Below are 57,671 nucleotides of genomic sequence, written 5' to 3'. Positions count from 1 at the left end.
TTCGCCGACAAGAAGCTGGCCCCGCCGAAGACCTTCGACGACCTGACCAAGCCCGCGTACAAGAACCTCCTGGTCACCGAGAACGCGGCCACCTCCTCTCCCGGGCTCGCCTTCCTGCTGGGCACCGCCGCCCGGTACGGTGACGACGGCTGGCAGGACTACTGGAAGAAGCTCAGGGCCAACGGCGTCGAGGTCGTCGACGGCTGGGAGCAGGCGTACTACGACCGGTTCTCGGGCTCGGCGGGCGGCGCCAAGGGCGACCGGCCGCTGGTCGTCTCGTACGCCTCCAGCCCGCCCGCCGAGGTCGTCGACGCCAAGCCGCGCCCCGCGCAGGCCCCTACAGGGGTCGCGACGGGAACCTGCTTCCGCCAGGTGGAATTCGCGGGCCTGTTGAAGGGCGCGTCCAATACCAAGGGCGGCAAGGCGCTGCTGGACTTCCTGCTGAGCAAGACGTTCCAGGAGGACGTGCCGCTCAACATGTACGTGAACCCGGCCCGCGAGGACGCCAAGCTGCCTGAGCTGTTCACGCAGTACGGCGCGAAGATCGCCGACTCGGCCACCCTGGCCCCGCAGAAGATCGCCAAGAACCGTGACCAGTGGGTCAAGGCATGGTCCTCGCTCGTCCTGTAAAGCGGCCCGAGCCTCCCGCCAAGACACCGGGGGAACCCGGGGCGCGCCCCGGGCCGCGGCGCTCGAACCTCCGCGGGACGACGCTGCGGCTGGCTCTGATGGCCGTGCCCGCCGCGTTCTTCGCGCTGTTCTTCATCTACCCGGTGGCCGCCATCGTCGCCCGCGGGCTGCGCGTCGACGGCCAGTGGCGGCTGGGCCGGTTCGGCGAGGTGCTCACCGATCCGGCGGTCCTGGACATCCTGTGGTTCACCGGCTGGCAGGCGGCCGCCTCCACCGCCCTGACGCTGGCGGTCGCGCTGCCCGGCGCGTATGTCTTCGCCCGCTTCGCCTTCCCCGGCAAGCGGCTGCTGCGCGCCGTGGTGACCGTCCCCTTCGTGCTGCCGACCGTCGTCGCGGGCTCCGCGTTCCTGGCCCTGCTCGGCCAGGGCGGGCTGCTGGACGGGCTGTGGGGGGTGCGCCTGGACACCACCGTCTGGGCGATCCTCCTCGCGCATGTCTTCTTCAACTACGCGGTGGTCGTACGGACCGTCGGCGGGCTGTGGGCGCAGCTCGACCCGCGTCAGGAGGAGGCCGCGCGGGTGCTCGGCGCGAGCCGCCTGGCCGCGTGGCGGCGGGTGACACTGCCCGCGCTGGCGCCCGCCGTGGCGGCCGCCGCCCTGATGGTCTTCCTGTTCACCTTCACCTCCTTCGGCGTCGTCCAGATCCTCGGCGGCCCGCGGTACGCCACCCTGGAGGTCGCGATCTACCGGGAGACCGCCCAGCTGCTCGACCTGCCGACGGCCGCCGTGCTGACCCTGCTCCAGTTCGCGGCGGTGGCCGCCGTCCTGGCCCTGCACGCGTGGACCGTGCGGCGCCGCGAGGGCGCCCTGAAGCTGGTCGACCCCGAACAGACCGCGCGCCGCCCCCAGGGCGCGGCCCAATGGGCGCTGCTGTGGGGCGTGCTCGCCGTCGTGGCGCTGCTGATCCTGCTGCCGCTCGGAGTCCTGGTCGAGCGGTCCCTGGACGCCCCCGGCGGCTACGGACTCGACTACTACCGCGCACTCCAGTCCGCGGCGGACAGCGGCGGGACGTTTTTCGTCGCCCCTATGGACGCCGTCTGGAACTCCCTGCGCTACGCCGCCGTGGCGACCGTCTTCGCGGTCGTGGTGGGCGGTTTGGCGGCGGCCGCGCTCACCAGAAAATCGGGGCGGCTGGTGCGGGGCTTCGACGCGCTGCTGATGCTGCCGCTCGGCACCTCCGCCGTCACCGTCGGCTTCGGCTTCCTCATCGCCCTGGACGAGCCCCCGCTGGACCTGCGCGCCTCATGGATCCTCGTACCGCTCGCCCAGGCCCTGGTGGGCGTGCCCTTCGTCGTACGGACCATGCTGCCCGTGCTGCGCGCGGTGGACCACCGGCTGCGGGAGGCGGCGGCCGTGCTCGGCGCGTCCCCGCTGCGGGCCTGGCGGGAGGTGGATCTGCCGCTGGTCGCGCGGGCCCTCGGGGTCGCGGCGGGGTTCGCGTTCGCCGTCTCGCTCGGCGAGTTCGGGGCGACGGTGTTCATCGCGCGGCCCGACTCCCCGACCCTCCCGGTGGCCGTCGCCCGCTTCCTCGGCCGGGCCGGGCAGCTCAACTACGGCCAGGCCATGGCCCTGAGCACGATTCTGATGCTGGTGTGCGCGGGCTCCCTGCTGCTCCTGGAGCGGATTCGCACCGACCGTTCGGGGGAGTTCTGATGACGCTGCTGCGACTGGACGAGGTGACGGTCCGCTACGGCGAGCGCACGGCGCTCGACGCCGTGGACCTGGAGGTCGCCGAGCACGAGACGGTGTCGGTGCTGGGGCCGAGCGGCGGCGGCAAGTCCACGCTGCTGCGCGTGGTCGCGGGCCTGGAGCGGGCCCACACCGGCCGGGTGTGGCTGGCCGGCCGGGACCAGTCGGGGGTGCCCACCCACCGGCGCGGCGTGGGCCTGATGTTCCAGGACCACCAGCTCTTCCCGCAGCGCGACGTGGGCGGCAACGTCGCCTTCGGGCTGCGGATGCGCAACGTGGCGCGCGCCGAGGCGGAGCGCCGGGTCGCCGAGCTGCTGGAGCTGGTCGGCCTGCCGGGCGCGCAGCGGCGCGCGGTCGCCTCGCTGTCCGGCGGCGAGCAGCAGCGGGTCGCGCTGGCCCGCGCCCTGGCCCCGCGGCCCACGGTGCTGATGCTGGACGAGCCGCTGGGGCAGCTCGACCGGGGGCTGCGGGAGCGGCTGGTGGTCGAACTGCGCCAGCTCTTCGGCGAGCTGGGGACGACGGTGCTCGCGGTCACCCACGACCAGGGGGAGGCCTTCGCGCTCGCGGACCGGGTGGTGGTGATGGACGGCGGGCGCATCGCGCAGACCGGCACCCCGCTGGAGGTGTGGCAGCGGCCCGCCGACGAGTTCGTCGCCCGCTTCCTCGGCTTCGACAATGTGGTCGAGGCCGTCGTGAACGGCGAGAGCGCCGACACCCGCTGGGGCAAGCTGCCCGTCCCGGACGGCACCCCGCCGGGGCCGTGCCGGCTGCTGGTCCGCCCGGCCGGAGTGCGGCTCACCTCGCCCGAGCAGGGGCTGCCCTGCACGGTGACCGCGCGCACCTTCCGTGGCGACCGCGTGGCGCTCGTCCTCCAGCCCGGGGGCGCGCCGCGCCTGGAGGCGGCGTGCGCGCTGCGGGACGCGCCCGGTGAGGGGGAGCGGGTCGGCGTCGCGTTCGACGCGGACGACGTGGTGGTGCTGGGCGCGGGCGGCTGACGGCCCCGCGGCGCGCGGCCGGGGACCGGATGACCAGGCCCTCAGCCCTGGCCGTGATCCAGGGAGGAGCGTTCGCCCGGCAACCAGTGGAGGGCGAACCAGAGCTCCATGCGGACTTCGGGGTCCTGGAGGTCGACGTCGAGCAACTCCGAGACGCGGCTGATGCGTTGACGCACCGTATTGCGGTGGAGTCCGAGCGCCGCGGCGGTGCGGTCCCAGCTGCCGTACTGGGACAGCCAGGTGCGCAGCGTTTCCATGAGGACGGCGGGCCCTGGCGCCGGGGCGCGGTCGAGCGGCGCGAAGCGTGCGCGGGCGAGTGCCTTCGCCTCGCGGGGCGCGACGATGCTGTGCACGCTCTGTTCCACGGTGCGGTGATGCACCGTCGGCAGGCCGGAGGCCACGGCGCGGCGCAGCGCCCGCTCGGCCTGGGTGTCGGCGACGGGAAGGTCGGCTGTTCCCACCGGGGCGCTGAAGCCCAGGTGCCAGCCGAGCCGGGCGGCGTCGGCGGATTCTGTGGGCTGGGCACGGGCCGACCAGGGGATGAGGGCGCGCAGCACCGGGCCGGCCAGGTCGAGATACGGGGTGCCCAGTGCGGTGCCCAGCGCCGCCAGGTGGACCGGGTCGCCGCCGGGCTGTGCGCCGGGGCCGCGTGCCGACCGGGCGGGCCGGCCGTGCACCACGGTCCAGGCGGCGTCGTCCGGCGCGTCGGCGGGCAGCAGCATGGGCGCGATCTCGGCGGGGGCGCCGCCGAGCAGCAGCCTCACCACGGCGCCGGCGGTGCGGGTGTCGCCGCCCAGCGCGTGCCGGGGGTTGGTGAGCAGGGAGAGCAGCACGATCGCCGTGCCGGTCACGGACCGGTGCACCGGGGTGGGCCGGGAGGCGGCGACCAGGCCGAGGGCCAGGGGCCCGGTCGTGTCACCGCCGGGGACGGTGTGGACGGTCAGGTGGATCCCCGCGTGGTGCTGGGCGGCCGCCGTGGGCGGCCGAGACCCAGGCGCCGGCGTGCGGTCATGAGGCGCGGAGGGCTGCCGGGCCGCGGTGCGCGCGGCCAGCTCACACAACTGACGCGTGACCTGGGCGGCGGGCCGCGTACCGGCGGCCAGAAGTTCGGCGCCGTTGCCGTCGAGCAGCACGGCCCAGACGCCGAGGTGGACGGAGAGCTGGTGCAGCACGGCCGCGAGGGCATCCGGGCGGGCGGCGGCGGACGCGAGTGCGGACTGAGCCTCGGAGACCAGGCGCAGATCATGGGTGCGCGCCTCCGCCATGGCGGAGTGGGTGGCGCGGGCCACCGCGACGAAGGGGACGTCCTTCGGAACCAGCAGCAGCGGCAGGTCGTGCCGGTCGCAGGCGGCTATCAGGTCCGGCGGGACTTCCTCGTAGACCGGGACGATGCCGAAGCCCAGCGCGACCGTACCCGCTTCGACGACCCGGCGGACGTAGTCGTCGATGCCCTCGGAGGTCCGGGGCAGGAGCGATCCGGCGGTGAGGAGCAGTTCGCCGCCTATCAGGTACGGCGTCGGGTCCGCCAGCTCGGTGGTCCCCACCTGTTCGACGAAACGGTCCTCGTCCGGTCCCGCGATGCGCTTCAGCCCGAGACCGGGGTCGGCGAGCAGAACGCTGAGCGGAACGGTCGGCGTCCCCGGGGCCGGTGTGTGCCAGGGACCCCTCGGCGGGTCGGCTGATATCACGGCGGGCTCCTTCACGGGTGCGGAATCATCCATTGGGCGAGTGGATGATGGATGAATTCTGCACTTATTTCCTCGGTGGTGCGCGGATACGCTCCTGCGAAGCGGAGGGCAGGCGACCGAAGCGCCTGATCCCGCGGCAGGTCCGTCCTCGAACGGGCGCCCCGCCACCCCCCTGAACAGCGACGACGCTGTCATGCCCGCCTTCTTACCAGTGAGCCGTGGCCCCGCCGTCCCGCGCCACGGCCCATACCTGACCGGAGGACTCCATGGCCATCGACTACACAGTGATGATCGGGTACCTGCTAGGCATCGTAGGAGTCGGTTGGTGGGGCAAGAGGCGCGCCGCCTCCAAGAGCGATTTCCTGGTCGCCGGCCGCCGGCTCGGCCCCCTGATGTACACCGGCACCATGGCCGCCGTCGTCCTCGGCGGCGCCTCCACCATCGGCGGGGTGCGTCTCGGCTACACCTACGGCATCTCCGGGGCGTGGATGGTCATCGCGATCGGCATCGGCCTGCTCGCCCTGAGCATCGCCTTCTCCGCCAGGATCGCCCGGCTGCGCGTCTACACCGTCGCCGAGATGCTGTCACTGCGCTACGGGGACGCGGCGAGCATCATCTCCGGCGTGGTGATGTGGGTCTACACCCTGATGCTCGCGGTCACCTCCACCATCGCCTACGCCAGCGTCTTCGACGTGCTGTTCGACGTACCGCGCTGGGCCGCGGTGGTCATCGGCGGCTCGATCGTCGTCGGCTACTCCGCCCTGGGCGGCATGTGGTCCATCACCCTCACCGACATGGTGCAGTTCGTCGTCAAGAGCATCGGCGTGCTCCTCCTGCTGCTGCCCATCGCCGTGGTGAAGGCGGGCGGCTTCGCGGAAATGGCGGACAAGCTGCCGTCCGGCTACCTCTCGCCGATGTCCATCGGCGGCGAGACCATCTTCACCTACGTCCTGATCTACACCTTCGGGATGCTGATCGGCCAGGACATCTGGCAGCGGGTGTTCACCGCCCGCAGCGACAAGGTCGCCTCGTACGGCGGCACGGTCGCCGGCGTGTACTGCCTGCTCTACGCGGCGGCCGGGGCGGTCATCGGCATGGCGACCAAGGCGATCTACCCCAATCTGGCCAGCGCGGACAGCGCGTTCGCGACCATCGTCAAGCAGGCTCTGCCCACCGGCGTCAGAGGCCTCGTCCTGGCTGCCGCGCTGTCCGCGATGATGTCCACCGCCAGCGGCGCGCTCATCGCCTCCGCCACCGTCGCCAACAACGACATAGGGGGCCGGCTGAGGTCCCTCATGCGCCGCTCCGCCCCGAAGGCCGTCGCCGACGACCACGACGAGGTCCGCTCCAACCGCCTGGCCATCGTCGTCCTCGGCGTGATCTCGATCGCCATCGCGTGCGCTCTGGACGATGTGATCGCCGCCCTCACCGTGGCCTACAACCTGCTGGTCGGCGGCCTCCTGGTACCCATCCTCGGTGCCCTGATCTGGAGGCGTGGCAACTTCCAGGGCGCGCTCGCCGCCATGCTCGGAGGCGGCCTGACGGTGATCGTGATGATGCTGGACAAGGGCGTACTCGCCAACGAGCCGATCTACTACGGCCTGGCCGTGAGCCTGGTCGCGTACACCGCGGTCAGTCTCCTCACCAAGGCGACCGACAGCAGCGTGCTGGCGTCCTGGCACCGGCGCCTGGCCGGGGAGAGCCCGGAGGCGGCCGCGTCGGACCCGGCCGCGTCGGATCAGGCCACGACGCCCGCAGCCGTCTGAGTTCCCCCCCGTCCCCGAAATCCCCCGAAAGGAGCCATCTCCATGTCCAGTGCGTCGACCCCGCTCGCGCCGGCCATGCCGACCCCCGACCACGCCGCCGAGGAGCTCCGGCTGCGCCGCGAGCTGGCAGCCGTGTACCGCCTGGTCGCCCACTTCCGGATGACAGACCTGATCTTCACCCATATCTCGGTGCGGCTGCCCGGCCCCGAGCAGCACTTTCTGATCAATCCCTACGGGCTGCTCTTCGAGGAGATCACCGCCTCGAACCTGGTGAAGATCGACCTGGCCGGCAACCCCGTCGAGGACACGCCGTACCCCGTCAACCCGGCCGGCTTCGTGATCCACAGCGCGATCCACGCGGCGAGGCCGGACGCCCACTGTGTGCTGCACACCCACACCAAGGCAGGCTGCGCGGTCGCCGCCCAGCGCGACGGGCTGCTGCCGCTCAACCAGATGAACATGGAGTTCTACAACCGGGTGGGCTACCACGAGTACGAGGGTGTCGCCCTCAACCTCGACGAGCAGAAGCGCCTGGTCGAGGACCTCGGCGGCCATCCGGTGATGATCCTGCGCAACCACGGCCTGCTCACCGTCGGCGAGACGCCCGCCCAGGCCTTCCTGCGCATGTACTACCTGGAGAGGGCCTGCGAGATCCAGACCACCGCACAGGCCACCGGAGCGCCCCTGACCATGCCCTCGCCCGAGATCGCCGAGTACACCGCCCAGCAGCTGAACGCGGAGGACGTCTCCGACTTCCACGACGAGATGGCCCTGGACCTCGCCTGGTCCGCCCTGCTGCGCCTGGTGCGGCGAATCGCCCCGGACTACTCGGACTGACGCGCCGCGAGCGGCGACACAGCCGAAGAAGCTCCTTGATGCACGATCGGAACGCAGCCGCCCGTCAGGAGGGCATATGAGCACGGAACACATCGGAGGCGCCCCGGCCCGCATCGCGCTGGCGGACCCCTTCGCCGACCTGGAGGCGGTCCGCACCGCGCTCGGCGACGCACTGCCGCAGGCCGAGGTGCGGCTGGACCAGGTCGACGCCATTCCGCACGGACCCGGCATCGTCGGGCTCCTGGTGGGCCCCGAGGTGCCGATGAGCGCCGAGGATCTGGCCCTGCTGCCCGATCTGCGGGTGATCGCGGTGACCTCCACCGGCCACGACCACGTTCCGGTCGAGGCCGCCCGCGCGGCCGGGATCTGGGTGACCAGCAGCGCGGGCTACTGCACGAACGAGGTCGCCGACCACACCCTGGCGCTCGGTGTCGGCCTGCTGCGCGGCACCGTGGACCTGGACCGGGACGTCCGAAGCGGGATCTGGGACGTCGAGCGGGTGAGGCCACGGCGGATCGCGGGCACCCGCTGGGGACTGGTCGGCTTCGGCCGGATCGCGCGGGCCGTCGCGGAGCACGCGGCGGCGCTGTCGATGCCGGTCTCCGCTTGGGATCCCAAGGTCGCACCGGAGCACTTCGAGAAGGCCGGTGTGCGCCGGGTGGCGAACCTGACCGACCTGCTGGCCGGAACCGACCTGGTGAGCCTGCACATCCCGCTGACCCCGGAGACCGCGGACCTCATCGGTGCGGCCGAACTCGCCGCGATGCCGACGGGGTCCTTCCTGGTCAATGTCTCCCGCGGCGAGATCCTCGACCACGCGGCGTTGACCGCGGCCCTGGACTCAGGCCAGTTGAAGGGCGCCGCGCTGGACACACTGCCCGTGGAGCCGCCCGCCGCCGACGACCCCGCGCTGTCCCTGAAGTCCACGGTGCTCAACCCGCACGCCGCCTGGTACTCCGACGAGGCCAAGCGACGGGCCTACGCATGGGCCGGCGCCGCGGTCGGCGCGGTGCTCTCCGGCGGCCGTCCGGACGGCGTCGTCGCGGAGCCGCCGCACAGGCGTCAGCGGTAGCCCCGCAGACGTCGTCGCCGATCGGGGCGCGTCAGGGAGTGGGGCGGGGGCACCTCGTACCGGATGCCGGCCCCCACTCCTCAGCCCGCCGGGGACCCCGCCAGGGACATGAGCGCGCCCGGAGCCTCGTCCACCGAATCCACCAGCGCGATCCGGGCCCGCATGGGCCTGCCCTCGGCGAGCGCCTCGAGCAGCGGCCAGGTCGGCAGGCGGCGCGTCCAGTGGTCGCGGTCCACGAGCACCATCGGCGTCGGCTCGCCGCGCGACTCGTAGTAGTTCGGCGTCGCGTTGTCGAAGATCTCCTGCACGGTCCCGGCGGCGCCCGGGAGGAACACCACCCCCGCGTTCGACCGCGCCAGCAGGCCGTCCTCGCGGGTGGCGTTGGCGAAGTACTTCGCTATGTGCGAGGCGAACGCGCCGGGCGGCTCGTGCCCGTAGAACCAGGTGGGGATGCCCACCGACGCGCCGCCCTCCGGCCAGCGCTCGCGCACCGCGAAGGCCGCCTCGGCCCACTCGCCGACGGACGGCCGGAAAGAGGGGGTCTTGGCGAGCAGTTCGAGGGACTCGTCCAGCATCTCGTCGGCGAACGGGGCCGCGTACGCGCCCAGGTTGGCGGCCTCCATCGCGCCCGGCCCGCCGCCCGTGGCGACCGTGAGCCCGGACCGCGCCAGCGCCCGCCCCAGCCGGGCCGCGCCCGCGTACCCGTCGGACCCGCGCTCCAGGGCGTGACCGCCCATCACACCCACCACCCGGGCCCCGACGAGGAGTTCGTCGAGGGCGTCGGAGACGGCGTCGTCGTGGATGGAGCGCAGCATCGAGGAGAAGATGTCGCCGTCGGCCTTGGTGCGCTGGAACCAGGCGTACGCGAGGGCGTCCGGCGTCCCCGCGTACCCCCGCTCCGCCAGCCCCTCGAACAGCTCCCGGGGCGAGTAGAGGGTCCCGCGGTAGGGGTCGAACGGCAGCCCGGGCACCGGCGGGAAAACCAGCGCGCCCCCGGCCCGCACCTTCGCGGCGGCCTCCGGCTCCATCGGGCAGCCGAGGAAGACCGCCTCGGCGGTGTCCGTGTCGAGCAGCGCCCGCGTACGGCCCGTCAGGTCGACGGACTGGACGCGGTAACCGGCCAGGGTGCCGCGCGCCACAACCTCGTCGAACTCCCGCAGGGACTCGATCTCCCGGTCGGGGCACGGGTCTTGGGCGGCGGTGGAAGCGTCGTCGGTCAGCACGGCGCCATGCTACTGGCGGCGGTACGCGCGGTCCCGTCCCGCAGGTGAGCCGGCGAGAGCGGCCGGGAACCCGGCCGGCTCGGACGGTGAACGTCGCGCCCGGAGCGGGGGTCAGTGGTCGAACGGAAGCGTGCTCAGCTCGGCGACCGCCCAGGTCAGCGGCGTCAGCAGGACCAGAAGCGCCACCCCGCGCAGCGCCGCGGCGCTCCGCAGCAGCCGCAGGGACGCGCCCAGGCGCCGCAGCGCGTCCGTCGTCCTGCCCCGCGCGCTCTTCGCCTCGAGCGCCGCGGTGAGGGCCGAGGCGGTGGCGCACATCATGATCAGCGCGGCGCCCAGGCCGGTGAGCGGGCCGAAGGGGCGGGTACCCGACGGCCCGGCGCCGCTGCCGTAGAGCGCGACCGCGGCGTACGCGCCGGCGGCGACGGCGCACAGCACGCCCACCGAGTGCCCCAGGCGCCCCGCCTCCTGCTGCAACACCCGCCCGGCCAGCAGCCGCAGCGGGCCCGGACGCCCGGCGGACAACAACCTCCCGCACAGATGGGTGAGGCCGGGCCCGGCCAGCACCAGGCCGACCGCCGTCAGCACCCAGCCGCCCACCACGCCGGGCGGGCTGCCCCCGAGCCCGCCGGGCAGCGGCAGCAGCGCCTCGGGCGGAGGAGGCGGGCCGCTGTCCATACTGTTCGTGTACGCCTCCAGCGCGATTCCCGCCGCGATCAGCGCGATGCCCCAGGGCAGCCGCCGGGACGCGTGGTCCGGCGGCGCGGCGCCGCGCGGGCCTTCCTCCGCGCCCCTCGCCCGCGCCCGCCCGCCCGCCCGCGCGCCCCGCGCCCGCTGCGCTCCCCGGGGCCACAGCCGGACCGCGCAGGCCGCGGCCGCCACCGCCGGTACGACGGCAAGCAGCGTGACCATCGCGGCCCACGGCAGCGGATGCCCGGCGCCGAGCGGGCCGCTCGCCCTCCCGCTCGCGCCATCGGCCCACAGCAGCCATGAGCCGCCCAGATCGCCGCGGAGCTGGAGGAAGAGCAGCAGCGCCGGCACACAGCCCAGCGAGCACGACAGGGCGGCCGAGGCGGCCGAGAGCTGGGCGGACCTGGCCGGGCCGCCCCCGGCCGCCGCGAAGGCCGAGCCGAACGGCACGCTCGGGTCGGCCCGCGCCACCGCGACCGCGAGCTGGGCCATGGCGGCCAGCGGCACCGCGCACCACAACAGCCGCACGACCGCTCCGTCGGTCTGGTCGGGGTGTCCGGCCGCGTATCCCAGGGTGCACAGCAGCAGAAAGCCCGTGCCCGCCGCCGCGGTCGCGACCAGCGACCGCCGCAGCAGCGCCAGGGGCCGGGCGCCGCGGGCTAGGCGGAGACTGAGCACGCCGACCTGCCCTCGGCCTCGGAGGAGTGGGCCGCGCCCACGCGGCGGCCGTCCAGCAGCGCCACGGTGCGGTCCGCGAGGGTGGCCACCTCCTCGTCATGGGTGGCCAGGAGCACCGTGATGCCGTGCGAGCGGGCCGCCGTGGTCAGGGTGCGCAGCACCTGGGCGCGGTCGGCGCTGTGCAGCGGGGCGGTGGGTTCGTCGGCGAACAGCACGGCGGGCGCGGAGGCCAGCGCGCGGGCGATCGCGACCCGCTGACGCTGCGCCTGGAGGAGGGCGGCGGGGCGCCGCCGGGCGCAGTCGCCGACGTCGAGCCGGTCGAGCCACTCGTGCGCGGCGCTCTTGGCCTCGCGCCGCCCGGCCCCGCGCAGCATCAGTGGCAGCGCGGCGTTCTCCCAGGCGGTGAGCTCGGGGATGAGCCGGGGCTCGGTGTCGACCCACGCGAAGTGGTCGCGGCGCAGCTGTTCGCGGCCGAGCGGGGAGAGGGTGTGCACGGGGGCGCTGTTGAACCACACCTCCCCGTGGTCCGGGACGAGCAGGCCCGACAGGCACTTGAGCAGGGTGGTCTTGCCGCAGCCGCGCGGTCCGGTCACGGCCAGGATCTCGCCGTCGCGGGCGCCGATGGAGACATCGGCGAGCGCGGGCGACCCGCCGTAGGCGTACGTCAGGGTGCGTGTCCAGAGCACGTCGTTGTCCGGCGGAGCCACCATACGAAGCACCTCGCCTCAGCTGCGGTCGTCCGTCTGTTCCCCCGGTTGGGTGAACGAGCGCAGGGCCAATGGGTCACTGGCACGGTAAGGACTCCGCCTCCTGCGCGCGCCCAGGCTCGGCGCGGGCACGCTGTCATTTCCTCCGATCAGCCCTCTGTCCGCCCGGTACCGGTGGGATGGGCCGCGCCCCGGAGCCCTGATGTGACCGAGGCCCTCGCCGAACCTCTCGGTGGTGCGCAGGCCCGCGGACTACTGTGGGTGTCTCACCCATCGGACACCTGACAGGGAGGGGTGGCACGTGACCACCGAACTGCGTCGTCTGCGCAACTACATCGACGGAGAGTTCCGGGACGCCGCGGACGGGCGGACCACGCAGGTGGTCAACCCCACCACGGGCGAGCCCTACGCGACGGCGCCGCTCTCCGGCCAGGCCGACGTGGACGCCGCCATGGCCGCCGCCGCGGCCGCCTTCCCGGCCTGGCGCGACCTGGTCCCGGGCGAGCGCCAGAAGGCGCTGCTCAAGATCGCCGACGCCTTCGAGGCGCGCGCCGGGGACATGGTGGCCGTCGAGTCCGAGAACACCGGCAAGCCGCTCGCCCTCACCGCGAGCGAGGAGATCCCGCCCATGATCGACCAGATCCGCTTCTTCGCGGGCGCGGCGCGGATGCTGGAGGGGCGCTCGGCCGGCGAGTACATGGACGGGCTGACCTCGATCGTCCGGCGTGAGCCGATCGGGGTGTGCGCGCAGGTCGCGCCCTGGAACTACCCGATGATGATGGCCGTGTGGAAGTTCGCGCCGGCGCTGGCGGCGGGCAACACCGTCGTCCTCAAGCCCTCCGACACCACCCCCGCCTCCACCGTGCTGATCGCCGAGATCATCGGCGAGGTGCTGACGGAGCTGGGCCACCCGCGCGGCGTCTTCAACGTCATCTGCGGCGACCGCGAGACCGGCCGGCTGATGGTCGAGCACTCCGTGCCCGCCATGGCCTCGATCACCGGCTCGGTCCGGGCCGGTATGCAGGTCGCCGAGAGCGCCTCGAAGGACATCAAGCGGGTCCACCTGGAGCTCGGCGGCAAGGCGCCCGTCGTGGTCTTCGAGGACACCGACATCGCCAAGGCCGTCGAGGACATCTCGGTCGCGGGCTTCTTCAACGCCGGCCAGGACTGCACGGCGGCCACCCGCGTACTGGTCCACGAGTCGATCCACGACGAGTTCGTGGCCGCCCTGGCCAAGGCCGCCGCGGACACCAGGACCGGCGCCCCCGACGACGAGGACGTGCTGTACGGCCCGCTCAACAACGCCAACCAGCTGGCGCAGGTCAGCGGCTTCATCGAGCGGCTGCCCGCACACGCCAAGGTCGAGGCGGGCGGCCACCGCGTCGGCGAGAAGGGCTTCTTCTACGCGCCCACTGTTGTCTCGGGGCTCAGGCAGGAGGACGAGATCATCCAGAAGGAGGTCTTCGGCCCGGTCATCACCGTCCAGCCCTTCACCGACGAGGCCCAGGCCGTGTCCTTCGCCAACGGCGTGGAGTACGCGCTGGCGTCGTCGGTGTGGACCAGGGACCACGCGCGCGCGATGCGGATGTCCAAGGCCCTGGACTTCGGCTGCGTGTGGATCAACACCCACATCCCGCTGGTCGCCGAGATGCCGCACGGCGGCTTCAAGAAGTCCGGCTACGGCAAGGACCTGTCGGCGTACGGGTTCGAGGACTACACGCGGATCAAGCACGTGATGACCTCGCTGGGCTGACGCCTTGGACGGCACGGTTCCCGGTACGCGCCCGCCGTGTCCTGGGAACCGTGCCTATCGTTACACCGCACGGCCCCGCACCCGAAGCGCGGCGGGGAGGAGCACGGCCGTGACCATCGAGCTGACCGACAGGGTTGTACTGACCGACAGGATCGAGATGGCCGACAGCGGAGAGCTGACTCTGGACGACTTGTTCGAGCGGCTGGAGCAGATGCCAGTCCCCGAGGGCTACAAGGTCGAGATCGTCAAGGGGGCCATCTTCATGTCGCCGCAGCGGAGGAATCACTGGGACACGATCAGCGCTGTCTATGAGCAGTTGCGTGCCCAGTATGCGAGGAAGCGCCTGGCATCGGACGTCCGGTTCGACTTCCCGGACCTCAACGGCCTCTGTCCAGACCTGGTCGCCCTGAAGGAGGACGCGAAGGCGGACGACAAGGGCCGGTGCAGGCCCGAGGATATGGAGTTCGTCCTCGAGGTCATCTCCAAGTCGACGGCCGCCAACGATTACGGCGACAAGAAGGCGGTGTACGCCGAGGCCGAGGTGCCCGTGTACCTGATCGCCGATCCGTACACCGGCAGGTGCCACCTCTACACGCACCCCAAGGGGAGCGAGTATCTGAGCGAACTGACGGTCGCCTTCGGCGAACCGATCGACTTGACGGGCACGGTCGTCGGGCTCACCCTCACCACGGACGAGTTTTCCCGCGACTGACACCCAGCAGCGCACAGAGCGCCCCGATCCGGTTGGTCGTGATCGAGTCGACGCCCGCGTGCAGCAGCCGCGCCATGGACCGCCGGGTGTCGGCGGTCCAGGCGGAGACCAGCAGCCCGGCGGCGTGGTCGCGGGCGACCAGCTCCGGGGAGATCAGCCCGAAGCGGTAGTTGAGCCAGCGGGGGCGCAGCTCGGCGAGCAGCGTCGGGCGGGGCGGGGTCAGCGTGGTCCAGGTCAGGGCGATCTCGGCGTCCGGGTCCTCGCCGCGCACGGCGTACATGGCCGCCGGACCGCCGCAGTAGTAGGCGCGGTCGGCCGCCCCGGACTCGTGGACCTCGGTGACGGCGCAGTGCGCGGCCGAGGCGTCGGGGAGGTCGATCATCACGCGGGTCGAGTCGGCTGCGGCGAGGGCGTCCCGCAGAAAGGGGACACCGCCGCCGGTGAGCCGCCGCACCTCGTTGCCGGTCAGCGCGGCGAGGGGGCGGTCGTGCCCCCACAGCCGCTTGAGGGTCGCGTCATGGAGCAGCATCGGGACGCCGTCCTCGGTCAGCCGCACATCGATCTCCACGGCACCGGCCCCCGCGAGCACCGCGGAGCGGATCGAGGCCAGGGTGTTCTCGCGGCACACATACGGGTCGCCGCGGTGGCCGACCGCCGTGCACGCCGTGGCCGATGCGGTCATCGGCCCGCGGCCGCCGTGTAGCCGTCGATCTCGGCCGACAGCCGCGCCTTGTCCGCCGGTTCCATGAAGGACGCCTCGACCGCGTTCTTCGCGAGGGCCGCGACCCCCGCCGCGTCCAGGTCCAGCAGCCGGGCCGCCACCGCGTACTCGGTGTTGAGGTCCGTGCCGAACATGGGCGGATCGTCGCTGTTGATGGTCACCAGCACCCCGGCCTCGACCATCTCCCTCAGCGGGTGCTCGTCCAGCGTGGCGACCGCGCGGGTGGCGATGTTGGAGGTGGGGCACACCTCGAGCGGGATCCGGCGCTCGGCGAGGTGTGCGAGCAGCTTCGGGTCGCGGGTGGCGCTGGTGCCGTGGCCGATGCGCTCGGCGCGCAGCTCGGTGAGCGCGTCCCAGATGGTCTCGGGGCCGGTGGTCTCGCCCGCGTGCGGGACGCTGTGCAGCCCGGCCGCGATGGCGCGGTCGAAGTACGGCTTGAACTGCGGGCGCGGCACACCGATCTCGGGCCCGCCGAGGCCGAAGCCGACCAGGCCCGCCGGGCCCAGGTCACAGGCGATGCGGGCGGTCTCCTCGGCGGACTCGAGCCCCGCCTCGCCGGGGATGTCGAAGCACCAGCGCAGCACGGTGCCCAGCTCGGTCTCCGCGGCCTTGCGGGCGTCCTCGATCGCCTCGACGAAGGCGACGTCAGGGATGCCGCGCCGCGTCGAGCTGTACGGGGTGACGGTCAGTTCGGCGTAGCGGATGTTCTGCCGGGCCATGTCGCGGGCTATCTCGTAGGTGAGCAGCCGTACGTCGTCGGCGTCGCGCACGAGGTCGACGACGGAGAGGTAGACCTGGATGAAGTGCGCGAAGTCGCGGAAGACGAAATAGTCGGCGAGCGCCTCGGGGTCGGTGGGGACCTTGGAGTCGGGGTGGCGGGCGGCGAGCTCGGCCACGATGCGCGGGGACGCCGAGCCGACATGGTGCACATGCAGCTCCGCCTTGGGGAGACCGGCGATGAAGGTGGTGAGATCGGTCAACGGATCCTCCGGGAGGCGGCCGGCTGAGACGGGCTCCGGTCATCGTAATCGGGTGCCCGCCCGGGGTCGGCACAGGCCGGGTCGGGGGCTGGGTACAGGCCGCGGCGGGGCCCGGTCCGGGCCGCTACACGGGCCGGGCACAGGCCGTAGCATGGGCGGACATCACCTGGGGGGAGAGCATGGCCGACCAGCCTGAGCATTCCGGACAGCCGCCGCGCCCGGAGCCGCGCGAGAGCGATCCGTGGGCCCCGCCGGAGCAGCGGGTGCCGCTGGACAAGCCGACCGCCACGCCTTCGCCGGCCGCACCGTCGGTGGGCGCGTCGCCGCTGCCGGGACCACCGCCCGTGCCGGGCGCGCCGCTGCCGGGAGCGCCCCCCGTCCCGCCGCCGAGCCCGGTGATGGGGCCCGGCGCGGTACCCCCGCCGCCCCCGGCGCCGACCGGCCCCGGCACGCCGAGCGCCTACCAGCCCCAGCCCGGGCCGTACGGGGCGGGCCCGTACACGACCACCGGCTACGGTCAGCCCGGCTATGGCCAGCCCGGTTACGGTCAGCCCCCGTACGGAGCACAGCCCGCCTACCCCGGCTACCCGGGCTACGGCTATCCAGGCCCGGCCTACGGGCCCGCGCCCTTTGCCCCCGACAACGGCAACGGCACGGCCGCCCTGGTGCTGGGCATCGTCGGCGCCGTCCTCTTCTTCAGCATCGTCTTCGGCATCATCCTCGGCGTGCTCGCGATCATCTTCGGGGTGCTCGGCCGCGCCAAGGCCGCGCGCGGCGAGGCCGACAACGGCGGACAGGCCCTGGCCGGACTCATCCTCGGGGTGGTCGCCGTGGTCGCGAGCGTCGTGATCATCTTCGTCTATAACGCGACGGACGACTACGACCCGGACGCAGGCGGACCCGGCTACTCCGATGCGGCCGCCGTGGCCGTGTACTCTCCGGCCGACAGTCGCTGACGGGCCTCCATCAGCGCGAAGCCCAGCAGATTCAGCCCGCGCCAGCGGGCCGGGTCCTGGGCCCGCTCGTCGTCCGCCGCCAGGCCGATGCCCCAGACACGGTCCAGCGGGCTGGCCTCCGCCAGCACCCGCGCCCCCGTCCCCAGCAGGTACTCGCGCAGCCGCGGATCGGCGCCGAACTTGTGGACGCTGCCCTGGACCACCAGCTCGAAGCGGTGTCGCTCCCACTCCGCCTCGTCGAAGCCGAGCACCGAACGGCCCGCGTCCTTGGCCTGCTTGGGATGGACCGCCTCCAGCGCCCGCCGTTCCGCTTCCGCGTCGCCGAACAGCCGGGCCTTGCCCGCCATCATCCAGTGCTCTGCCGTGGCGTACCGGACGCCGTCGACGACGAACTCCGAGGGCCACCACTGGCTGAAACACCCGGGACCCACGCCCCCGCCACGCGGCGGCCGATGCCCCCAGAACCACACGTACTTGAAGCGCTCGCCACGCTCCACCCGCTCGGTCAGCTCCGCCACCGAACGCGGCCCCCCGTGCGCCGAATCCGAAACCGAATCCGAAACCGAACCCGAAACCGAATCCGTATCCCCGTTCGTCTCCATGCCCGGATTCTCGCATCCGCCACCGACAGCACGTGATGAGCTGCCGTAACGGCTTGTGCTTGTAGTTCCGTCAGCCCATAACATTGCACGGCACTTCATCAGGAGGGGAGACAACTCATGTCCGCAGCCAACCCACAGCCCGGCCCATACGACCCGAACCAGTACGGTGCGCCCCAGCCACCCGTCCAACCGCCCACTCAGCCGCCCGGCCAGCCCCAGTACTACCCCGGGGCCGGCTACCCCGCCGCGCCGCCCGTCTACCCGGGGGCCGCCGGGGCCGCCGGGATGCCCATGCAGCAGAGCAACGGCATGGGGACCGCCGCGCTGGTCTGCGGCATCGTCGGGCTGGTGTGCGGGATCACCTACTTCCTGTGGTTCTTCGCCATCATCCTGGGCATCCTCGCGATCATCTTCGGCGCCATCGGCAAGGGCAAGGTGGGCCGCGGCGAGGCCAGCAACGCCGGGTCGGCCACCGCGGGCCTGGTCTGCGGAATCATCGGCATGGTCGTCCCCGCCATCTACCTGATGGCCCTCGACGCCGCACTGGACTCCATCTTCTAGTCGGGTCCCGGGGACCGAAAGCGGTGACGTCGGCGCCGCCCCGATGACCTGGGCCATCGCTTGGCGATGGTCGGTGACGGGGTGGCGGGCCGACGGTGTGGAACACAGCCGTCGATGCGAACAGCGGGAGGCGGCACGGGAGTCGACCTGCGCTTGTAGGGTGACCGGGTGCATCGGGATCTCTTCGCGGCGTTGACGGCCGGACGTACCGAGCCCTTGCGGGACTGGCTCTCCCAGCAGGACGTCAGGACCAGCACGTTGAGAGCGCTGCCGCGCTGGGACGCGGAGGCTCCGAGGGACGGCGTGCCCACCAGCCGCAGACCTCCGGGCAGGAGAGTGGAAGCGGCGCAGGAAGTGGCCGTCCAATTGCCGCGGGCCGCGCGAGTCGCCGGCGGCCCGGCCCTCCTGCTGCTGTACATCCTCCTGGAAGTCGAGGAGGCATGGGAAGTCTCCTATCACTACCGCCCGTTGTGGGACACCTTGCGTGGTGCGCAAGACGCATTACGTGATCAGCCGCTGGGGCTCGCGGAGGGGGACCAGGCGGCCGCGGGGGCCGTTCTGGCGCTGATGGAGAGCCTGGACGCGCAAATCCTGACGGAAAACGCCTTGATGTGCGGGCGCCTGGCCAGTTGCGCCGACGCTGCCGAACTGGCAGTGGAAAAAGGGCGTGAAGCCGTGGATCTGGCCCTGCGGGCAGCCATCGGCCTCCCGGAATTGAGCACCTGGCTCGTGGCGGTGGCCAGGCGGTACTGCCTCTGGCATGAAGCGGTCGCCCGCGCCGCGCGGGCGATTGTGGCGTTCTTGGACACGGGCGCGTCGCTCGACGACGCGATTTCCGCCGTCGCGGAAGCGGAGCGGGCGATGGCCGGCCATCGCTGGCGCAGCGAACTGAGGGCCCATCGGGCCAGTCTCCTGGCGCTCAACCAGCACAAGGACGCCGAATGGTTGCGCATCGACCATGGAAGCGTGGTGTTCATCTATCCCTTCGCCGTCCGCGGGCTCACCCCCGAGCAGGTGGTGGCGGCGGGCGGCGATGCCGCCGGGTGGCGGTTGGCCGGGGCCGCTCCGCTCGATGTTCATGACGCACTCGACCTCGATGACATCTGGGACGGTTCGGACCCTTTGGGGCGGGGCTATGACGGCACTTTCCTCGAACTGCCCGACGTCGCCATCCGCAGTGTCGACGGAATCGAGCTCGGGACGCTCACCGCGCAGATTCTGTTCTCTCGCCTTGGAAATCACTATGTGAGATTCCATGCTGAACTCGTCGAATCCTCGCCCATGGACGTCCATGCCATGCTGATGCGCGCCGCACCGGAACACGGGGTCGTGCGCGTGGGATTTCGGGCCGCCGAGCCGGACGGGCAGGTCTGGCCCAGGCTCTCGGACTTCGCCATGCAGCTTGTGGACGATGTGAGCGTGGCACTCCAGGAGTCCGCAGGGGGGAACTCGGTCCGCAGCGTGGCCAGGCCGGGTATGTTTCAGGTTGTTGTCTCGGTAAACGAGGCCTCGAAGGCCTTGGGTCCGGCCGGGAACAGCGGCAGAAGTGAAGTGCTCACCGTCGAGGAATTCAATTCAGCGGTGGGAGCTCAGGTTCTCACCAGCCCGGTCGCCTCCGACATCGGATCCCTGGCCGAGTGGATCCGCTATCCGGCCCATGATTCGGCTGGGGTCGACGCGATGGGCCTGACCACGGACTGGACGGTGCGGACCTGCAACACCGTGCTCCTGGTGGCTCCCGGAACACCTGAATGGGTTACTGGAACCCGCAGCAGCATGGCCGAGTTCGTGGCCTCTCTCGATGGCCTGTTCGCGGGCTGGTCGCATGAGCTGGCCAGCCACTACACGAGGGCCAAGGAATTCCAGCGCAGGGTCGCCGAGGCGGGGGCGATGGACGATCTCCCGGCGGACGCGCTCGGCGATCTCTCCGCCCAGCTGGACGAGGAGCGGCTGCGGCTGAACAATTTCGCCGTCGAGGCCCGCTCAACGATGGCCCTGATACGTTCGCCTTCACTTGTTTCCTCCCCCGTGTGCGCCGCCATGCTCGGATTGCTGCTCGACCGGTCCGGATACCACGCGCGCGTCGAGGAGATCGTCCTGAAAATCGAAGAGGTCGCACACGAACAACTCGGCTTGGCGATCGAAAAACTGTCGCAGCAGCGTGCCGATCGGGAATCCAGGGAAGAAGTCAGAACTGAACGGCAGCAGCGTGCAAAGCTTGACACCATGCTCGCCGTCATCGCCGCCGTGGGCGTCTCGGGCCTCGGCCAGATATTGCAGGCCGGTTATGACATTCAGGCGGCAGGTGCGGTGGCGATCATCATGGTGATCGTGATTATGGCGGTTCTGGTGGGCGGCTGGTTCTGGCGGGCAGCCGGAAGAAGGGATTCGTAGGGTGCGTCCCGGGTTGCGTATGGTGCACGTGGGTGATGGCGATGACGCCCTGCTCTCGCGGGTGTACGGGGACCTGCTGCTCGCGTACTTCCCAGCGAACGAGCTCGAGTCGTTTGACGAACTGCGGTCGGGGCTGGCGAAAGATCTCAGACTCGTCACCACGATCGTGAACGAGGATTCTCTGCCCGTTGCCGTTGCTGTCGGCGACTGGTCACCCGAGTCGGGGGTGCTTCTGCTCGCGTACCTCGCCGTCCACACCGACGCCCGCTCCAGCGGACTCGGCGGCTGGTTGATGGAGGAGGTGAGCGGTGGTTGGCAACGTCGCTTCCGGCCCCGGCTGACTCTCACAGAACTCGAACATCCGCTGGCTCATGAAAGCGATGAGGTACTCGGCGACCCCGTGGCGAGGCTGCGTTTCTACGCACGATGCGGCGGCAGCGCTCTCGACGTGCCGTACTTCCAGCCGGCCCTGGGCGGCGGCATGGACCGGGTCTACGGGATGCTCCTCGTGATGCTGTCGGGCGGCGCCGAAGCGGATGAGCGGTCCGGTGCCAAGGTCCCCGCCGGTCCTGTACGGGAGTTCATGGAGCGGTATTTCCTCGACACCGAGGGCGCGATCCCCGTCGACCTGCCCGCCAGGCGATTGTGGCAGGCGATGGATCGCCCTGGAGGCATTCCTCTGCTTCCCCTCACCGACGTGCGGAGGCTACCCCTGTCCGTCCCCGGGCGACTCGGCCGCCCGTGACGGTGGGGCGGACGCCATCGCACGTTGCCCCCACCACAGCGCCCACAGCAGACAGCCGGACAGACACCAGCTCCCCGCCACGTCCAGCGGCCAGTGGTAGCCGCGCCGGACCAGCCCCACACCGACCGCGAGGTTCACCAGCACCACCGCCCCGATGAGCGCTCGGCGAAGCGGCAGGCCGCGGAGGTACGGGCGCAGCAGCAGAACGGCCGCGCCGTAGGCGACCGCGGCGGTGGCGGCGTGGCCCGAGGGGTAGAAGCCGGAGCCGTCGGCGAGGGGGCCGGGCGGGCCGGGGCGGTCGACCAGCGCCTTGACCGGGGCGACGAGGGCCGGCACCGCCGCCATCGCCGCGGCGGCGGCCAGCGGCGGCGGCCACCAGCGCACCGCCCCGGCGCGCCGCTCCCGCCACGCCGCCCAGCCCAGCACGGCCGCGAGCACCGGCAGGGCCACGGCCATGTTGCCGAGATCGGCGAAGAACTCGGCGGCGGGGGAGGGGAGGAGCGTGGGGCCGAGTCCTGAGGACGCGGTGAGCGCCCTGGCGAGCCGCTCGTCGAGGGAGTGCAGCGGGCCGTGGGCGGCCACCTGCCAGGTACACAGCGCGAACAGTGCCAACAGCGCCGCCGGCGCGAGGACGGGCGCGAGGGCTGCCCGGGAAATGATCGGCGGCCCCGGAACAGGGGGGGTGGTTCCGGGGCCGCCGTAGTGACCGGTGTACCGCGCGCCCCGGGGGGTTTGGGGCGGGCGGCCATCCGATCGGTGAGGAGATCCGGAGCCGGAGGCTCCAGTGGTGTGCGCGAGGGCACAGCCGGGTCGGGGCTGGGGAAGCACCGGCTCGGCGTCGCTCGCAGTCCCCTGCGAGCGGGGTGTTTCTCTCATCTGCCATGACCGTACGGCAGCGAAGGCGCGCCCGACAGGCCGATCACCCAGCTGTCATCGCCCTCGCACATCTTCTTCACGCCGCCCATCGATCACTCACAGTCACAGCAGCCCGAACGCCTCTTCGAGGATGTCCAGCCCCTCGTTCAGCAGCTCCTCGCCGATGACCAGCGGCGGCAGGAAGCGCAGCACATTCCCGTAGGTGCCGCAGGTCAGCACCAGCAGGCCCGCGGCGTGACAGGCCTTGGCCACCGCCGCCGTCGCCTCCGGGTTCGGGTCCTTGGTGCCGGACTTCACCAGCTCGATGGCGATCATGGCGCCGCGGCCGCGGAGGTCGCCGATGATGTCGTGCTTCTCCTGGAGGGCGGCCAGGCGGGTTTTCATGATGTGTTCGATGCGCTGGGCTTTGCTGTTGAGGTCGAGGTCGCGCATGGTCTGGATGGAGCCGAGAGCGGCGGCGCAGGCGACGGGGTTGCCGCCGTAGGTGCCGCCGAGGCCGCCGGTGTGGGCGGCGTCCATGATGTCGGCGCGGCCGGTGACGGCGGCGAGGGGGAGGCCGCCGGCGATGCCCTTGGCGGTGGTGATGAGGTCGGGGACGAGGTTTTCGTGTTCGCTGGCGAACCACTGTCCGGTGCGGCAGAAGCCGGACTGGATCTCGTCGGCGACGAAGACGATGCCGTTGGCGCGGGCGAAGTCGGCGATCTTGGGGAGGAAGCCCGGGGCGGGCTCGATGAAGCCGCCCTCGCCGAGGACGGGTTCGATGATGATGGCGGCGACGTTGTCGGGGCCGACCTGCTTGGTGATCATGTCGATGGCCTGGGCGGCGGCTTCGTCGGCGCAGTTGTCGGGGCCGGTGGGCCAGCGGTAGGGATAGGCGACCGGGACCCGGTAGACCTCGGGCGCGAACGGTCCGAAGCCGTGCTTGTACGGCATGTTCTTCGAGGTCAGCGCCATGGTGAGGTTGGTGCGGCCGTGGTAGCCGTGGTCGAAGACGACGACGGCCTGGCGCTTGGTGTAGGCGCGGGCGATCTTGACGGCATTCTCGACGGCTTCGGCGCCGGAGTTGAAGAGGGCGGACTTTTTGGGGTGGTCGCCGGGGGTGAGGGCGGCGAGTTCCTCGCAGACCTCTACGTAGCTCTCGTAGGGCGTGACCATGAAGCAGGTGTGGGTGAAGTCGGCGAGCTGGGCGGTGGCGCGGCGGACCACGGCTTCGGCGCTGGAGCCGACGGAGGTCACGGCGATGCCGGAGCCGAAGTCGATGAGGGAGTTGCCGTCCACGTCCTCGATCACCCCGCCGCCCGCCCGCACGGCGAACACCGGCAGAACGGTCCCGACCCCGTTCGCCACCGCCGCGGTCTTGCGCGCGAGCAGCTCCTGGGACTTCGGGCCGGGAATCGCGGTGACGACGCGGCGCTCCTGCGGGAGGGACGGGCCTCCGGACAATTCGGTCATGGGTGCTCCAGGTGGTCCAGGGGAAGAACGGCGGTATCAGCGGTATTACTCGCAGGCTAGGCGGGGTGGGGCGGGTGCGGCATGTTCCGTTCGGGAGCAGTGGGCGTGTTGCGTTGTCCTCGGCGGACATAGCGCGGAGCTCCGTCACTGCCGCTCGGTCGCGGCCCGCGGGACGCGGGTACCGCCGGGGTCGCTGAACTCCCCGGCCGGGAACACTAGATTGGACGCCGGCGCGTCAGTGCGCGTCAGCGCGGTGACACGAGGCAAAAGCACAGCAGGTCAGGGGTCAAGGGGCAGCAGATGGACACCGACGGCACGTTCGACTCACGCGGCACCCACCGCAACGCACCCCCACACCCGGCCGCCCCACCCCCGTTCTCCACCCCTCCGCCTTTCCCTGCTCCACCCGCCGGGCCGCCGCCCGCCGCGGGGCTGCCTGCGCATCCCCACCAGACGCCCCCGACCCCGCCTCAGCCGTTGGTCCCGCCGCCCGCAAGCCGTCCGGCGGGCCCGCCGCCGATGCCGCCGGGCCCGGCTGGGGCTCCGTCGGGGGACAGGCCATCCCTGATCGCCTGGCTGCGTACGTCCCGGCCTGAGGCCGCGCCGGGGGTGTGGACTTACGGGTACAGGCCCAAGGCGCCGGAGGATCCGGAGCGGATTCCTGACCGTCGGCTGGTTGCCGGGGCGCTCATCGCGGCGCTCTGCGGCTGGCTGGTGGGGGCGATGCTCTGGAACAACTATTTTGGCGGCTACTGGTTGTGGCCACTCGATTTGCTGACCCCCGACTCCTGGGCCGAGAACGGGGAGATGGCGTATGTCGTCGCGACGTACGCCTATTACGCGATCTTCGCCTTCGCCATCATCGTGATCTTCGGTCGCGTCGGCCACTGGGCCGAAGTCTGGCGCCGATACGTGGCCCCCCTCTTCCGCCGCGCATGGGACGACCCCGGCTCCTCCCCCGTCCCCACCGACCCCCAGGCCGACCCCGCCCAGTGGCCGGAGCTGCGCGCCTCCGGGGCGCACAGTGCGGCTGATCGGCTGGCGGAGGAGGCGCGGGCCGGGCGGATGAACGATGTGGATCACGCCCGGATCCAGCGGGCCTGGCAGACCGTGCGAGCCGGACGGGGCTCGCTCGCCGCCTTCACCGACACCGTGCTGCGCCAAGGCGCCGCCGCGCATACGCACCCTTCGGGCGCGCGCGACCTGCCCGCCCGTACGGCCGAGCACGACCTGGTCGCCCGCCAGGTCCGCATCGGCACCGCCGTCGACGACCTCCGCAACCCCTACCAGCACCGCGGTGTCGGCCTCGCCCTCGACCCCGATGTGCTCGGCACCTCCCTGCTGGCCGTCGGGCCGGCCGGGACGGGGAAGACCGGGCGGCTGGTGCGGCCCGTGGTGGAGGCGCTGTGCCTCCAGGCGCTCGCGGGGCAGGTGGCCGTGGTGGTCGTGGGGGCGGCGGGGTCGGGGCTCGGCGGCGACGAGGCGTTCGACGTCGTGGTGAAGGTCGGGCGCCCCGACTCCGTGTACGACCTCGACCTGTACGGCGGCACCAGCGACCCCGACGAGGCCGCGGGCGTCCTCGCCGAGGCCCTGATCGGTGATATGACGGCCTCGTTGCCGGGCGGGGACAGCCGCCGGGCGGCCACGGCGCTCGCCCAGCTGCTCGGCCCGTATCGCGCCGCCCACGGCCGTTTCCCGTCCGTGCCCGAGCTGCGCGAGCTGCTGGACGGCTCGAAGGTTGCGGTGAGCGCGCTCCGCGAGGCGCTGGACGCGGCCGGGCAGTCGGCGCAGGCGCGTGAGCTGGATGCGCGGGTGCGGCAGGCCGGTAGCCCCGGTGATGTGGGGGCGCTGCTCGCCGACCGGATCGCGCTGCTCGACCGGCCGGTGTTCGCCGACTTCTTCGACACGCGCGGCGACCGCCGTCCCTTCTCGCTGCGCGCCCTCGAGCACCCGCTGCGGGTGCGGATCGATCTGCCCGAGCGCGGCCATGTCGAGGCGTCCCGGATGCTGGCCCGCCTGGTCCTGGCGCAGTTCACCGAGTGCGCCGTGGGCCGCGCCGACCGGTCGCTCTTCGCCTGCCTGGTCCTCGACGACGCCTCGCACACCGTCACCCCCGAGGCGCTGCGCGGCATCCAGCGACTGCGCTCCGCCAACGCGGGCGTCGTCCTGACCCTGCGCACCCTGGACGATGTGCCCGAAATGCTGCGCAGCGCGCTGCTCGGCGCGGTCGGCTGCCGGATGGCCTACGCCGGGGTGACCACCTGGGACGGGGCGCGGTTCGCCGAGGTGTGGGGTACGGAGTGGGTCGAGGCGCGGGACGTCACCGACCGCCAGATCATCGCGGAGGAGCCCTTCACCAAGGTGTTGCACTTCATCCGGAAGGTGGTCACCGGCAAGGCCGTGACGACCCAGTCGGTGACCGTCCGGAAGGTCGAGCGCGAGCGCTGGTCGGCCTCGGAGCTCGCGCACGCGGTGCCCGCGGGGCACGCCGTGCTGTCGGTGACCTCCGTCCGGGGCGAGAGCGGCCCGCCGGTGCTGGTGGATCTGCGCGCCTGACTTCCATACGTGCGGGGGTGCGGGCACCCCGCCCCCGGCAGCCCTGGCGCCCCGTCCGCTCCCGCGCACAGCCGAAATTCGATGTTCCTCGATTTCCTGAATTCGTCCATTGAGGCAGAATCGGTTGCGGCCGTTCATACGGGACGGCAAAGTCTTCGTGCCGAAGTCGCACGGAAACCGCATCGAAGCCCACCGAAGGTGCCATGCCTCCCACCCTCGCCTCACTGGTCCACCACACCGCGCTGAAGCTGTCCGTGCTCGCGGGGGAGGACCGGCTGGAGACGCCCGTGCGCTGGGCACACGTCAGCGAGCTCGCCGACCCCGTGCCCTATATGGAGGGCGGCGAGCTGCTGCTGACCACCGCGATGAAGCTCGACGCCGAGGATCCGGAGGCGATGGGCCGCTATGTGCGGCGGCTGGTCGGAGCCGGGGTCGTGGGGCTCGGGTTCGCGGTCGGGGTCAACCATGACGAGGTGCCCGCCGCGCTCGTGACCGCGGCGAAGGAGGAGGGCCTGCCGCTGCTGGAAGTGCCGCGTCGCACCCCCTTCATCGCCATCAGCAAGGCCGTGTCCGCGGCCATCGCCGCCGAGCAGTACCGCGCGGTGACGGCCGGGTTCGAGGCGCAGCGCGAGCTGACCCGGGCCGCGATCGGCGCCGAGGGGCCCGCCGCGCTGCTCGCGCGGCTGGCCGCGCACCTCGACGGCTGGGCGGCGCTGTACGACGCGTCCGGCGCGGTGGTCGCGGCCGCCCCCGACTGGGCGGCCCGGCGCGCCGCCCGGCTCACCGCCGACGTGGAGCGGCTGCGCAGCCGCCCCGCCCCCGCGAGCGCCGTCGTCGGAGGCGGAGGCGGAGGCGGAGGCGGAGGCGGAGGCGGCGCCGGGGCCGGGGACGAGGACGACGGCGGCGACGGCGGGGCAAGCGGTGCTGCCGAGGGTGCGGATTCGGCCGATGAGGCGGTGGCGGACCGGGTGGAGCTCCAGTCGCTGGGCACCGGCCGCCGGACCCGCGGCGTGCTCGCGGTCGGCACGGGCGCGCCCCTGGGCACCGCCGAGCGCTATGCCGTGCACTCGGCGGTGGCGCTGCTGACCCTGACGACCGAGCGTTCCCGCGCCCTCCAGGAGGCCGAGCAGCGGCTCGGCGCCGCCGTGCTGCGGATGCTGCTCGCGGGCGAGCCCGACCATGCCCGGGCGGTCGCCGGGCAGCTGTACGGCGGACTGCTGGACGCGCCCTTCCGGATGCTCGTCGCCGAGGCCGCGCCGGGCGGCGGGTCCCAGCAGCCGGGCGCGGCGGCCGTGGCGGACGAGCCGGCGGCGGAGGGCCAGGTCGGCACGGGGCAGGCCGGCACGGGTCAGGCCGACGCGGCCCCCGGCGGTACGGGCGCGGGCGGCTCGGCAGCGGCCCGTAAGGGAACCGGGACAGCCAAAGGCACCGGCGCGGCACAGGCCGAGGCGGCCCCGGCGGACGACCCGCTCAGCGCGCTCGCCGACGCGATGGAGGCGGCCGCCGCCCGCGGCGGCGAGGCCGTGCTGGTGGTGCCCGACGGCGAGCGCCTCATCGTGCTGGCCCCCGACGGTGGCGCCGCGGTCTCCGCCTGCGGCGAGCACGCCGAGGCGGTCGAGAGCCGCCGCGGCACCGCGGCCCGCCCGCGCGACCGCAGCGCCGCGCCCCCGGGCGACGACCTCGGCGACCTCGTGATCGGGTTGTCCGCCCCGGCGGGCCCGACGGCCGCCGCGGCCGCCTACCGCCAGGCGGAGCAGGCGCTCTCGGTGGCCCGGCGACGCGGCCGGGTGCTGGTCGAGCACGAGGAGGTCGCCGCGGGCTCGGTACTGCCGCTGCTGGCCGACGACGCCGTACGGGCCTTCGCCGACGGCATGCTGCGGGCGCTGCGGGACCACGACGCGACGGGCCGCGGCGACCTGGTGGCCTCGCTGCGCGCCTGGCTGTCCCGGCACGGCCAGTGGGACGCGGCGGCGGCCGACCTCGGTGTCCACCGGCACACCCTCCGCTACCGGATGCGCCGCGTCGAGGAGATCCTCGGCCGCTCGCTGGACGACCCCGATGTGCGCATGGAGTTGTGGCTGGCCCTCAAGGCCACCGCGCCAGGAGCCCCGCACAGCTGAGCCCACCCACCCCAACCCCGTCCCCAGCCCGCACCCACCCCACCAATGCGGAGCGCGGCGGGGGCCGACTGCTACGCGCCGGACAAACCGCTTTCCGCCCGGCCGCGCCTACGGTGGAGGTGGAGACACCTCCGCACCATCACCCCACCACTTCCGGAAGGTCGGGATCCGCCGTGCCAGACACAAACGAAGCCGTCACTCACTCGTTCTGGCTCGCCGGCCGCGAGGCCACGGGCGAGAGCACCTTCGAGGTCAGGTCCCCCTGGGACGGCCGTCTCGTCGGCACGGTGAGTGTTCCCACCGAGGCCCAGGTCGAGGAGGCCGTCGCGGCCGCCGCGGCCGTCCAGGACGACTTCGCCGCCACCCCCGCGTACGTGAGGGCCGCCGCCCTCGACCATGTCTCACGGCGGCTCGCCGAGCGCGCCGAGGAGATCGCGGGGCTCATCTCCGCCGAGAACGGCAAGCCCCTGAAGTGGGCGCGCGGTGAGGTCGGCCGGGCCGTGTCCGTGTTCCGGTTCGCCGCCGAGGAGGCCCGCCGGTTCAACGGCGGAGACGCGCAGCGGCTGGACACCGACCCGGGCGGCACCGGTCGGCTGGCGCTGACCCGCCGCTTCCCGCGCGGGGCCGTGCTGGGCATCGCGCCGTTCAACTTCCCGCTGAACCTGTGCGCCCACAAGGTCGCCCCGGCGCTCGCCGTCGGCGCGCCGATCATCCTCAAGCCGGCCCCGGCCACGCCGCTGTCCGCGCTGCTCCTCGGCGAGCTGCTGGCCGAGACCGACCTGCCCGCGGGTTCCTGGAGCGTGCTGCCGGTGCCCAACGACCGGATGCCCGCGCTCGTCCAGGACGAGCGGCTGCCGGTGATCTCCTTCACCGGCTCCGACAAGGTCGGCTACGCCATCAAGGAGTCCGTGCCGCTCAAGCACTGCACGCTGGAGCTCGGCGGCAACGGCGCCGCGGTCGTGCTGGGCGACTACACCTCCGAGGTCGGCCTGCAGTGGGCGGCGGGCCGCATCGGGACCTTCTCCAACTACCAGGCCGGGCAGTCCTGCATCTCCGTGCAGCGGGTGATCGCGGACGCGTCCGTCTACGAGCGGCTCGTACCGAAGATCGTCGAGGCCGTCGAGGCCCAGGTCACCGGCGACCCCTCCGACGAGGCGACCGACGTCGGCCCGCTGGTCAGCGAGGACGCCGCCAAGCGCGTCGAGGCCTGGGTGGAGGAGGCGGTCCAGGGCGGTGCGAAGGTGCTGACGGGCGGCAAGCGCGAGGGCGCGGCCTATGCCCCGACGGTCCTCGCCGATGTGCCCGCCGACGCCCAGGTCTCCTGCGAGGAGGTCTTCGGCCCGGTGCTCATCGTCCGCAAGGTGGCGGGCGAGGAGGAGGCCTTCGCCGTGGTCAACGACTCCAAGTACGGGCTTCAGGCGGGCGTCTTCACCCACGATCTGCAGACCGCCTTCCGCGCCCACCGCGCGCTGGAGGTCGGCGGTGTGATCGTGGGCGACGTCCCGTCGTACCGCGCCGACCAGATGCCCTACGGCGGCACCAAGAAGTCCGGCGAGGGCCGTGAGGGCGTGCGCTACGCGATGGAGGACTACACGTACGAGCGGGTCCTCGTGCTCACCGGCCTCGACCTGTGAGCCGCGCCTGATGAGAGGCGCCTGACGAGGCGCGCCTGATGAGGCGCGCCCGACCTCATGACGAGCGCCCACGCGGAGGGTGACGTAGGTCCTCCGCGTGGGCGCGTGGCCCGTCATACCGGGCCGGGCCCGTGGTGTCGGGCCGGGCCCGTGGTGTCGGGCCGGGCCCGTCCTGTGGCGGCTCCGGACCCTCAACCGGAGAAGCCGAGACGGGCCAGTCTCAGGGCCCCGCGCAGCGTGATGTGCAGATCGTGCACGCCGGACGGGGGAGTGGGCAGGGCGGCGCCCACGGTGGTGTAGCGGTACGGGCCGCCGGTCGGCGGGATGGCGACCGTGGCGAGCGTGGTGTCGTCGGACAGGTGCAGCTCGACCGCCGCCGCCCCCGTGGTCTCCGCGTGCGCCGCCTCGACGGTGACGGTCCGCGCGCCCGCCCCGAAGTCGCAGCCGCGGAAGAGCAGCCGGCCGACCGTGTCGTCCCCACAGGCCACCGCGTCGCCGCGCACCTTGGTCAGATCCACCAGCGTGATCCCGTCCGCCGAGTCGAAGTCCGCGGCTGTCAGGCCCCGCTCCAGCACCGGGCGCGGGGCGGGCGGCGGGCCGTCGACGGTGATGGTGGCGGTGCGCCTGATGTCCGCGCTGGACGCGCCGGCATGGATCTCGTACGTGCCCGGATCGACGGCCCAGCGGCCGTGCGCCACGTCCCAGAAGCCCAGGGCCTCCTCGGCCGGGACGGTGAAGAACAGCCGCGCCGTCTCGCCCTGGCGCAGATGGACCCGGCGGTGGGCGATGAGCCGGCGGTGCGGGCGCGGAACGCGCGCCCCCGGGGCGCCGAGGTAGATCTGCACCACCTCGTCGCCGTCGCACGGGCCGACGTTGGTGATCTCGCACTCGACGGTGAGCGCGTCGGCCCCGCCCTCACTCTCGATCCGCTGTACCGACAGGTCCCCGTAGTCGAAGCGGGTGTACGACAGGCCGTGCCCGAACGGGAACAGCGGGGCGCCGTCGAAGTACAGATAGGTGGCGCGGGACGCGATGATGTCGTAGTCGAGCAGGTCGGGCAGCTCCTCCTCGGCGGCGTACCAGGTCTGCGGCAGCCGCCCGGCCGGTGAGACATCGCCGAACAGCACCCGCGCGAGCCCGGTCCCCGCCGCCTGCCCGCCGTGTGCCGTCCACAGCAGCGCGGGCAGCGCGTCGGCCGCCTCGCCCACCGCGTACGGATAGCTGGAGACCAGCACGAGCGCGGTGCGCGGATTGGCGGCGTGGGCGGCGCGCCACAGCCGCTCCTGCTGGGCGGGCAGCGCGAGGGTGGTGCGGTCCTCGGTCTCGCGCCCGTTGATGTGCGGGTCGTTGCCCGCCAGGACCAGCACGGTCGTGGCGCCCGCCGCGGCCCGCGCGACCGCGTCCTCGCCGCGCTCGACGACCTCCAGCGTGAAGACCGCCGGCCCGGCCGTCTCAGCCACCTCCGGCGCCCCGTCCGACCCGCCCGGCGCGGCAACCTTCAGGCCCTCGGCGGCGACACAGACGTACCCGCCCGTTCCCCTGTGCCGGAGGAGATGTCCCTCGCCGTGCCGCTCCAGCGTGAACGTCTCCTGGACCACCCAGCCCTCGGGCTGCTCGGCCGCGGCCCGTACGAACCCGTCCTCGGCCACGGTCAGATAGCGCCCCGACGGCGCGCAGAGCGTCAGCACGCCGCCGCCCCAGTCGGCCAGGGCCAGGTCGGTGGGCGCGGGGCCGAGGGTCACCGGCGGCAGATCGGTGCGCCCGGCCGTGTGCGCCGGGTTGAACGAGCCCTCCTGAGCCCGCTCCTCGACCGCCGTGTCGGGGACCCGCACCCACCCCGCCGCGGTGCGCAGCCGCACGGTGTCCGTCCCCTCCACGAACACCACGCGCTCCGCGCCGAGCCGTTCCACCAGCGCCTCGCGCGGTGTGCTGCGGCGGATCAGACTGCCGCTGTACCAGTCGAGCCGGCACGCGTCCGCGAGCGGGCCGACCACCGCGACGGTGCCCGCCGTGGCGTCGGACAGCGGCAGCAGCCCGTCGTTCTTGAGCAGGACGACCGCCTGCTCGGCGGCCTCCAGCGCGAGCGCCCGGTGGGTCGGGGTGTCGAAGCCGGCCGCCTCCGCCGGTTCGGCGGGCGGGTCGAACTCCCCCAGCGCGAAGCGCATGGTCAGCAGCCGCCGCACCGCGGCGTCGACGACCGACGCGTCGATCAGCCCGCGCCGCAGCGCGCCCCGCACCCGCTCGACGGTCTTCGACGCGTCCTGGTCGTGGTCGGTGAAGCTGTCCACCCCGGCCAGCAGGGCCGCGGCCACCGCCTCCTCATGGGTGTCGAAGTAGTGCTCGGAGTCCACCAGGTTGGAGGGCGCGCCCGCGTCGGAGCACACCACCAGCTCCTGCTCGGTCCAGGTGCGCAGCTGCTCCCGCAGATACGGGGAGACGTGGTTGGGCCGCCCGTTGACCAGGTTGTAGGCGGGCATCACGCCCGCCACCGCGCCCGCCCGCACGGCGCCGCGGAACGCCGCCAGGTCGTACTCGTGCAGCACGCGAGGCCGCACCGAGGAGGACGTGGTGTCCCGGCGGGTCTCGTTGTTGTGCGCCAGCCAGTGCTTGAGGACGGGCGCGGTGCGCCAGCGGTCCGGGTCGTCGCCGCGCAGCCCGCGGGTGTACGCGGTGGCCAGCGCCGAGGTGAGATACGGGTCCTCGGCGTAGCCCTCCTCGTTGCGGCCCCAGCGCGGGTCGCGCAGCAGATTCACCACCGGCGCCCACACATTGAGCCCGATCCGTTCGTCGTGGGCGTGCATGGCCCGTACCTCGTCGGCCACCGCCTCGCCGATCCGCCGCAGCAGCCCCGGATGCCAGGTCGCGCCCAGCCCGACCGCCTGCGGGAAGACCGTCGCGGGCCCCATCCAGGCCACCCCGTGCAGCGCTTCCTGCCCCGTACGGAAGGGCGCCAGGCCCAGCCGCTCCACCGCCGGCGCGAACTGGTGCAGCATCGCGATCCGCTCGTCGAGGGTGAGCCGCGTCAGCAGGTCCGCCACCCGCTTGCCGATCGGCAGCCGCGGATCACGGAAGGCCGGAAAGGGGGGTGTCGTCACATCGCTGGCCTGGCAGCCGCTCACGCGCGGATCCCCTCACGGAGGTCGGAGGTGTCATTCGAAGCGCTTCGATGCTGGTGCCGAGTCACCCGGATGTCAAGGCTCGAAGTGGCAACAACCCCATGGCATCGCGATGTTACGGGAATGTCACGATGAAGTGGGTGCACCCGCAGCCGCGTTGGACCTCAGGGGACCTCCGAGGAATCTTTTGGGTGCCACTCTTGCGCCACCCCACCCCCCGACTTAACCTCAGCGCAATATCGAAGCGCTTCGACCATCGGTCGCACGGCGGGTACGCCACGAAGGGTTGACGCAATGCCGAACTCCCAGGCTTCGGCCTCCACTTCCACTCCGAGCCGGAGAACCGTCCTGTCTTCCGCGGCCGTCGCCGCGGTGGCCGTCGCGGGAGGGGTCCCGCTGCTGTCCGCGTGCTCCACCGAGGAGAGCACCGGCAAGGGCGGCACGACATCCGGCAAGGATCTGAAGAAGCTGCTGCCGACCTATGCGGCCTCCCGGGTGGCGAAGCCGGACATCCCCGGCGTGAACGGCTCGAGCCCCGGATTCACCCAGGCCAAGCCCGCCGCCGAGCTGGTCGCCTCCGTCAAGGGCAAGCCGGGCCACGGCGGCAGCTACACCGTCTTCGAACCGCTGTGGGGCACCCCGCCGTCCAAGGACAGCGCCTACTACAAGGCCGTCAACGAGGCCCTCGGCGCGAAGATCACCTTCCAGCCGCAGGACGGCAACACCTACGGAGAGAAGCTCAGCGCCGTCCTGGCCTCCGGGGACATCGCGGACATCGTGATGATCCCGCAGTGGGAGATGGGCGGAAAGCTGATGGGCGCGATCAGCGCCAAGTTCGCCGACCTGGGCCCGTATCTGTCCGGCGACAAGGTCAAGAAGTACCCCAACCTCGCCGCCATCCCCACCGCCGCCTGGCAGATGTCGGTCTTCGGCGGCAAGCTCCGCGGTCTGCCCATGCCCGCCCGCCCGCTCAGCGGTGTGATCCCCTTCTACCGGGAGGACATCTTCAAGAAGGAGGGCTACGAGGTCCCCAAGAGCGCCGATGAATTCCTCGCCCTCGCCAAGGAGATCACCCGGCCCAAGAGCAAGGTGTGGGCGTGCGAGGACATGTGGTGGTCGGCGCAGATCATCTTCGGCTGCCCCGGGGAGAAGCCGTTCTACTGGGTGGAGAAGGACGGCAAGCTCGTCCACAAGGTCGAGCTGGACAACTATCTCGAGGCCCTGGAGTGGTGCCGCAAGCTCTTCAAGAGCGGCTATGTCCACCCCGACGCGGTCGCGGGCAAGGCCAACGACTCGCTCACCCGCTTCACCTCCGGCCAGTCGCTCATCATGAACGACGGCGACGCCAAGTGGTACGGCGCCACCTTCGAACAGGCCGAGCCCAACCCCGGCTTCAAGATCCAGGGGATGGACTACTTCGGCGCCGACGGCGGCGACCCCACCCTCTACCTGGGCCCGCCTGCCGCGATCTGGTCCTTCCTCAACAAGAAGCTCTCCAAGGAACAGATCGAGGAGATCCTGGCCGTCGCCAACTACATCGCCGCGCCCTACGGCACCAAGGAGCAGCGCCTGATCGACTACGGCGTCGAGGGCGTGCACCACACCATGAAGCACGGCGCCCCGGTCAAGAACTCCAAGGGCGTCACCGAGGTCCAGGACACCTACCGCTTCATCGTCTCGCCCGAGGCCACCGTCGCGTACCCGGACTTCCCGCAGATGGTGAAGGACTACTGCGGCTGGATGCAGCGCATGGGCAAGTTCGCCAAGAAGCCCCTCTTCTACGGCATGCAGATCCAGGAGCCCAACCGCTACGCCTCCCTCTACACCCCCTTCGAGGACCTGGCCAAGGACGTCGTACGCGGCCGCAAGTCCATCCGCGACGCGCAGAGCGCCATCAGCGACTGGCGCAGCGGTGGCGGCGACAAGCTCCGCGACTGGTACGCCGAGATCCTCGACAAGAACGGCAGCGGCGCCTGATGGCACTGGACACCGGAAGCCGGGCCGGTGAACCGCGCCGCGCGAGATCCGCGCGGCGCGGCGGCTCCGGCGGCCCCGACGACTCCGTCGCGTCCGCCCCGCCGCCCGCCGTGCCGGACGGCGGCATCCGGTGGTGGCAGCGGCTGCGCCGGGACCGCACCCTGCTGCTGATGGTGGCGCCCGCCGTCGGCCTGCTCGCGCTGTTCAACTACGTCCCGCTGATCTGGACCACGGTCGCCTTCAAGGACTACGACCCGTTCACCCAGGGCCTGTGGACCAGCCCCTGGGTCGGCCTCGACAACTTCACCCTCCTCTTCGAGGACAACCGCTTCTGGGACGCCTTCGCCAACACCCTCGGCATCACCTTCATCCAGCTGGTGCTCTTCTTCCCGGTCACCATCGGGCTCGCGCTGCTGGTGAACAGCGTGCTCAGCACCCGGATCCGCGGGCTGGTGCAGTCGATCCTCTACCTGCCGCACTTCTTCTCCTGGGTGCTGGTCATCACGGTCTTCCAGCAGATGCTCGGCGGGGCCGGGCTGCTCGCCCAGCAGCTGCGCCACCACGGCTACGAGGGCTTCGACCTGATGACCGACCCCGGGGTCTTCAAGTTCCTGGTCACCGCGCAGCTGGTGTGGAAGGACGGCGGCTGGGGCGTCATCGTCTTCCTCGCCGCTCTCTCCGCCGTCAGCCAGGACCTGTACGAGGCCGCGGCCGTGGACGGGGCCAACCGCTGGCGGCGGATGTGGCATGTGACGCTGCCCGCGCTGCGCCCGGTGATCGCCCTGCTGCTGGTGCTGCGCGTCGGTGACTCGCTCACCGTGGGCTTCGAGCAGATCCTGCTCCAGCGCGACGCGGTGGGGCCGGGCGCCTCCGAGGTGTTCGACACCTATGTGTGGTGGGTCGGTATCGCCAACACCGACTACGGGATCGCCGCCGCGGGCGGCCTGATCAAGGGCGTCTTCAGCCTGGTGCTCGTCCTGATCGCCAACAAGATCGCCCATATGCTCGGCGAGCAGGGGGTTTACCAGAAATGACGGTGATCGCGCAGAACGCGCCCGCGCCGCCCGCTGCGGCCGTGCGGCAGCGCCGCGACAGCAGACGCCCGGTGTGGGAGGAGGAGCCGGGCAAGGCCGGCCAGGGGCTCAAGGGCGCCACCCTGGTCGCGGTGTGCCTGGCGATCCTCGGGCCGCTGTGGGTGGTCGTCGTCACCAGCCTCTCCGACCAGAAGGCCATCACCGAGGCCGGCGGGCTGGTCATCGTGCCCAAGACGATCACCTTCCGCGCCTACTCCGAGCTGCTCGGCGGCGGCACGGTCACCCGCGCGGCGATCGTCAGCCTCGCCCTGACGGCCGTGGGCACGGTGATCAGTACGGTGGTCTCGATCCTGTGCGCGTACGGCCTGTCGCGCCGCGGGTCCTTCCTCCACCGGCCGATCCTGATGGTGCTGCTGGTCACCATGTTCTTCAACGCCGGTCTGATCCCGACCTATCTGCTGGTCACCGGGGTCGGCCTGGAGGGCAGCTACTGGTCGATGATCCTGCCCAGCGCCATCTCGGTCTTCAACATCCTGGTGCTGCGCTCCTTCTTCCAGACCACCGCGCCCGAGCTGATCGACAGCGCCCGGATCGACGGCGCGGGGGAGTGGCGGATCCTGCTCCAGATCGTGATGCCGCTCTCCAAGGCGGTCATCGCGGTCGTCTCCCTCTTCTACGCGGTCGGCTACTGGAGCCAGTGGTTCAACGCGATGCTCTACCTCAACGACCAGAACATGTGGCCGCTCCAGATGATCCTGCGCCAGCTCGTCATCAAGCAGCAGGCGCCCCAGGGCATGTCCCAGATGATCTCCAGCAGCCAGATCCCGGGCCTGGCGGTGCAGATGGCCGTCATGGTCCTCGCCCTGATCCCCGTCGTGGTCCTCTACCCGTTCGTCCAGAAGCACTTCACCAAGGGCATGCTCACCGGCGCCGTCAAGGGCTAGCCCGCAGCCGACCAGAGGCGAGAGCGAGAGCGAGTGCGAGAGCGAGTGCGATGCCCGAGCTGAGCGATGTCACCCGCGGCCGCATCCTCTACGGCGGCGACTACAACCCCGAGCAGTGGCCGCGGAGCGTCTGGCGCGAGGACGTACGGCTGATGCGCGAGGCCCGGGTCACCACCGCCACTGTCGGGGTGTTCTCCTGGGCCAGGCTGGAACCCCGCCCCGGCGCCCGCGACTTCGGCTGGCTCGACGAGGCGCTCGACCTGCTCCACGAGGGCGGCATCGAGGTGTGCCTGGCCACCCCCACCGCCTCCCCGCCGCCGTGGCTGGGCGCCCGCCACCCCGAGACCCTGCCGCGCGACGAGAACGGCGCCACCGTCTGGTACGGCTCGCGCAACCAGTTCTGCGCCTCCTCCCCGCTCTACCGCGAGTACGCGCTGCGCATCACCGAGGACCTGGCGGACCGCTACGGCGGCCATCCGGCGGTGCGCAGGTGGCACGTCGGCAACGAATACTCCACCCACTGCTGGTGCGACACCACCGCCGGCCACTTCCGCCGCTGGCTGCACGCCCGGTACGGCGGACTCGACGCGCTGAACGAGGCGTGGGCCACGGCCTTCTGGAGCCAGCGCTACGACTCGTGGGAGGAGATCATTCCGCCCCGTCGCGCCCAGTATCTGACCAACCCCGCCCAGGCGCTGGACTTCCGCCGCTTCACCAGCGACGCCCTGCTGGAGTGCTTCACCGCCGAGCGCGACGTGCTGGCCGCCCGCACCCCGCACATCCCGGTCACCACCAACTTCATGTCGATGTTCATCGGCCAGGACGGCTGGGCGTGGGCGGCCGAGGAGGACGTCGTCTCCGTCGACCTCTATCCCGACCCCAAGGACCCGCACGCCGCCGCCTACGGGGCGATGGTCCAGGACCTCACCCGCTCCCAGGCCGGCGGCCCCTGGGTGCTCATGGAGCAGGCGGCGGGCCCGGTCAACTGGCGCGGCGTCAACCACCCCAAGCCGCCCGGGCTGATGCGTCTGTGGTCGCTCCAGGCCGTCGCCCGCGGCGCGGACGGCGTCTGCTTCTTCCAGTGGCGGCAGTCGCGGCAGGGCAGCGAGAAGTTCCACTCCGGGATGGTCCCGCACGCGGGCGAGCACAGCCGCACCTTCCAGCAGGTGCGGGGGCTCGGCGCCGAGCTGCGCCTGCTCGACGGGGTCGTCGGCCGCGGCGTCCCCGCCCGCGTCGCGCTCCTGCACGACTGGCACGCCTGGTGGGCCACCGTCCAGGACGGCCGGCCCTCCGCCCGGCTCGACTACCCCCAGGTGGTACGCGCCTGGCACCAGGCCCTGTGGGAGGAGAACCTCACCACCGACTTCGCCCACCCGCACGCCGACCTCGGCGACTACGCCCTGGTCGCCGTCCCCCATCTGTATCTGCTCACCGACGAGGCGCTGGACAACCTGACCGGCTATGTTCGCGGCGGTGGCACGCTGGTCTGCGGCTTCTTCACCGGCGTCGCCGACGAGCACGACCGGGTCCGCCCGGGCGGCGTCGACCGGCGCCTGCGCGACCTCCTCGGCATCCGCACGGTCCACGAGTGGTGGCCGCTGGACGAGGGCGAGACCCTCACCGCCCACGGCCCCTCCTGGCCGGCCGGTTTCACCGTCACCCTCTGGTCCGAGGACCTGGAGCCCTCCACCGCCGAGACCATCGCCCGGATCAAGGGCGGCGAGCTCGACGGCGGGCCCGCCGTCACCCGCAACCGCCACGGCGCCGGCACCGCCTGGTACGTCTCCACCCTGCCCGAACCGGCCGCGCTGCGCGCGCTGCTGGCCCGCGCCGCCGGCGAGGCGGGGCTGCGGCCACCGCTGTCCGGCATCCCCGACGGCGTGGAGGCCGTGGCCCGCGGCGACCACCTGTTCCTCCTCAACCACGGCCGCACCCCCGCGGCCGTCCCCCTCCCGTCCGCGCGGACCGACCTGCTCACCGGCCGCGTGTACGACACACAGGTCCATCTCGACCGCTATGCGGCCGTGGTCCTGACTCCGCTCGAATCCCCCCCACCCGAAGGGAGCAGCACCGTGCACCGAGCCGCCCGAAAGCTCTTCCTGACCCCGCTGTTCGCGCTTCTCGCGCTCATCGGCTTCGCCGCCGCCCCCGCCCACGCCGCCACCTGGTCCTCCTCGGACCAGTGGGGCAACTGGTCCACCGGCGGCTACACGCTCTACAACAACATCTGGGGCTCCGGCGCCGGAGCCCAGACCATCTGGGCCAACTCGTACAGCGACTGGGGTGTGTGGGCCAACCACCCCAACACCGGGGGCATCAAGTCCTACCCCAACGCCAAGCGGGTCGTCGGCAAGAAGGTCAGCGCCATAGGCAGCCTGAACAGCAGCTACAACGTCACCGTGCCGTCCTCGGGCGCGTACAACACCTCGTACGACATCTGGGACACCAACTACGACTACGAGATCATGCTCTGGATGAACAAGACCGGCCCGGTCGGTCCGCTCGGCACCTCCCAGGGCAGCCTCACCCTCGGCGGCCACAGCTGGACCGTCTACAAGGGCAGCAACGGCGCCAATGAGGTCTTCTCCTTCATCCGCACCTCAAACTCCAATTCCGGCTCCGTGGACATCAAGGCCATCGTGAACTGGATCAAGAACACCAAGGGCTGGTTCGGCGATGTGACCATCGGCGACGTCCAGTTCGGCTACGAGATCACCTCCTCGGCCGGCGGTCTGGACTTCAAGACCAACAGCTTCGGCGTCTCCTTCAGCTGATCGCGCCCCCGGCCGACCGTGTGCCGCCGCTCCCCGGGGCGGCGGCACCCGTCGTACCCCTCCGGTTGTGGCCCCGGCGCCCGCGCGTACTCCCCGGGTTGCGGGGCGGGCACGCTCGTTCCGCCGTGCGGAGGAAGGACCCGTACGCGAGGCGGCCCTAGGCTGAAGGGCATGGTCCTCCTCGGCTCTTTCGCCCGTCTCCGGCCGCCGCGCGGCCGGTGGGCGGACGCGGCTCTGGTCGGTGGCGTCTTCGTGCTGGCGGCCGTCGGCGGCGCGGGGCCGTTCGTCGGCGAGCGCGAGGAGCCCTGGCCGGTCACCGTCTTCGGCCTGGGGATGACCGCCGCCGCCAGCGGCGCGCTCTGGTTCCGCCGCCGCCGACCCGTGGCCGTCGCCCTCGGCGTGCTGGCCGCCACCGTCGCGTACTACCTCATCAGCGTCCACGACGGTCCCCTCCTCGTCGCGTTCGTGGTCGCGCTGTACGCGGTCGCGGCCGAGGGGCTGCTGCGGGCGGCCGTCGCCCTCGCCGCGCTCTGCGTCGTCGCCGTCGGTGTCGGCATACTGGCGGGCAACGAGGACGTCGACGGGATCGCCCTCTTCATGCTCACCGGCTGGCTGGTCGCGGTGGTCGCGCTCGGCTGGGTGCGCCACAGCCGCCAGGCGTACGTCCACGAGGTGGAGCAGCGCGCGGCCGGTGAGGAGCGGCTGCGCATCGCCCGGGAGCTGCACGACGTCGTCGGCCACCACATCTCCCTCATCAGCGTCCAGTCCGCGGCCGCCCTGCACCGGATCGAGAAGGACCCGGCACAGGCCGAGACCGCCCTCGCCGCGATCAAGGCCTCCAGCCGCGAGGCGCTGCGCGAGCTGCGGGCGACCCTCGGGGTGCTGCGGCAGGTCGACGAGGATGCGCCCACGGCGCCGCCGCCGGGCCTGGCCCGGATCGGTGAACTCGTCGCGTCGGCGCGGTCGGCCGGGTTCGATGTGCGCACGCACACCACCGGCGAGCCGGAGCCGCTGCCCACCGAAGTGGAGCTGGCCGCCTACCGCATCGTCCAGGAATCGCTCACCAACGTGACCCGGCACTCCCGGGCCACCGCCGTCACCGTCCATGTCTCACACGCGCCCCGCGAGGTCCGGATCGAGATCACCGACAACGGACGGGGCCCGGCCCGCACCGTGTCCGGCAGCGGCATCAGCGGCATGCGCGAGCGCGCACGCGCGCTGGGCGGCGAACTGGCCACAGGCGGCGGCCCGGACGGCGGATTCGCCGTACGCGCCCGGCTGCCGCACGGGAACGGAGCGTCCCCGCAGTCATGATCACAGCCATGATCAAGGTCTTGCTCGCGGACGACCAGCGGCTGGTGCGGGCCGGGTTCCGCTCGATCCTCGAGGACGAGGACGACATCACGGTGGTGGCCGAGGCGGGCGACGGCGACGAGGCCGTCGCGGCCTGCCGCGAGACGCGCCCCGACGTGGCGCTGCTGGACATCCGGATGCCCGGGACCGACGGCCTTCAGGCGGCCCGGCGGATCACCGCCGACCCCCGCCTGGAGGGCGTCAAGGTGGTCATCCTGACCACCTTCGACCTGGACGACTACATCTACGGCGCGCTGCGCGCCGGCGCCACCGGCTTCCTGGTCAAGGACACCGAACCGGAGGAGCTGATCCACGCTGTACGGGTGGCGCACCGCGGCGACGCGCTGATCAGCCCCTCCGTCACACGGCGGCTCATCGCGGAGTTCGCCGGACGGGTCCGGGCCCCCGAGCCCGGCCCCAGGCTGCGCGCCCTCACCGACCGCGAGCGGGAGGTGATGGGGCTGGTGGCCGCCGGGCTGACGAACGACGAGATCGCCGCCCGGCTGGTGCTCAGCCCGGCCACCGCCAAGACCCACGTCAGCCGCATCATGACCAAGCTGGCCGTCCGGGACCGCTCCCAACTGGTGGTGCTGGCCTACGAGTCGGGCATGGTCAGCCCCCGCTGGCTGACGAGCTAGGCGCCCCCGCCCCTCCATGCGACCGGGGGAGTACGCCGGCGGGGCGCCCGACAACCGCTGGGGTACCGCGGGTGTCCGCCGGGGGCCGACGCCCCGGGGCGCACCGCGCCCGGATGCTGCGGGGTATGAGGGCATCCCGCATCTTCGCGAAGGCCGCGGACACGGTCGTCGGTCTGCTGGTCGGCGCCGCCGCGGGCTTTCTCCTGACGGGGGCCGCGGGTGCCTTCTCCTCCTTCGTCCTCGGCCGCCCGCTGCGCGCGGACGGCACCGGCGCGGCGCGGGCCGTGCTCCTCGCCGTGCCGGCGGTGTGCGCCGCGCTCGGCGCCGCCGTCGCGGCCCGCCGGGCCGGCCGGGGACCCGATCGGCAGAACCGAGGTTGATCATCATGTCTCCGCCGCGCGACACGACCGCGACCACCGGGCCCACCGAGCCCGCCGCGGGCCGGCCCCCGGGCAGCACGGGCACCTTCGGGCGCCTCGCCGCCTGGTCCCAGAACCACCGCTGGGGCGCCCTGCTGCTGTGGATCCTCGTGGTGGCCGCGATCACCGCCGGATCGCTGGCGGCAGGCAGCGCGTACCGCAACGACTTCGCCCTGCCGGGCACCGACTCGCAGACCGCCACCGATCTGCTGACCGAGCACGGCTCCCGGCAGGCGGGGGACAGCGTGCAGATCGTCTTCAAGGACGAGGGCGGGCTGCGCGCCGAGCGCGGTGCCATCGAGAAGACCCTCGACCGGGTCCGCGCCCTGCCCTCCGTCACCGAGGTGCGCGGCCCGTACGCGGACGCCTCCGCACTCTCCCGGGACGGCACCGTCGGTTACGCCACCGTCACCCTTGACGGCAAGGCGGAGGAGGTGCCCAAGGGGGACGTCACCCGGATCATCGACACCGCCAAGGCCGCCGGGAAACAGGGCCTGGAGGTCGCGCTCGGCGGTGAGGCGGTGCGCGGCGCCGAGGAGGAGGAGGGCGGCGCCGCGGAGGGCGCGGGCATGCTCGCGGCGCTGGTCATCCTCGTCCTGCTGTTCGGCTCGCTGGTGGCGGCGGCGCTGCCGCTGATCACCGCGGTGTTCGCGGTGGGCGGCGCCATCGGTCTGATCGCCCTGGCCTCACACCTGTTCACGGTCGCCGACTTCACCCCGCCCGTCATGATGCTCGTCGGGCTCGGGGTGGGCGTGGACTACGCGCTCCTGATCTTCTACCGCTACCGGCATGAACTCATCCGCGGCGCCGACCGGCACACCGCCACCCGGACCGCGCTGGACGCCGCCGGCCGTACGGTCTTCTTCGCCGGCTGCACCGTCATCATCGCGCTGCTCGGCCTGGTCGCCCTGGGTCTTGGCGCGCTTCAGGGCGTGGCGCTCGCCGTCGCGCTGACCGTGCTCGTCACCATGGCGGCCTCCCTGGTCCTGCTGCCCGCGCTGCTGGCCGTGCTCGGCGGGCGCGTCCAGCGCCAGGTGCTGCGGCGCGCCGACCGGGCCCGGGCCAAGGGGAAGGAGGAGGGCCGGCGCTGGCGGGCCCTGGCCGCCGCCGTGCAACGGCGCCCGCTGCCCGCGCTGCTGGCCGCCGTCGTCGCGCTGCTCGCGCTGTCCGCTCCGGCCCTGACCCTGCGCCTGGGCTTCGCCGACGCGGGCACCGACCCGACCACCTCGACCAGCCGCCGGGCCTACGACCTGCTCGCCGAGGGCTTCGGGCCAGGGTTCAACGGACCCTTGGTCGTGGTGAGTCGCGGCGACGCGGCGGCCGCCCGGGAGCTGCGGACCACGCTCGCCCGTACGGACGGCATCGCCGCCACCACACCGCCGCTGCCCTCCGAGGACGGCGCCGTCTCCACGGTCCTGGCTTTTCCCCGCACCTCCCCGCAGGACGAGGGCACCGCCGACCTCGTCCACACGCTGCGCGACCGCGTCCTGCCCGGGCTCGGTGAACGCACCGGCGCCGACTACCTGGTGGGCGGGTCCACGGCCGCCGCACAGGACTTCGCCGACTCCGTGGCCGACCGGATGCCGCTGTTCGTCGCCGTCGTCGTCGGCCTCTCCGCGCTGCTGCTCATGGTGGTCTTCCGCTCCCTGCTGATCCCGCTGAAGGCCGCGCTGCTCAACCTGCTGTCCATATCCGCCGCGCTGGGCGTGATCACGCTCGTCTTCCAGCACGGCTGGTTCGGGGCACAGCCCGGCCCGGTCGAGGCGTTCATCCCCGTGATGATCTTCGCGATCGTCTTCGGCCTCTCCATGGACTACGAGGTGTTCCTCGTCTCCCGCATCCACGAGGAGTGGGAGCGGACGAAGGACCACTCCCACGCGGTCCGCGAGGGCCTGGCGGCCACCGGCAAGGTGATCACGGCGGCGGCCGCCATCATGATCGTGGTGTTCGCCGCCTTCGTGCTCAGCCCGAGCCGCATGCTCCAGCAGTTCGGGCTGGGGCTCGCGGTGGCCGTCCTGCTGGACGCGGTGGTCATCCGCTGTCTGATCGTGCCGGCCGTCATGCGGCTGCTCGGCAGGCACGCCTGGTGGCTGCCCGCGCCCCTCGCCCGCCGGCTGCCGAAGGTGGCGCTGGAACGCCCAGACGCTGATGAGGCGACCTGAGGCGACCTGAGGCGATCTGAGGCGACCTGAGGCGACCTGAGGCGGGCGGGGGAGGGCGGGGCCGACGACGGACCGTCAGGGCTCCCGCACCGGCAGCCGCGCGCCGTCCCGCAGGAACAGCGGGATCCGGTCCAGCGGGGCGGGCACCGTCACCCTGGTGCCGCCCTCCCAGCTCTCGCCCGTCCAGGCGTCCGTCCAGCGCGCCCCCGCCGGGAGATGGACGGTCCGCTCGGTCGCGCCCGGCTCCAGGACCGGGGCGACCAGCAGGTCGGGGCCCAGCAGATAGGCGTCCGCGACGCCCCAGGCCGCCTCGTCCCCGGGGAACTCCAGGAACAGCGGGCGCATGGGCGGCAGCCCCTCCTCATGGGCGGTGCGCATCTGCGCCAGCACATACGGCTTCAGCCGCTCCCGCAGCCGCAGATACGCGCCGAGGATCCGCTCGGCCTCCTCGCCGTACGACCACACCTCGTTCGGGCCGCCGGTCATCCCGGGCCCGAGCGGCAGCCCCGGGTCGCGGAAGCCGTGCAGCCGCATGATCGGCGACAGCGCGCCGAACTGGAACCAGCGGATCAGCACCTCGCGGAACGCCGGGTCGTCCGGGTCCCCGCCGTGGAAGCCGCCGATGTCGGTGTTCCACCACGGGATGCCGGAGAGGGCGACGTTCAGACCGGCGGCGATCTGCCGGCGCAGCGTCGGGAAGTCCGTGCCGATGTCGCCGGACCACAGGGCGGCCCCGTAGCGCTGGCTGCCCGCCCACGCCGAGCGGTTGAGCGTCACCACCTCCTCCTCGCCCGCCGCGCGCAGACCCTCGTGGAACGCCCGGGCGTTCTCGCGCGGGTAGAGGTTGCCGACCTCCAGGCCCGGCCCCGCGTGGTAGCGCAGATTCGCCGGGTAGCCGGGCTTGATCTCCGGCTCGCAGGCGTCCAGCCAGAAGGCGTGGATCCCGTACGGCTCCAGGTAGTTCTCCCGCACCCGCGACCACACGAACTCCCGGGCCTCCGGGTGGGTCGCGTCGTAGAAGGCCACGTCGATCCGCTCGCCCGCGCGCACATCGGGCCAGTCGGCGTGCGCCGTGGGCCCGTACTCGGTGCCGACGAGGAATCCCCGCTGCTCCAGCGTGTCGTGGTTCTCGCTCAGCGGGGAGACCGAAGGCCACACCGAGACCACCAGCTTGATGCCCAGGTCGGCCAGTTCCCGCGTCATCGCGGCCGGGTCGGGCCACGCGGCCGGGTCGAACTTCCAGTCGCCCAGGCGCGTCCAGTGGAAGAAGTCGCAGACGATCGCGTCGATCGGCAGCCCGCGCCGCTTGTGCTCGCGGGCCACGGTCAGCAGCTCCTCCTGATCGCGGTAGCGCAGCTTGCACTGCCAGAAGCCCGCCGCCCACTCCGGCATCATCGGCGCGCGTCCGGTCGCCTCGGCGTAGCGGCGCTGCGCGGCCGCCGGGTCCCCGGCCGTGATCCAGTAGTCGATCTGGCGGGCGCTGTCGGCGACCCAGCGGGTGCCGGTCGCGGCCAGCTCGACCCGCCCGATGGCCGGGTTGTTCCACAGCAGGGTGTAGCCGCGGCTGGAGGTGAGGACCGGGATCGTCACCTCGGCGTTGCGCTGCACCAGGTCGATCACGGCGCCCTTCTGGTCCAGCAGACCGTGCTGGTGCTGGCCGAGGCCGTAGAGCCGCTCGCCCTCGTACGCCTTGAAGCGCTGCTCGATGCGGTGGTAGCCGTTGCCCGTGGCGGTGCGCAGCCGCGGCCCCGGCCACCAGAAGTGCGCGCGCTCCTCGGCGAGCAGCTCCCGGCCGCCTTCGGTGGTCTCGAACCGGATCATGCCGTCCGCGGTGATCCGGGCGGTGATCGCGCCGCAGGTCAGCGATGCCTCCCCGGCTCCGATCGCGATGCTCGGGACCGCCTTCGGCGGGTCGTCGAGGAGCGCGCCGGGCAGGTTCTCGAGCAGCGGCCCGCCGAGCCGGGCGCGGACCCGGACCGCGTCGGGTCCCCACGGCTCCAGACGTACGGTCTCCTGCCGCCCGGACCACTCCAGCGCGCCGTCGCGTTCGCTGAAGGTGCCGACGGTGACGGAGGACTGGGCGAGCGACGCTGAGGTGGTGGCCGGCGGCGATGGGTTCATCGGGGCGCTCCTCGGGTTGCGGCGGTGGACGTACGGGAGGTGAGAGCTTTACTGGCGTATCGCTTCGGGGACGTACGGCTCGGAGACGCTGCGAGGGCGGGACTTCGGGGACTTCGGGGGCTTCGGCGGGAGCGGGGGCTTCGGCGGGAGCGGGGCCGGGTCAGGGCGCGGCGGCAGGCGCCGGGCCCGAGCTCGCCCTTACGGTCAACTCGGGTGCCAGCAAGGTCACTTCGTCCGTGCCGTGCCCCTCCAGCTTGGCCACCACCAGATCCACCGCGCGCCGCCCCATCTCCTGCGCGGGGATCGCGACCGAGGTCAGCCGCACCGAGGCCTGGGTGGCCACCTGGTCGGGGCAGATCGCCAGTACCGAGATGTCCTCGGGGACCGCGCGGCCCTGCTGGCGCAGCAGGCTCAGCAGCGGGTCGATGGCGGCCTCGTTCTGCACCACGAAGCCGGTGGTGCCCGGCCGCTCGTCGAAGATCCGGGCCAGCGCCCCGGCCATCGACTCGTAACTGCCCTCGCAGGGGCGGTGCAGCAGGCGCAGGCCCAGCTCGTGGGCGCGGCCGCGCAGCCCCTCCAGCGTCCGTACCGCGAAGCCGGTGTGGCGCTCGTACACCGCCGCCGCCTCGCCGACCACGGCGATCTCGCGGTGGCCGAGCCCGGCCAGATGGTCGGCGCACAGCGCGCCGGTCGCCGTGAAGTCGAGGTCGACGCAGGTCAGTCCGACGGTGTCGGCGGGCAGCCCGATCAGCACGGTGGGCTGGCGGGCGTCCCGCAGCAGCGGCAGCCGCTCGTCCTCCAGCTCCACATCCATCAGGATCATGGCGTCGGCGAGCCCGCTGCCGGTGACCCGGCGCACGGCCGCCGGACCCTCCTCGCCGGTCAGCAGCAGCACGTCATAGCCGTGCGTGCGGGCGGCGGTGGCCACCGCGATGGCGATCTCCATCATGACGGGCACATACATATCGGTCCGCAGCGGCACCATCAGCGCGATGATGTTGGAGCGGCTGCTGGCGAGGGCGCGGGCGCCGGCGTTCGGGTGGTAGCCGAGCTCCTTGATGCTCTGCTCGACCCGCTCGCGGGTGGGGGCCGAGATCGAGCGCTTGCCGCTGAGCACATAGCTCACCGTGCTGGCGGAGACTCCGGCGTGCCGGGCGACCTCGGCGAGGGTGACCATGCGGACTCCGTCCGGATCATTGAAGCGCTTCGACTGAATTGCCGAACGGCTCTTTGCTGGCTGCGCGGATCGACAGTAGACCCGTCCACGTTCAGTGTCCAGATAGTCGAAGCGCTTCAACTGCCCCTTTTTCCGCCGTACTCCGCCGTCTGGTGCCGCACACTTTGCCGCCTCGCCCGACCGGAGGCACACTGGCACCGTACGTGCCGGTAATGTCACGAGATAGCCCATTTCGCGGCAAGGGAGCACCGATGACCGCATCATCCGTCAGGCCGGTGTCCGAGCGCGAGGCGCGCCGGGTCGCCGAGGCAGCCCGCGAGCAGGTTTGGCACAAGCCGAGCTTCGCCAAGGAACTGTTCCTCGGCCGCTTCCGGCTCGATCTGATCCACCCCCACCCCGCCTCCGCCCCGGACGATGTGCGGCGCGGTGAGAAGTTCCTCGAGAAGCTGCGCGAGTTCTGCGAGACGAGCATCGACTCCGCCCGCATCGAGCGCGAGGCCATGATCCCCGACGAGACCGTCCAGGGCCTCAAGGAGATCGGCGCGCTCGGCATGAAGATCGACCCCAAGTACGGCGGAGCCGGCCTCACCCAGGTCTACTACAACAAGGCACTGGCCCTGGTCAGCTCGGTGAGCCCGGCCATCGGCGCGCTGCTCTCCGCCCACCAGTCGATCGGTGTGCCGCAGCCGCTCAAGCTGTTCGGCACCCAGGAGCAGAAGGACGCCTTCCTGCCCCGCTGCGCGCGTACCGACATCTCGGCGTTCCTGCTCACCGAGCCGGATGTGGGTTCCGACCCGGCCCGGCTGGCCACCACCGCCGTGCCCGACGGGGACCACTACATCCTCGACGGAGTGAAGCTGTGGACGACCAACGGCGTGGTCGCCGACCTCCTCGTGGTCATGGCCCGCGTCCCCGCGTCCGAGGGCCACAAGGGCGGCATCACCGCCTTCGTCGTCGAGACGGCCTCCGCGGGCGTCACCGTCGAGAACCGCAACGCCTTCATGGGCCTGCGCGGCCTGGAGAACGGAGTGACCCGCTTCCACCGGGTCCGGGTCCCCGCCGCCAACCGCATCGGCCCGGAGGGTGCCGGGCTCAAGATCGCCCTGACCACGCTCAACACCGGCCGGCTCTCGCTGCCCGCGATGTGCGCGGGCTCCGGGAAGTGGTGTCTGAAGATCGCCCGTGAGTGGTCCGCGGCCCGCGAGCAGTGGGGCAAGCCGATCGCCCGCCACGAGGCCGTCGGCACCAAGATCTCCTTCATCGCGGCGACCACCTTCGCCCTGGAGGCCGTCATCGACCTCGCCTCCCAGATGGCCGACGAGGACCGCAACGACATCCGTATCGAGGCGGCGCTGGCCAAGCTCTACGGCAGCGAGATGGCCTGGCTGATGGCCGACGAGCTGGTCCAGATCCGCGGCGGCCGCGGCTTCGAGACCGCCGCCTCGCTCGCCGCCCGCGGCGAGCGGGCCGTCCCGGCCGAGCAGATGCTCCGCGACCTGCGCATCAACCGCATCTTCGAGGGCTCGACGGAGATCATGCACCTGCTGATCGCCCGCGAGGCCGTGGACGCCCATCTGTCCGTGGCGGGCGACCTCATCGACCCGGACAAGTCCCTGTCCGACAAGGGCAGGGCGGCCGCCAAGGCCGGCGGCTTCTACGCCCGCTGGCTGCCGGGCCTGGTCACCGGCGCCGGCCAGCTCCCGCGCGCGTACGCCGAGTTCCACCCGCCGCGCCACCGCGACCTCTCCCCGCACCTGCGCTATGTCGAGCGCTCGGCGCGCAAGCTCGCCCGCTCCACCTTCTACGCCATGTCCCGCTGGCAGGGCCGGATGGAGACCAAGCAGGGCTTCCTCGGCCGGATCGTCGACATCGGCGCGGAGCTGTTCGCCATGAGCGCCGCCTGCGTACGGGCGGAGATGCTGCGCACCACGGGCGACCACGGCGTCGAGGCGTACCAGCTGGCCGACGTCTTCTGCCGGCAGGCGCGAATCCGCGCCGAGGAGCTCTTCTCCCGGCTGTGGACCAACACCGACGAGCTCGACCGCAAGGTCGTCTCGGGCGTCCTGGCGGGCTCGTACGCCTGGCTGGAGGAAGGCGTGCTCGACCCCAGCGGCGACGGCCCCTGGATCGCCGACGCCACGCCGGGCCCGCCCACCAAGGAAAACGTCCACAGACGCGTCTGACCCGGCGGCCCCGGGCCCGTAGTTGCGCCCGGGTCCCCCATCCGGGCGCAACCATCAATTGAGCGACCCTCACGGCGAGCAACCAGGCCCGCGAGAGCGGCGCCGGTTTAGGCGCAGAGAGGGGCTAGGGCAACAATGGGGCAATGACGGATTCCCTCGCTGACCCGCACCTCCGCTTTCCGGCGGCCACCGCCGCCACCGGAGGCCCGCGCGACGTCGTGATCCTCGGCTCCACCGGATCGGTGGGCACCCAGGCCATCGACGTGGTGCTGCGCAACCCCGACCGCTTCCGGGTGACCGGGCTGTCCGCCGCCGGCGGGCGGGCGGGGCTGCTCGCCGAGCAGGCCCACCGGCTCGGGGTGCGGACCGTCGCGGTGGCCCGGCCGGAGGCCGTGCCCGAGGTGCGCGAGGCGCTGGCCGCGCTGTACGGGGCGGGGGAGCGGCAGCCGGAGGTCGTGGCGGGGCCCGACGCGGCCACCGAGCTGGCCCGCTCCGAGTGCGACACCGTGCTCAACGGCATCACCGGCTCCATCGGCCTGGCGCCCACCCTCGCCGCCCTCGAGGCGGGCCGGGTGCTCGCGCTGGCCAACAAGGAGTCGCTGATCGTCGGCGGCCCGCTGGTCAAGGCCCTGGCCAAGCCCGGGCAGATCGTGCCGGTCGACTCCGAGCACTCCGCCCTCTTCCAGGCGCTGCTCGGCGGCACCCGGCAGGAGGTCCGCAAGCTGGTGGTGACCGCGTCCGGCGGGCCGTTCCGGGGGCGTACGAAGCAGGAGCTGACCGAGGTCACGCCCGAGCAGGCGCTGGCCCACCCCACCTGGGACATGGGCCCGGTGATCACAATCAACTCCGCGACCCTGGTCAACAAGGGGCTGGAGGTCATCGAGGCGCATCTGCTCTACGACATTCCCTTCGACCGGATTGAGGTTGTGGTCCACCCGCAGTCGTATATCCACTCGATGGTCGAGTTCATTGACGGTTCCACGCTGGCGCAGGCGAGTCCGCCCGATATGCGGATGCCGATCGCGCTCGGTCTCGGCTGGCCGGACCGGGTGCCGGACGCCGCGCCCGGCTGCGACTGGACCAAGGCGCACACCTGGGAATTCTTCCCGCTGGACAACGACGCGTTTCCCTCGATCGGCCTCTCCCGCCACGTCGGAGCGCTCGGCGGCACCGTGCCGGCCGTCTTCAACGCGGCGAACGAGGAGTGCGTGGACGCCTTTCTCGCCCGGAAGCTGCCCTTCAACGGAATCGTCGATACGGTCGCCCAAGTGGTGGCCGAACACGGCACCCCCTCTGCGGGAACCCGGCTCACGGTGGAGGACGTCCTCCAGGCCGAGGAGTGGGCCCGCGCCCGCGCCCGTGAACTCGCCGCCCGCTCGGCGAACGCGACACCGGAGGCTCACGCATGACGACACTGATGATGACCATTCTCGGCATCGTCGTATTCGTCCTCGGACTGCTCTTCTCGATCGCCTGGCACGAGCTCGGCCATCTCTCCACGGCCAAGCTCTTCGGTATCCGGGTGCCGCAGTACATGGTCGGCTTCGGCCCGACGATCTTCTCCCGGAAGAAGGGGGAGACGGAGTACGGAGTCAAGGCGGTCCCGCTCGGCGGCTATATCCGCATGATCGGGATGTTCCCGCCCGGTGACGACGGGAAGATAACCGCGCGCTCCACCTCGCCGTGGCGCAGCATGATCGAGGACGCCCGGTCGGCCGCGTACGAGGAGCTGAAGCCCGGCGACGAGACCCGGATGTTCTACACGCGCAAGCCGTGGAAGCGCGTGATCGTGATGTTCGCCGGTCCGTTCATGAATCTGGTGCTCGCCGTGGTGATCTTCCTCGGCGTGATGATGAGCTTCGGCGTCAACACCCAGACCACCACCGTGGGCACCGTCCAGAAGTGCGTGGTTCCGGCCTCGTCCTCGACCGACAAGTGCCCCAAGGCCGCCAAGGACTCCCCGGCCAACGCCGCGGGGCTGCGGTCCCGCGACAAGATCGTCGCCTTCAACGGCGAGCCGACCTCGGACTGGAGCAGCCTCCAGCAGCACATTCGCAAGACCATCGGCCCCGCGACGATCACCGTCGAGCGCGACGGCGCCCGCAAGGATCTGCACGCGGTGCTCATCAAGAACCAGGTCGCCAAGTCGGACGGGAACGGCGGCTATGTGGAGGGGCAGTACGTCTCCGCGGGCTTCCTCGGCTTCACCCCGGCCAGCGGCGTGGTCAAGCAGTCCTTCGGCCAGTCGGTGGACCGCATGGGCAACATGGTCGAGGACGGCATCGACTCGCTGATCGCCCTGCCCTCGAAGATTCCCGACCTGTGGAACGCGGCCTTCGGTGACGGTGAGCGCAAGGCCGACTCCCCGATGGGCGTCGTCGGCGCGGCGAGGGTCGGCGGGGAGGTCGCCAACCTGGACATCCCGGCCTCCCAGCGGGTCGCCACCATGCTGTTCCTGGTGGCCGGCTTCAACCTCTCGCTCTTCCTGTTCAACATGCTGCCGCTGCTGCCGCTGGACGGCGGGCACATCGCGGGCGCGATCTGGGAGGGCGTGCGGCGACACACCGCCCGGCTGGTCCGCCGGCCCGACCCGGGGCCGTTCGACGTGGCCAAGATGATGCCGGTCGCCTATGTGATCGCCGGAGTGTTCATCTGCTTCACCCTGTTGGTCTTGGTGGCCGATGTGGTGAATCCAGTGAAAATTTCCTGATGATGAGAAATGCCCCGAAGTTCACCATTTGATGGACTTCGGGGCCGGAATGTGCTTGGCCCGGGCGTGGTGCCGTAACCTCGGACACCGGAGCCCGCCGATCTCGGGACCTTCATTCATGACCTTGGGGTTGCTCGCCAGATGACAGCCATTTCGCTGGGAATGCCGTCCGTTCCGATCAAGCTCGCCGACCGCAGAGTCAGCCGGAAGATCCAGGTCGGATCCGTGGCGGTGGGCGGGGACGCGCCGGTGTCGGTGCAGTCCATGACGACGACGGTGACCGCCGACATCGGGGCGACGCTTCAGCAGATCGCGGAGCTGACGGCCTCGGGGTGCCAGATCGTGCGGGTGGCCTGTCCGTCGCAGGACGACGCGGACGCGCTGCCGGTGATCGCGAAGAAGTCGCAGATCCCGGTGATCGCGGATATTCATTTCCAGCCGAAGTACGTATTCGCCGCGATCGACGCCGGGTGTGCGGCGGTGCGGGTGAATCCGGGGAACATCCGGCAGTTCGACGACAAGGTCAAGGAGATCGCGAAGGCCGCGTCGGAGGCGGGGGTGCCGATCCGGATCGGCGTGAACGCGGGGTCGCTGGACAAGCGGCTGCTGGCGAAGTACGGCAAGGCCACGCCCGAGGCGCTGGTGGAGTCCGCGCTGTGGGAGTGCTCGCTGTTCGAGGAGCACGGGTTCCGGGACATCAAGATCTCGGTGAAGCACAACGACCCGGTGGTGATGGTCAACGCGTACCGGCAGCTGGCGGCGCAGTGCGACTACCCGCTGCACCTCGGCGTCACCGAGGCCGGCCCCGCGTTCCAGGGGACGATCAAGTCGGCGGTCGCGTTCGGCGCGCTGCTGAGCGAGGGGATCGGGGACACCATCCGGGTGTCGCTGTCGGCGCCTCCCGTGGAGGAGATCAAGGTCGGCATCCAGATCCTGGAGTCGCTGAATCTGCGGCAGCGGCGGCTGGAGATCGTGTCGTGCCCGTCGTGCGGCCGCGCGCAGGTGGATGTGTACAAGCTGGCGGACGAGGTCACGGCCGGCCTGGACGGCATGGAGGTGCCGCTGCGGGTCGCCGTGATGGGGTGTGTGGTCAACGGCCCCGGTGAGGCGCGCGAGGCGGATCTCGGCGTGGCCTCGGGCAACGGCAAGGGCCAGATCTTCGTCAAGGGCGAGGTGATCAAGACGGTGCCCGAGTCGAAGATCGTGGAGACCCTGATCGACGAGGCCATGAAGATCGCCGAGCAGATGGAGAAGGACGGCGTCGCCTCCGGCGAGCCCCAGGTCTCCGTCACCGGCTGACCCCCGCTCCCACCGCCCGCGCGCACCACGGCCCCGCCGGTGAACGCGGGCGGTGGTCGGCGTGTCCCCCGGGGTACAGTGCGGAGAATCGAATCTTCTGGCCCTCGGCCGCAACCGGTGAGGCAATCCGACACGTGCTGACGACGTCCACCACCAGGGTGCTCGAGCCCCATGAGCTCGGCGCGGCCCTCGCGGTCCTGGACCGCGACCCGGTCTCCAACGCCTTCGTCGCCGCCCGGGTCCAGGTCGCCGGCCTCGACCCGTGGCGGCTCGGCGGCGAGATGTGGGGCTGGTACACCGGTGGCCGGCTCGAATCGCTCTGCTACGCCGGGGCCAACCTCGTCCCCATCTGCGCCACCCCTGAGGCCGTACGCGGCTTCGCCGAGCGCGCCCGCCGGGCGGGCCGCCGCTGCTCCTCCATCGTCGGCCCCGCCGACACCACCGCGGAGCTCTGGTCGCTGCTCGAGCCCACCTGGGGCCCGGCCCGCGACGTCCGCGCCCACCAGCCGCTCATGGCCACCACCGCCATGCCCGCGAACATCCCGCCCGACCCGCTGGTGCGCCGCGTCCGCAGGGACGAAATGGATGTGATCATGCCGGCGTGCGTGGCGATGTTCACCGAAGAGGTCGGCGTCTCGCCGCTCGCCGGCGACGGCGGGCTGCTCTACCAGGCCCGGGTCGCCGAGCTCGTCGCCACCGGCCGGTCCTTCGCCCGCATCGAGAACGGCCGGGTGGTCTTCAAGGCCGAGATCGGCGCCGCCACCCACCACGCCTGCCAGATCCAGGGCGTCTGGGTCGCCCCCGAATACCGCGGCCGCGGGCTCTCCGAGACCGGCATGGCCGCCGTCCTGCACTATGCGCTGAGCGAGGTCGCGCCAGTCGTCAGCCTGTACGTCAACGACTTCAACACGGCGGCCCGCGCCGCCTACCGCCGCGTCGGCTTCCAGGAGGTCGGCGCGTTCATGAGCGTGCTGTTCTGAACGAGTGTGCCGTTCTGAACTGATCGACGGCCCAGTAGGGTGCCGCCCATGCTGCATCTACCTGGCGAAGGGCCACCCGACCCGCACGGCGTCGTCGTCGGGCCGCTCGATCTCGCCGCGCGCGTGGACGAGGCCCTCGCCGTGCAGGCGGTCGCCTTCGGGCTCACCGTCGAGGAGATCGGCGTACGGCGCCACATCGTGCTGCGCCATCTCACCAGCCCCGGTGCCCGCGCGCTGGGCGCCACCACCCGCTCCGGACACCTCGTCGGCTTCGTCTACGGCATGCCCAACGACCGCACGCACTGGTGGTCCACCGTCGTCGAGCCGTATCTGCGCGACACCGGCCACGAGGGCTGGCTGGACGACTCCTTCGTCATCACCGAGCTGCATGTCCACCCCGACTACCAGCAGCACGGCATCGGCCGGTCACTGATCACCACCATCACCGACGGATCGCTCCAGCCGCGCTCCATCCTCTCCGCGATCGACGTCGAGAGCCCGGCCCGCCACCTCTACCGCGCCCTCGGCTACCGCGACCTCGCCCGCCCGGTGCTCTTCCCGAGCGCGCCGACCCCCTACGCGGTCATGGGCGCCCCGCTCCCGCTGCGCCGCTGACGCCGCCCCGGCGTTCATTTCCCGCCGCACAGCGGCAGCGGCTAATCTCCTGGTCATCCCATCTCGTACGCAGGAGAAGAACCATGGCCCACGTCCAGCGCATGTCCAAGTCGATGTTGAAGACGCTGCGCGAGGACCCGGCCGATGCCGAGACCGCCAGCCATAAGCTGCTCGTCCGCGCCGGCTATGTCCGCCGCACCTCCGCGGGCATCTGGACCTGGCTGCCCATCGGCAAGAAGGTCCTGGAGAACGTGGAGCGGATCGTCCGCGAGGAGATGGACGCCATCGGCGCCCAGGAGGTCCTCCTGCCCGCCCTGCTGCCCCGCGAGCCGTACGAGGCCAGCGGCCGCTGGGACGAGTACGGCGACCTGCTGTTCCGGATCAAGGACCGCAAGGGCGCCGACTACCTCCTCGGCCCGACCCACGAGGAGATCTTCACCCAGACGGTCAAGGACCAGTGCACGTCCTACAAGGACCTGCCCGTGATCCTCTACCAGATCCAGACCAAGTACCGGGACGAGGCCCGCCCGCGCTCCGGTGTGCTGCGCGGCCGCGAGTTCCAGATGAAGGACTCGTACTCCTTCGACACCACCGACGAGGGGCTGGCCGAGTCCTACCGGCTGCACCGCCAGGCCTACCAGCGGATCTTCGCCCGCCTCGGCCTCGACTACCGCATCGTCTCCGCGATCTCCGGCGCGATGGGCGGCTCGGCCTCTGAGGAGTTCCTGGCCCCGGCCGCGGCCGGCGAGGACACCTTCGTGGACTGTCCGAACTGCGACTACGCCGCCAACACCGAGGCCGTCAGCGTGGCCGTCACCCCCGTCGAGGGCGTCGAGCACGGCCCGGTCGAGGAGCTGGACACCCCCGACACCCCCACCATCGACACCCTCGCCGAGTTCCTGGACGTCCCGGCCTCCGCCACCCTGAAGAACCTCCTGGTCAAGGTCGACGGCGAGATCACCGCGGTGGGCGTCCCCGGCGACCGCGAGGTCGACCTCGGCAAGCTCGCCGAGCACCTCGCCCCCGCCGAGGTCGAGGTCGTCACCGCCGAGGACTTCTCCGACCGCCCCGACCTGGTGCGCGGCTACATCGGCCCGCAGGGCCTGGCCGGCACCTCCTTCCGCTACCTCGCCGACCCGCGCGTCGCCCCCGGCACCTCCTGGGTGACCGGTGCCAACAAGCCCGGCAAGCACGCGCGCAACGTCGTCTGCGGACGGGACTTCGAGGTCGACCAGTACCTGGACGTCGTGGTGGTCGAGCCCGGCGACCCCTGCCCCCAGTGCGGCGCGGGCATCCAGCTCGACCGGGCCATCGAGATCGGCCACATCTTCCAGCTCGGCCGGAAGTACGCCGACACCTTCCAGCTCGACGTGCTCGGCCAGAACGGCAAGCCGGTCCGGGTCACCATGGGCTCCTACGGCATCGGCGTCTCGCGCGCCGTGGCCGCGCTCGCCGAGCAGACCCACGACGAGTCCGGGCTGTGCTGGCCCCGCGAGGTCGCCCCGGCCGACGTCCACATCGTCGCGGCGGGCAAGGCGCTCCAGACCGAGCTGGCCCTGGACCTCGCGGACAAGCTGGGTGCGGCGGGCGTCCGCGTCCTGGTCGACGACCGCGCGAGCGTCTCCCCGGGCGTGAAGTTCACCGACGCCGAGCTGATCGGCGTGCCGACGATCCTGATCGTCGGCCGCGGCGCCAAGGACGGCGTGGTGGAGCTCAAGGACCGCCGCACGGGCGAGCGCGAGGAACTCCCCGTAGACGAGGCCCTCTCCCGCCTCACCGCCTGACGAACCCCTGGCCCCCCGCCCCGCCCCGGCCGACGCACGGCCCGGGGCGGCGCGCGTCGGCCCGTGCCGCCCGCGCCGTCGGGCCGGATCTTCCCTCGGCGGCTGGTGCGGGGTACCCCCGCAGCGCCCGGCGGGCGCGCCGGGGGCTCCGCTTCGGCCCCCTGCCGCGTCGGCCGCCGGATCGGCCCTGGGCGGGCCGGTGCGGGGCGTCCCCGCAGCAGTAGCCGGGGGCGCGGTCCAGGGGGCGCCGGGCGGTCCTGCGAGGGGCTTCGCCCCTGGGCCCCGGGGTCTG

Annotated in this window: 42 protein-coding genes and 1 pseudogene (1 of these 43 only partly in view); 31 read left to right on the top strand and 12 right to left on the bottom strand. The window is 72.1% G+C overall.

Going from position 1 to position 57,671, the window contains the following annotated elements:
• The 3 genes from ACH4S9_RS42540 to ACH4S9_RS42530 form a co-directional block, all read left to right on the top strand.
• Positions 1-630: the 3' portion of a thiamine ABC transporter substrate binding subunit gene (locus tag ACH4S9_RS42540; RefSeq protein WP_398377027.1), read on the top strand. It extends 453 nt beyond the left edge of the window; only the last 630 of its 1,083 coding nucleotides appear in the window; its start codon lies off the left edge, out of view; the stop codon is at positions 628-630.
• 98 nt (positions 631-728) lie between these two features.
• Positions 729-2,342: an ABC transporter permease gene (locus tag ACH4S9_RS42535; RefSeq protein ID WP_398377026.1), complete on the top strand. Its 1,614-nt coding sequence runs from the start codon at positions 729-731 to the stop codon at positions 2,340-2,342.
• Positions 2,342-3,373, top strand: a complete 1,032-nt coding sequence (locus tag ACH4S9_RS42530) for an ABC transporter ATP-binding protein (protein WP_311727774.1) — start codon at positions 2,342-2,344, stop codon at positions 3,371-3,373. The genes ACH4S9_RS42535 and ACH4S9_RS42530 overlap by 1 nt, the downstream gene beginning before the upstream one ends.
• A gap of 41 nt (positions 3,374-3,414) precedes the next feature.
• On the opposite strand, the gene ACH4S9_RS42525 is transcribed toward ACH4S9_RS42530, so the two are convergent.
• Positions 3,415-5,061, bottom strand: coding sequence for a PucR family transcriptional regulator ligand-binding domain-containing protein (locus ACH4S9_RS42525; protein ID WP_311727773.1), 1,647 nt, complete (start codon positions 5,059-5,061; stop codon positions 3,415-3,417).
• Positions 5,062-5,327: 266 nt separating this feature from the next.
• On the opposite strand from ACH4S9_RS42525, the gene ACH4S9_RS42520 reads away from it, so the two are divergent.
• The 3 genes from ACH4S9_RS42520 to ACH4S9_RS42510 all read left to right on the top strand — a co-directional run bounded on the left by ACH4S9_RS42520 (position 5,328) and on the right by ACH4S9_RS42510 (position 8,736).
• Positions 5,328-6,827: a sodium:solute symporter gene (locus tag ACH4S9_RS42520; protein WP_398377025.1), complete on the top strand. Its 1,500-nt coding sequence runs from the start codon at positions 5,328-5,330 to the stop codon at positions 6,825-6,827.
• Positions 6,828-6,869: 42 nt separating this feature from the next.
• Positions 6,870-7,664: a class II aldolase/adducin family protein gene (locus ACH4S9_RS42515; RefSeq protein ID WP_311727771.1), complete on the top strand. Its 795-nt coding sequence runs from the start codon at positions 6,870-6,872 to the stop codon at positions 7,662-7,664.
• 76 nt (positions 7,665-7,740) lie between these two features.
• Positions 7,741-8,736 (top strand): NAD(P)-dependent oxidoreductase, encoded by a 996-nt coding sequence (locus ACH4S9_RS42510; protein WP_398377024.1) that lies wholly within the window; start codon positions 7,741-7,743, stop codon positions 8,734-8,736.
• Between the two features lie 80 nt (positions 8,737-8,816).
• On the opposite strand, the gene ACH4S9_RS42505 is transcribed toward ACH4S9_RS42510, so the two are convergent.
• From ACH4S9_RS42505 to ACH4S9_RS42495, 3 genes are all read right to left on the bottom strand, one after another.
• Positions 8,817-9,959: a Rossmann fold nucleotide-binding protein gene (locus ACH4S9_RS42505; RefSeq protein ID WP_311727769.1), complete on the bottom strand. Its 1,143-nt coding sequence runs from the start codon at positions 9,957-9,959 to the stop codon at positions 8,817-8,819.
• Between the two features lie 111 nt (positions 9,960-10,070).
• Complete coding sequence (locus ACH4S9_RS42500; protein WP_398377023.1) at positions 10,071-11,324, bottom strand: hypothetical protein; 1,254 nt, start codon at positions 11,322-11,324, stop codon at positions 10,071-10,073.
• Positions 11,306-12,034: an ATP-binding cassette domain-containing protein gene (locus ACH4S9_RS42495; RefSeq protein WP_352133774.1), complete on the bottom strand. Its 729-nt coding sequence runs from the start codon at positions 12,032-12,034 to the stop codon at positions 11,306-11,308. Before ACH4S9_RS42495 ends, ACH4S9_RS42500 begins: the two co-directional genes overlap by 19 nt.
• 298 nt (positions 12,035-12,332) lie before the next feature.
• On the opposite strand from ACH4S9_RS42495, the gene ACH4S9_RS42490 reads away from it, so the two are divergent.
• Both ACH4S9_RS42490 and ACH4S9_RS42485 read left to right on the top strand, forming a co-directional pair.
• A complete protein-coding gene (locus ACH4S9_RS42490; RefSeq protein ID WP_398377022.1) occupies positions 12,333-13,784 on the top strand; it encodes a gamma-aminobutyraldehyde dehydrogenase in 1,452 nt (483 codons plus the stop codon).
• 157 nt (positions 13,785-13,941) lie between these two features.
• Positions 13,942-14,496 carry a Uma2 family endonuclease gene (locus ACH4S9_RS42485; protein WP_398377049.1) on the top strand — a complete coding sequence of 185 codons (555 nt, stop codon included), beginning with the start codon at positions 13,942-13,944 and terminating at the stop codon, positions 14,494-14,496.
• Here ACH4S9_RS42485 and ACH4S9_RS42480 read toward each other — a convergent pair.
• Together ACH4S9_RS42480 and ACH4S9_RS42475 are read right to left on the bottom strand one after the other, a co-directional pair.
• The gene (locus ACH4S9_RS42480) at positions 14,468-15,178 is read right to left on the bottom strand and encodes a glycerophosphodiester phosphodiesterase (protein WP_398377021.1); all 711 of its coding nucleotides are present in this window, start codon (positions 15,176-15,178) and stop codon (positions 14,468-14,470) included. The two genes, ACH4S9_RS42485 and ACH4S9_RS42480, sit on opposite strands and share 29 nt — an antisense overlap.
• Positions 15,175-16,197, bottom strand: coding sequence for an adenosine deaminase (locus ACH4S9_RS42475; RefSeq protein WP_311727764.1), 1,023 nt, complete (start codon positions 16,195-16,197; stop codon positions 15,175-15,177). Before ACH4S9_RS42475 ends, ACH4S9_RS42480 begins: the two co-directional genes overlap by 4 nt.
• Positions 16,198-16,376: 179 nt before the next feature.
• On the opposite strand from ACH4S9_RS42475, the gene ACH4S9_RS42470 reads away from it, so the two are divergent.
• Positions 16,377-17,153 carry a DUF4190 domain-containing protein gene (locus tag ACH4S9_RS42470; protein ID WP_398377019.1) on the top strand — a complete coding sequence of 259 codons (777 nt, stop codon included), beginning with the start codon at positions 16,377-16,379 and terminating at the stop codon, positions 17,151-17,153.
• Here the strand turns inward: ACH4S9_RS42470 and ACH4S9_RS42465 are convergent.
• Positions 17,102-17,755 (bottom strand): NADAR family protein, encoded by a 654-nt coding sequence (locus tag ACH4S9_RS42465; RefSeq protein ID WP_311727762.1) that lies wholly within the window; start codon positions 17,753-17,755, stop codon positions 17,102-17,104. The genes ACH4S9_RS42470 and ACH4S9_RS42465 overlap by 52 nt on opposite strands.
• Before the next feature lie 117 nt (positions 17,756-17,872).
• Between ACH4S9_RS42465 and ACH4S9_RS42460 the strand changes: the two genes are divergently transcribed.
• The 3 genes from ACH4S9_RS42460 (at position 17,873) to ACH4S9_RS42450 (ending at position 21,455) form a co-directional block, all read left to right on the top strand.
• Positions 17,873-18,316 (top strand): DUF4190 domain-containing protein, encoded by a 444-nt coding sequence (locus ACH4S9_RS42460; protein WP_398377018.1) that lies wholly within the window; start codon positions 17,873-17,875, stop codon positions 18,314-18,316.
• A gap of 336 nt (positions 18,317-18,652) precedes the next feature.
• Positions 18,653-20,710 (top strand): hypothetical protein, encoded by a 2,058-nt coding sequence (locus ACH4S9_RS42455; RefSeq protein ID WP_398377017.1) that lies wholly within the window; start codon positions 18,653-18,655, stop codon positions 20,708-20,710.
• A gap of 19 nt (positions 20,711-20,729) precedes the next feature.
• On the top strand, positions 20,730-21,455 hold the full coding sequence (locus ACH4S9_RS42450; RefSeq protein ID WP_398377015.1) for an N-acetyltransferase: 726 nt from the start codon (positions 20,730-20,732) through the stop codon (positions 21,453-21,455).
• On the opposite strand, the gene ACH4S9_RS42445 is transcribed toward ACH4S9_RS42450, so the two are convergent.
• Together ACH4S9_RS42445 and gabT are read right to left on the bottom strand one after the other, a co-directional pair.
• On the bottom strand, positions 21,417-22,067 hold the full coding sequence (locus ACH4S9_RS42445; protein WP_398377014.1) for a phosphatase PAP2 family protein: 651 nt from the start codon (positions 22,065-22,067) through the stop codon (positions 21,417-21,419). The two genes, ACH4S9_RS42450 and ACH4S9_RS42445, sit on opposite strands and share 39 nt — an antisense overlap.
• 366 nt (positions 22,068-22,433) lie before the next feature.
• On the bottom strand, positions 22,434-23,783 hold the full coding sequence (gene gabT, locus ACH4S9_RS42440; RefSeq protein ID WP_398377012.1) for a 4-aminobutyrate--2-oxoglutarate transaminase: 1,350 nt from the start codon (positions 23,781-23,783) through the stop codon (positions 22,434-22,436).
• Between the two features lie 300 nt (positions 23,784-24,083).
• Here gabT and ACH4S9_RS42435 point away from each other — a divergent pair, with 300 nt between their 5' ends.
• The 3 genes from ACH4S9_RS42435 to ACH4S9_RS42425 all read left to right on the top strand — a co-directional run bounded on the left by ACH4S9_RS42435 (position 24,084) and on the right by ACH4S9_RS42425 (position 30,093).
• Positions 24,084-26,339, top strand: a complete 2,256-nt coding sequence (locus tag ACH4S9_RS42435; protein ID WP_398377011.1) for an ATP-binding protein — start codon at positions 24,084-24,086, stop codon at positions 26,337-26,339.
• Between the two features lie 203 nt (positions 26,340-26,542).
• A complete protein-coding gene (locus tag ACH4S9_RS42430; RefSeq protein WP_398377010.1) occupies positions 26,543-28,459 on the top strand; it encodes a PucR family transcriptional regulator in 1,917 nt (638 codons plus the stop codon).
• Positions 28,460-28,632: 173 nt separating this feature from the next.
• Positions 28,633-30,093, top strand: a complete 1,461-nt coding sequence (locus tag ACH4S9_RS42425) for an aldehyde dehydrogenase family protein (protein WP_358847638.1) — start codon at positions 28,633-28,635, stop codon at positions 30,091-30,093.
• A 191-nt stretch (positions 30,094-30,284) separates the two neighbouring features.
• Here the strand turns inward: ACH4S9_RS42425 and ACH4S9_RS42420 are convergent, their stop codons facing one another.
• On the bottom strand, positions 30,285-33,212 hold the full coding sequence (locus ACH4S9_RS42420) for a glycoside hydrolase family 3 C-terminal domain-containing protein (protein ID WP_398377008.1): 2,928 nt from the start codon (positions 33,210-33,212) through the stop codon (positions 30,285-30,287).
• Positions 33,213-33,503: 291 nt separating this feature from the next.
• Between ACH4S9_RS42420 and ACH4S9_RS42415 the strand changes: the two genes are divergently transcribed.
• From ACH4S9_RS42415 to ACH4S9_RS42375, 9 genes and pseudogenes are all read left to right on the top strand, one after another.
• A complete protein-coding gene (locus ACH4S9_RS42415; RefSeq protein ID WP_398377007.1) occupies positions 33,504-35,186 on the top strand; it encodes an extracellular solute-binding protein in 1,683 nt (560 codons plus the stop codon).
• A complete protein-coding gene (locus tag ACH4S9_RS42410) occupies positions 35,186-36,220 on the top strand; it encodes an ABC transporter permease (protein ID WP_398377006.1) in 1,035 nt (344 codons plus the stop codon). Before ACH4S9_RS42415 ends, ACH4S9_RS42410 begins: the two co-directional genes overlap by 1 nt.
• Positions 36,217-37,164 (top strand): carbohydrate ABC transporter permease, encoded by a 948-nt coding sequence (locus ACH4S9_RS42405; protein ID WP_398377005.1) that lies wholly within the window; start codon positions 36,217-36,219, stop codon positions 37,162-37,164. The genes ACH4S9_RS42410 and ACH4S9_RS42405 overlap by 4 nt, the downstream gene beginning before the upstream one ends.
• A 50-nt stretch (positions 37,165-37,214) precedes the next feature.
• Positions 37,215-39,197: pseudogene (locus ACH4S9_RS42400) on the top strand (beta-galactosidase); the annotation flags it as partial.
• On the top strand, positions 39,189-39,938 hold the full coding sequence (locus tag ACH4S9_RS42395; protein WP_398377048.1) for a hypothetical protein: 750 nt from the start codon (positions 39,189-39,191) through the stop codon (positions 39,936-39,938). The pseudogene ACH4S9_RS42400 and the gene ACH4S9_RS42395, both read left to right, overlap by 9 nt.
• Positions 39,939-40,109: 171 nt before the next feature.
• Positions 40,110-41,252, top strand: a complete 1,143-nt coding sequence (locus ACH4S9_RS42390) for a sensor histidine kinase (RefSeq protein WP_398377003.1) — start codon at positions 40,110-40,112, stop codon at positions 41,250-41,252.
• An 8-nt stretch (positions 41,253-41,260) separates the two neighbouring features.
• Positions 41,261-41,929 (top strand): response regulator transcription factor, encoded by a 669-nt coding sequence (locus ACH4S9_RS42385; protein ID WP_311727744.1) that lies wholly within the window; start codon positions 41,261-41,263, stop codon positions 41,927-41,929.
• 125 nt (positions 41,930-42,054) lie between these two features.
• The gene (locus ACH4S9_RS42380) at positions 42,055-42,309 is read left to right on the top strand and encodes a hypothetical protein (RefSeq protein ID WP_311727743.1); all 255 of its coding nucleotides are present in this window, start codon (positions 42,055-42,057) and stop codon (positions 42,307-42,309) included.
• A gap of 5 nt (positions 42,310-42,314) precedes the next feature.
• Positions 42,315-44,510 carry an MMPL family transporter gene (locus ACH4S9_RS42375; protein WP_358847630.1) on the top strand — a complete coding sequence of 732 codons (2,196 nt, stop codon included), beginning with the start codon at positions 42,315-42,317 and terminating at the stop codon, positions 44,508-44,510.
• A gap of 75 nt (positions 44,511-44,585) precedes the next feature.
• Here the strand turns inward: ACH4S9_RS42375 and ACH4S9_RS42370 are convergent, their stop codons facing one another.
• Positions 44,586-46,631, bottom strand: coding sequence for a TIM-barrel domain-containing protein (locus ACH4S9_RS42370; protein ID WP_398377000.1), 2,046 nt, complete (start codon positions 46,629-46,631; stop codon positions 44,586-44,588).
• 160 nt (positions 46,632-46,791) lie between these two features.
• Positions 46,792-47,808, bottom strand: coding sequence for a LacI family DNA-binding transcriptional regulator (locus tag ACH4S9_RS42365; RefSeq protein ID WP_398376998.1), 1,017 nt, complete (start codon positions 47,806-47,808; stop codon positions 46,792-46,794).
• A 251-nt stretch (positions 47,809-48,059) separates the two neighbouring features.
• Between ACH4S9_RS42365 and ACH4S9_RS42360 the strand changes: the two genes are divergently transcribed.
• The 7 genes from ACH4S9_RS42360 to ACH4S9_RS42330 all read left to right on the top strand — a co-directional run bounded on the left by ACH4S9_RS42360 (position 48,060) and on the right by ACH4S9_RS42330 (position 57,379).
• Positions 48,060-49,991: an acyl-CoA dehydrogenase family protein gene (locus ACH4S9_RS42360; RefSeq protein ID WP_311727739.1), complete on the top strand. Its 1,932-nt coding sequence runs from the start codon at positions 48,060-48,062 to the stop codon at positions 49,989-49,991.
• 143 nt (positions 49,992-50,134) lie between these two features.
• A complete protein-coding gene (gene dxr, locus ACH4S9_RS42355) occupies positions 50,135-51,400 on the top strand; it encodes a 1-deoxy-D-xylulose-5-phosphate reductoisomerase (RefSeq protein WP_311727738.1) in 1,266 nt (421 codons plus the stop codon).
• Positions 51,397-52,701: a M50 family metallopeptidase gene (locus ACH4S9_RS42350; RefSeq protein WP_398376996.1), complete on the top strand. Its 1,305-nt coding sequence runs from the start codon at positions 51,397-51,399 to the stop codon at positions 52,699-52,701. The genes dxr and ACH4S9_RS42350 overlap by 4 nt, the downstream gene beginning before the upstream one ends.
• Before the next feature lie 141 nt (positions 52,702-52,842).
• Positions 52,843-54,000, top strand: a complete 1,158-nt coding sequence (ispG, locus tag ACH4S9_RS42345) for a flavodoxin-dependent (E)-4-hydroxy-3-methylbut-2-enyl-diphosphate synthase (protein WP_311727736.1) — start codon at positions 52,843-52,845, stop codon at positions 53,998-54,000.
• Positions 54,001-54,134: 134 nt separating this feature from the next.
• A complete protein-coding gene (locus tag ACH4S9_RS42340; protein WP_311727735.1) occupies positions 54,135-54,980 on the top strand; it encodes a GNAT family N-acetyltransferase in 846 nt (281 codons plus the stop codon).
• Positions 54,981-55,028: 48 nt separating this feature from the next.
• On the top strand, positions 55,029-55,595 hold the full coding sequence (locus tag ACH4S9_RS42335) for a GNAT family N-acetyltransferase (RefSeq protein WP_311727734.1): 567 nt from the start codon (positions 55,029-55,031) through the stop codon (positions 55,593-55,595).
• A gap of 83 nt (positions 55,596-55,678) precedes the next feature.
• On the top strand, positions 55,679-57,379 hold the full coding sequence (locus tag ACH4S9_RS42330) for a proline--tRNA ligase (protein ID WP_398376994.1): 1,701 nt from the start codon (positions 55,679-55,681) through the stop codon (positions 57,377-57,379).
• Positions 57,380-57,671 lie beyond the last annotated feature (292 nt).

It is taken from the genome of Streptomyces sp. NPDC021225, assembly GCF_044332865.1.
GTDB lineage: Bacteria > Actinomycetota > Actinomycetes > Streptomycetales > Streptomycetaceae > Streptomyces.
The sequence above is the reverse complement of the archived record's forward strand: the minus strand, read 5'-3'. Positions and strand labels throughout refer to the sequence as shown.

Coding starts and splice junctions, on each gene's coding strand:
- ACH4S9_RS42365 (WP_398376998.1), bottom strand. CDS start 47,808: ATGGTCACCCTCGCCGAGGTCGCCCGGCACGCCGGAGTCTCCGCCAGC.
- ACH4S9_RS42410 (WP_398377006.1), top strand. CDS start 35,186: ATGGCACTGGACACCGGAAGCCGGGCCGGTGAACCGCGCCGCGCGAGA.
- ACH4S9_RS42465 (WP_311727762.1), bottom strand. CDS start 17,755: ATGGAGACGAACGGGGATACGGATTCGGTTTCGGGTTCGGTTTCGGAT.
- gabT (WP_398377012.1), bottom strand. CDS start 23,783: ATGACCGAATTGTCCGGAGGCCCGTCCCTCCCGCAGGAGCGCCGCGTC.
- ispG (WP_311727736.1), top strand. CDS start 52,843: ATGACAGCCATTTCGCTGGGAATGCCGTCCGTTCCGATCAAGCTCGCC.
- ACH4S9_RS42330 (WP_398376994.1), top strand. CDS start 55,679: ATGGCCCACGTCCAGCGCATGTCCAAGTCGATGTTGAAGACGCTGCGC.
- ACH4S9_RS42360 (WP_311727739.1), top strand. CDS start 48,060: ATGACCGCATCATCCGTCAGGCCGGTGTCCGAGCGCGAGGCGCGCCGG.
- ACH4S9_RS42430 (WP_398377010.1), top strand. CDS start 26,543: ATGCCTCCCACCCTCGCCTCACTGGTCCACCACACCGCGCTGAAGCTG.
- ACH4S9_RS42380 (WP_311727743.1), top strand. CDS start 42,055: ATGAGGGCATCCCGCATCTTCGCGAAGGCCGCGGACACGGTCGTCGGT.
- dxr (WP_311727738.1), top strand. CDS start 50,135: ATGACGGATTCCCTCGCTGACCCGCACCTCCGCTTTCCGGCGGCCACC.
- ACH4S9_RS42485 (WP_398377049.1), top strand. CDS start 13,942: ATGGCCGACAGCGGAGAGCTGACTCTGGACGACTTGTTCGAGCGGCTG.
- ACH4S9_RS42530 (WP_311727774.1), top strand. CDS start 2,342: ATGACGCTGCTGCGACTGGACGAGGTGACGGTCCGCTACGGCGAGCGC.
- ACH4S9_RS42495 (WP_352133774.1), bottom strand. CDS start 12,034: ATGGTGGCTCCGCCGGACAACGACGTGCTCTGGACACGCACCCTGACG.
- ACH4S9_RS42460 (WP_398377018.1), top strand. CDS start 17,873: ATGTCCGCAGCCAACCCACAGCCCGGCCCATACGACCCGAACCAGTAC.
- ACH4S9_RS42470 (WP_398377019.1), top strand. CDS start 16,377: ATGGCCGACCAGCCTGAGCATTCCGGACAGCCGCCGCGCCCGGAGCCG.
- ACH4S9_RS42375 (WP_358847630.1), top strand. CDS start 42,315: ATGTCTCCGCCGCGCGACACGACCGCGACCACCGGGCCCACCGAGCCC.
- ACH4S9_RS42370 (WP_398377000.1), bottom strand. CDS start 46,631: ATGAACCCATCGCCGCCGGCCACCACCTCAGCGTCGCTCGCCCAGTCC.
- ACH4S9_RS42515 (WP_311727771.1), top strand. CDS start 6,870: ATGTCCAGTGCGTCGACCCCGCTCGCGCCGGCCATGCCGACCCCCGAC.
- ACH4S9_RS42335 (WP_311727734.1), top strand. CDS start 55,029: ATGCTGCATCTACCTGGCGAAGGGCCACCCGACCCGCACGGCGTCGTC.
- ACH4S9_RS42520 (WP_398377025.1), top strand. CDS start 5,328: ATGGCCATCGACTACACAGTGATGATCGGGTACCTGCTAGGCATCGTA.
- ACH4S9_RS42450 (WP_398377015.1), top strand. CDS start 20,730: ATGGTGCACGTGGGTGATGGCGATGACGCCCTGCTCTCGCGGGTGTAC.
- ACH4S9_RS42405 (WP_398377005.1), top strand. CDS start 36,217: ATGACGGTGATCGCGCAGAACGCGCCCGCGCCGCCCGCTGCGGCCGTG.
- ACH4S9_RS42385 (WP_311727744.1), top strand. CDS start 41,261: ATGATCAAGGTCTTGCTCGCGGACGACCAGCGGCTGGTGCGGGCCGGG.
- ACH4S9_RS42415 (WP_398377007.1), top strand. CDS start 33,504: ATGCCGAACTCCCAGGCTTCGGCCTCCACTTCCACTCCGAGCCGGAGA.
- ACH4S9_RS42390 (WP_398377003.1), top strand. CDS start 40,110: ATGGTCCTCCTCGGCTCTTTCGCCCGTCTCCGGCCGCCGCGCGGCCGG.
- ACH4S9_RS42510 (WP_398377024.1), top strand. CDS start 7,741: ATGAGCACGGAACACATCGGAGGCGCCCCGGCCCGCATCGCGCTGGCG.
- ACH4S9_RS42480 (WP_398377021.1), bottom strand. CDS start 15,178: ATGACCGCATCGGCCACGGCGTGCACGGCGGTCGGCCACCGCGGCGAC.
- ACH4S9_RS42535 (WP_398377026.1), top strand. CDS start 729: ATGGCCGTGCCCGCCGCGTTCTTCGCGCTGTTCTTCATCTACCCGGTG.
- ACH4S9_RS42350 (WP_398376996.1), top strand. CDS start 51,397: ATGACGACACTGATGATGACCATTCTCGGCATCGTCGTATTCGTCCTC.
- ACH4S9_RS42435 (WP_398377011.1), top strand. CDS start 24,084: ATGGACACCGACGGCACGTTCGACTCACGCGGCACCCACCGCAACGCA.